We start from the raw sequence: 55,929 nt of genomic DNA, 5'->3' as shown, positions 1-55,929 counted from the left end.
AAAGAGCACGGCGGTGAGAGCAGCACCACGGCGCAAATCCGCGCCCAGCGCTGGATGCAGAGCCTGCTGGAACTGCAGCAAAGCGCAGGTAGCTCGTTTGAATTTATCGAGAGCGTGAAATCCGATCTGTTCCCGGATGAGATTTACGTTTTCACCCCGGAAGGGCGCATTGTCGAACTGCCTGCCGGCGCGACGCCGGTGGATTTCGCCTATGCGGTGCATACCGATATCGGCCATGCCTGCGTGGGCGCCCGCGTCGATCGCCAGCCGTATCCCCTGTCGCAGTCGCTGTCCAGCGGCCAGACGGTGGAGATTATTACCGCGCCGGGCGCCCGGCCGAATGCCGCATGGCTGAACTTTGTCGTCAGCTCGAAAGCGCGCGCCAAAATCCGCCAGCTGCTGAAAAACCTTAAGCGCGATGACTCCGTCAGCCTGGGTCGCCGTCTGCTCAACCATGCTCTGGGGGGCAGCCGCAAACTGGCGGAAATCCCGCCGGAAAGCATTCAGCGCGAACTCGAACGCATGAAGCTGGCCAGCCTTGACGATCTGCTGGCGGAAATCGGCCTCGGTAACGCGATGAGCGTGGTGGTAGCGAAAAACCTGCAGCAAGGTGAAACCGTCACCGCACCGGCGCAAGGCGCATCTTCAGGCCACGGTCATCTGCCGATTAAAGGCGCCGACGGCGTGCTGATTACCTTTGCCAAGTGCTGCCGCCCGATACCTGGCGATCCGATTATTGCCCACGTCAGCCCCGGAAAAGGCCTGGTTATTCACCATGAGTCCTGCCGTAACATCCGTGGCTATCAGAAAGAGCCAGAGAAGTTCATGGCCGTCGAGTGGGATAAAGAGACCGCCCAGGAGTTTATCACCGAAATTAAGGTGGATATGTTTAACCACCAGGGTGCGCTGGCGAATCTTACGGCAGCCATTAACACCGCCTCTTCTAATATTCAGAGCCTGAATACCGAAGAGAAAGATGGCCGAGTCTACAGTGCCTTTATCCGCCTCACGGCGCGCGACCGCGTGCATCTGGCGAATATTATGCGCAAAATTCGCGTCATGCCGGATGTGATAAAAGTCACCCGTAACCGAAACTAGTTTTATAGGCCAAAGCATTCGGGTTGCAGCGCAAAATGCATTTAGCGTGCTGAACAGCGTGTACGCTGGCCGCGAAGCGGCGAGGCGCGGCAAGCGAATGCCTCCCCTGGCGCACACAGAAGGACGTGACCGGGGTGAGTGACAAATCTGTCAGGTACAGATTTGAACACCGCGGAGCGGTGGCCCGTAAGGGTAAGGCTCATGGATCGGCCGAGTAACCAGAAGCCAACGCCGAGGCAATTTGAAGGATGAAGTGGTTATGAACCCACAGCGTTATGCGCGTATCTGTGAGATGCTCGCCAGGCGTCAGCCTGATCTGACGGTCTGCATGGAGCAGGTCCATAAACCTCATAACGTCTCTGCGGTTATTCGTACCGCAGACGCCGTTGGCGTGCATGAAGTGCACGCCATCTGGCCCAGCAGCCGCATGCACACTATGGCCTCCGCCGCCGCCGGCAGCAACAGCTGGGTACAGGTCAAAACACACCGCTCGATTGACGACGCCGTCGGCCATTTAAAGGGCCAGGGCATGCAAATCCTCGCGACCCACCTCTCAGATAAAGCCGTCGATTTTCGGGAAATAGACTACACCCGGCCCACCTGTATCCTGATGGGCCAGGAGAAAACCGGTATCACCCCGCAAGCCTTAGCCCTGGCCGACCAGGACATCATCATTCCGATGATTGGCATGGTGCAGTCGCTTAACGTCTCCGTCGCCTCCGCCCTGATTCTGTACGAAGCCCAGCGCCAGCGGCAAAACGCCGGCATGTATGCGCGCGAGAACAGCATGCTGGCGAAAGAAGAACAGCAGCGCCTGCTGTTTGAAGGCGGTTATCCGGTGCTGGCGAGGGTGGCAAAACAAAAAGGTCTGCCCTATCCGTACGTGAACGCCGAGGGCGAAGTCGAAGCCGATGACGCATGGTGGGCAACCATGCAGGCATCCGGCTCAGCGCAGCACACCGCCCGCGGCGGCGCAGGAGCGAGTCGCCAAAGATGCAGCCTGCAGGATGAAGAGTAAATGGCAGGCCGCCTGTTAGATGCAGTCCCGCTCAACTCGCTAACCGGCGTAGGGGCGGCGCAAAGCAACAAACTGGCGAAAATCGGCCTGCATACCGTGCAGGATCTGCTGCTGCACCTGCCGTTACGCTACGAAGACCGTACCCATCTTTATCAGATCGGCGAACTGCTGCCGGGCGTCTACGCCACGGTAGAAGGCGAAGTCCTCAGCAGCAACATCACCTTCGGCGGCCGCCGGATGATGACCTGTCAGATCAGCGACGGTTCCGGCATTCTCACCATGCGTTTTTTCAACTTCAACGCCGCCATGAAGAACAGCCTGGCGACCGGCCGGCGCGTGCTGGCCTACGGAGAAGCCAAACGCGGCAAATACGGCGCGGAGATGATTCACCCGGAGTACCGCGTACAGGGCGATATGAGTACGCCTGAGCTGCAGGAGACGCTGACGCCGGTCTACCCGACCACCGAAGGTATTAAGCAGGCGACGCTGCGTAAGCTGACCGATCGGGCGCTGGAGCTACTGGACACCTGCGCCATCGCCGAGCTGCTGCCACCCGAACTGGCGCAGGGGATGATGAGCCTGCCGGAGGCGCTGCGCACCCTGCATCGCCCGCCGCCGTCGCTGCAGCTTAGCGATCTCGAAAGCGGCAAACATCCGGCGCAACAACGCTTAATTCTTGAAGAACTGCTGGCGCATAACCTAAGCATGCTGGCGCTCCGCGCGGGCGCCCAGCGCTACCACGCCCTGGCGCTCAGCGCTAACGAGACGTTAAAAAACCAGCTGCTGGCCTCCCTGCCCTTTCAACCGACCGGCGCTCAGCAGCGGGTCACCGCCGAGATTGAACGCGATATGGCGCTCGATGTGCCGATGATGCGCCTGGTGCAGGGCGACGTCGGCTCCGGCAAGACGCTGGTTGCCGCCCTCGCCGCGCTACGGGCGATAGCGCACGGCAAACAGGTGGCGCTGATGGCGCCGACTGAACTGCTGGCGGAACAGCATGCCAATAACTTCCGCCACTGGTTCGCGCCGTTGGGGATTGAAGTCGGCTGGCTGGCGGGCAAACAAAAAGGCAAAGCGCGGCAGGCCCAACAGGAGGCGATCGCCAGCGGTCAGGTACAGATGATCGTCGGCACCCACGCCATTTTCCAGGAACAGGTGCAGTTCAACGGCCTGGCGCTGGTCATTATCGATGAGCAGCACCGCTTCGGCGTTCATCAGCGGCTGGCGCTATGGGAAAAGGGTCAGCAGCAGGGCTTCCATCCCCATCAGTTGATTATGACCGCCACGCCGATTCCGCGAACCCTGGCGATGACCGCCTACGCCGACCTCGATACGTCGGTTATCGACGAGCTCCCGCCGGGCCGTACCCCGGTCACTACGGTCGCCATCCCCGATACCCGGCGCCACGATATTATCGATCGGGTGCGTCATGCCTGCACTCAGGAAGGGCGCCAGGCCTACTGGGTCTGCACGCTGATTGAAGAGTCCGACCTGCTGGAAGCACAGGCGGCGGAAGCAACGTGGGAAGAACTCAAGCTGGCGCTGCCGGAGCTAAACATCGGCCTGGTGCATGGCCGGATGAAACCGGCAGATAAGCAGGCGGTGATGCAGGCCTTTAAGCAGGGCGAACTGCATCTGCTGATTGCGACGACGGTGATCGAGGTCGGGGTGGATGTTCCCAACGCCAGCCTGATGATTATCGAAAATCCGGAACGTCTGGGACTGGCGCAGCTGCACCAGCTCAGAGGGCGCGTCGGGCGCGGCGCGGTGGCCTCCCACTGCGTGCTACTCTATAAATCACCGCTGTCGAAGACGGCGCAGAAACGCCTGCAGGTCCTGCGCGATAGCAATGATGGTTTCGTCATTGCCCAGAAAGACCTGGAAATCCGCGGCCCCGGCGAGCTGCTCGGTACCCGGCAGACCGGTAGCGCCGAGTTTAAAGTCGCTGACCTGCTGCGCGATCAGGCGCTGATCCCGGACGTTCAGCGCATCGCCCGCCATATTCATGAACGCTACCCTCAGCAGGCTCAGGCGCTCATTGAGCGCTGGATGCCGGAAACCGAACGCTATTCCAACGCGTAGGGAGAGCGGCAACGCCCCCGCTGCGCGCAATTTTTCATCACAACGAGTGGATTATGAAACGAGAACTGGCCATCGAATTTTCGCGTGTGACCGAAGCGGCCGCCCTCGCGGGCTATAAATGGCTGGGCCGTGGCGATAAGAATACCGCCGACGGCGCAGCAGTCAACGCCATGCGTATTATGCTCAACCTGATTAATATCGACGGCACCATCGTCATTGGCGAAGGTGAAATCGACGAAGCGCCCATGCTCTATATTGGTGAGAGGGTAGGCACCGGCATGGGTGACGCTGTCGATATCGCCGTTGATCCCATCGAAGGAACGCGCATGACCGCCATGGGCCAGGCCAATGCGCTGGCGGTGATGGCGGTGGGCGATAAAGGTTGCTTCCTGAACGCCCCGGATATGTACATGGAAAAACTGATTGTCGGCCCAGGGGCAAAAGGGGCCATTGACCTCAACCTGCCGCTGGCGGAAAACCTGCGCAATATCGCCAACGCGTTGAACAAACCGCTGACCGAGCTGACCGTGACCATTCTGGCCAAGCCGCGCCATGATGCGGTGATTGCCGATCTGCAGCAGCTAGGCGTACGCGTCTTTGCCATTCCGGACGGCGACGTGGCGGCGTCGATCCTGACCTGTATGCCGGATAGTGAAGTCGACGTCCTGTACGGTATCGGCGGCGCGCCGGAAGGCGTCGTCTCCGCGGCGGTCATTCGGGCGCTGGACGGCGATATGCACGGCCGCCTGCTGGCCCGTCACGCTGTCAAAGGCGATAGCGCCGAAAACCGTCGCATCGGTGAGAACGAACTGGCACGCTGCAAAGAGATGGGGATCGAAGCGGGTAAAGTCCTGCGTCTGGACGAGATGGCGCGCAGTGATAACGTGGTGTTCTCCGCCACCGGCATCACCAAAGGCGATCTGCTGGATGGCATCACCCGCAAAGGGAATATGGCCACCACCGAGACGCTGCTAATCCGCGGGAAATCCCGCACCATTCGCCGGATCCAGTCCATTCATTATCTCGATCGTAAAGACCCGGACATCCAACGCCACATTCTGTGAAATATTTGATCAATAGAGCTTTCCAGCCCCGTTGGGCTGGAAATCTTCGCCGTCTGCAACGAAGATAGGGCTACGTTTCGCGCAACGGGAGAAGAATATGGCGGACTGGGTTAGCGGCAAAGTAACAAAAGTAGAGTTCTGGACCGATGCGCTGTTCAGCTTGTACGTACACGCGCCTGTGCATCCGTTTACCGCCGGGCAATTTACCAAGCTCGGGCTGGAAATCGACGGCGAACGCGTACAGCGCGCCTATTCCTATGTTAACGCCCCCGGTAATCCCGACCTGGAGTTCTATCTGGTCACCGTCCCTGAAGGTAAACTCAGCCCGCGCCTGGCAGCGCTCAAGCCGGGGGATGAAGTTCAGCTGGTCAGCGAAGCCGCAGGCTTCTTCGTGCTGGAAGAGGTGCCGGATTGCGAAACGCTGTGGATGCTGGCCACCGGCACCGCGCTCGGCCCGTATCTGTCCATTCTCCAGGAAGGTCAGGATCTTGCGCGCTTTAAGAACCTGGTGCTGGTCCATGCCGCACGCTATGAGGCCGATTTAAGCTACCTGCCGTTGATGCGCGAATTAGAACAGCGCTATGGCGGAAAGCTGCGGATTCAGACCGTTGTGAGCCGCGAAACCGCCGCCGGTTCGCTGACCGGGCGGATTCCGTTTCTGATCGAGACCGGCGCGCTGGAAGAGGCGGTTGGCCTGCCGATGAACGCCGACAATAGCCACGTGATGCTTTGCGGTAACCCGCAGATGGTGCGCGATACCCAGCAGCTGCTCAAAGAGACCCGGCAGATGACCAAACATCTGCGCCGCCGGCCGGGCCACATGACGGCCGAACAATACTGGTGATCAGGAGGCCGCCCTCCAGCGAACATCCTGCGTCTCTTTGCCAAATTTATTCTCGCCCCGGGTGCCGACAAACGCGCCCAGGTCGATGAGCATCATGACGATAATCAGCGTCGGCACAAAGCGCCCGACTCCCCACTGCCAGACCCCCGGCAGTATTGACCAGTTCCCGGCCAGCAGCATCCACGCCAGAATCATCAGCAGCGCCCATAGCCCCGACCTGCCGCGGTCGTGCAGACGTTTGACGGTGACCGCCGCCGTCGGCCACAGCAGGCATACCAGAATAAAAGCGGCGGTCTGCACGTTGAGCAAATTCGTACCGGCCAGGGTAAACAGCGCGCCCATGGCAAGGATCCAGATCCCGATCCAAATCCAGAAATCACGGCGCCCGATACGCCCTTTAATTGAGAACATCCACTGCTGTAGGGTCATCTTTTATTCCTTAGCGTCATCATGCGGATAGTTTACCCTGGAGCCGTCACTTTTTGACAAGCGCGACGGTTCCCGTTTTAATCGTCAGCAGGCAAAAAAAGGAAGATTGGCATGAAGACGTGGGCAACGGTATGTTTGATTGGGCTGACAGCGCTATCTGTCGGCCCGAAGGCGTTGTCCGCCGAACCTGACTCCGCCGCGACCGCCCCCTATCTGCTGGCAGGCGCGCCGACCTTTGACATCTCCATCAGCGAGTTTCGCGAGAAATTCAACGCCGATAATCCGAAGCTCCAGCTGAATGAATTTCGCGCGATCGCCTCCAGCCGCGATCGGGCGAACCTGACGCGCGCGGCAAGCAAAATTAATGAGAACCTCTACGCCTCCACCGCGCTGGAGCGCGGCACGCTCAAAATAAAATCGATGCAGATAACCTGGCTGCCTATTCAGGGGCCAGAGCAGAAAGCGGCCAGGAACAAAGCACAGGAGTATATGAGCGCCGTATTACGCGCGTTCGTCCCCACCTTTAGCGCGGCGCAGAGCCAGCAAAAACTGCAAAAAATGCTCGCCGCCGGAAAGGGCAAACGCTACTTCTCGGAAACGGAAGGCGCAATCCGCTATGTCGTCGCGGACAACGGCGAAAAGGGGCTGACCTTCGCTGTTGAACCGATTAAGCTGGCGCTATCTGAAACGCTGGAGAGCAATAATAAATGACAAAAAGCAAAGCCTTTCCAACGATGAATCTCTATACTGTTTGACAGACCATGCTGCCCTGACGGGCGGCTATATTCCTTAATTCGCTTAAGTAGCGTGGAGAATTAAAATGCGACATCCTTTAGTGATGGGTAACTGGAAACTGAACGGCAGCCGCCACATGGTAAACGAACTGGTTGCGAACCTGCGTACCGAGCTGGCTGGCGTTTCTGGCTGTGCCGTTGCAATCGCTCCGCCAGAAATGTACATCGACCTGGCTAAGCATGCTGCGGAAGGTAGCCACATTCACCTGGGCGCGCAGAACGTTGACCTGAACCTGTCCGGCGCATTCACCGGTGAAACCTCTGCTCAGATGCTGAAAGATGTCGGTGCTGAATACATCATCATCGGTCACTCAGAGCGTCGTACTTACCACAAAGAATCTGACGAGCTCATCGCGAAGAAATTCGCCGTCCTGAAAGAACAGGGTCTGATTCCGGTTCTGTGCATCGGTGAAACCGAAGCAGAAAACGAAGCGGGCAAAACGGAAGAAGTTTGCGCACGTCAGATCGACGCCGTCCTGAAAACCCAGGGCGCAGCGGCATTCGAAGGCGTGGTCATCGCTTACGAACCGGTATGGGCAATTGGCACCGGCAAATCCGCCACCCCGGCTCAGGCTCAGGCTGTACACAAATTCATCCGTGACCACATCGCTAAAGCCGACGCCAAAGTGGCTGAGCAGGTGATCATCCAGTACGGCGGCTCCGTTAACGCCTCCAACGCCGCAGAGCTGTTCACCCAGCCGGACATCGACGGCGCGCTGGTTGGCGGCGCATCCCTGAAAGCTGACGCTTTCGCGGTGATCGTTAAAGCGGCCGAAGCGGCGAAAAAAGCGTAACGTTCGATAGCCCCCCCCCCGGCGGCGCTCCGCCTACCGGGGTACGGGAAAGTGCAATACGCATAGCCCGGAGGAGACGCGCCAGCGCCGCCTCCGGGTTTTCTTATTCCGCTACAGTTTCCCCAGCGCCTGATACCACATATAGTCCAGCGGCAACAGCAGCAGATAGCTGACCGCCGCCAGCGCAATGCACAGCAACATCCCGGCCCGCGCAGGCACTTTCCCCAGCGCCATCGCCACCACAATCGGCGACGCCTGATACGGCAGCAGCGGCGTTGAGTAGCCCAATACCTGAATCATAATCACGCTTAACAGCGGGAAGCCGGTTGCATCGGAAAAACTCTGCGCAAAAGTGGTGTACAGCGCGGGTACGCCGTTGGCGGTCATAATAAAGTTCAGGGCGCTGGTAATACCGGTGAGCGCCAGGAAACTGGTAAATGGGCTCTCCTTATCAAGCGGCATGACCTGCAGCAACGCATTGCCGACCACTTCGCCGATCCCCGTTTGGGTGACGGTAATCGCCAGCCCAAGGATCCCGGCGACGTAAATGCAGGTGCGTATATTCACCCCGCTGGAGAACTCCTCCCCGCTGATAAACCCGACCCGCGGCAGCAGCGTCACCACCGCCGCGGCCAGCCCCGTCCAGGCGGGGCCAATGCCGTGCCAGCTCTCGCTCACCCACAGAGTCAGCACGACCGCCAGCAGCCAGGCCAGACGCTTCTCATCCCGGCTCATCGGCGGTAACGGCGTCAGATCGCGCGGTGGACGGGGTTTCCCCGGGAACAGCCAGCAGATCAGCGCGATTAATACCGCGCCCTTCAGCCAGCCCAGTACCGGCGTGTGCAGCAGCAAATAGGGGAGATAGTTGAGGTGAATCCCGTACGACCCTTCGGCCGCGCCGCTCATCACCAGGTTCGGGACGTTGGCCGGCAGAATAGTCGCCGATAGCTGGAAGGTACCAAAACCCACCGCCAGCGCCAGCCCGTACCAGGAACGCGTGCCGTCTTCGATACCGGCCCGTTTCGCCATCGCCGCCACGATCGGCATCAACAACGCGATGCGCCCCATATTGGACGGCATCACGAAGGCCAGCGCATAGCTCAGCAGCACGACGCTGCCGACCATCAGCGGCCAGGAGTCCGTCAGCCGGGCCGATAACGCCCGTGCCGCTCTGTCCGCCAGCCCGGTTTTGCGGATCGCAATACCGAGGACAAAACCACTGAACACCAGCCAGAACGCCGAGGAGGCGAAACCGCCAAAGATCACCTCCGGCGGCGCGATTTTAGCCATCATCGCCGCGGCAAAAAACAACAGCGCCGTCATAAACTCCGGCAGTAGCGAGGTCGCCCATAGCAGAATAGTGATTGCGACAATCAGCGAGGGAAGGAACAGAGGGTGAGAAAACCAGAGCGACATACCTGTCTCCTGTCGTTTTTTTCAGCAAGAATACGACGGTTGTTCCGGCAGGTAAACGCCAGATAGGGTAGGTCTTTTAGGTATTCCGGATCGCGCTACCGGTGAGACTGTCCGGCCGACGGAAGATCCGGACGAACGTCACACTACGCCGCCAGGTCAATGATAATGAATTTCGCCAAAATACTCGGACAGGACGTAGTAACGGCAATACTCGAACGGGATATCGCGCCCGGCCTGAAAAGTCTGTCTGGCGACGGAGAGCAGCGGCTTGTTGGCAGCAATCTGCAATTTCTCACACAGTTCTGCAGACGGTAAAACCGCCTCTACTTTTTCAATCGCGGAGTCGCTGGTAACGTTCAGCAAGGAGTAGAGCGACGTGTGCGCCAGCGCTTCTGCCGTTAATTCGAGGCCCGGGAAGAAACTCAGGTCGAGATAGATCTTCTCATGGTTAAAAGGGCGGTTGTTCAGATAGCGAATACGCGAAATGTACAGATAATGGTGATGCGCCGGCAGGCTGAGCCCATCCGCATGCGCATCGCGCGCCCGGCGCGGAACGATCTCCAGCACCCGGTTTTCAATCGCAATACTGGCATCCTGCAAATCTCGGGTGATGCCGCGAAAAGTGTGCCCATAGTTGACCCCCTCCGGCACCGTACACACTATCGAGCCGCTACCGCGTTGCGATGAGATAATGCCCGCGTTAATCAGTTCACTCCAGGCCTGCTTAACCACGATCAGTGAAACGTTATACGCCCTGGCAATCTCTTTTTGCGTAGGCAGCTGGCTACCCACCGGCAAAGCGCCATTCTGGATCTGCTGACAGAGGATAAAAAACAATTGCTTATAAAGCGGAGTAAAGCTCGTTTTATCAACCTGCAAACTACGCACCTCACGTCTTCGCCAGCAGGGGACGGTTCGCCGTCCCCGGCAGGGTGAAAAACGCTACCCTGCGATTTGCCTGGCCAGTTCTGCCAAATCGAAATGATTCATCCGATCCACGGTCGTTAAATAATCGGCTGGAAAAGCGTTTACACCATGGAATGCGCCGGAGATCGCCCCAACCATGGTCGCGACGGTATCGGTATCGTTGCCAACATTAACGGCGGAAATAATAGCATCTACGGCAGAATCCGGACAACACGCGAACAGACCAAAGGCCGCCGGTACGGCTTCGCTGACGTGCAGGCCGGAACCAATAATATCCGCAATTTCCACAATCGCGGTTTCCCAGTGACGGTGCCGCTTACCGATATCAACCGCCAGTTCGATTCGCCGCGCGACGGAAGGGCCGGCGACCATCATCGCCCCCCGCTCCCGGGCGAGCAGGAGCCCTCTCTGCGCCCCATAAACCCCCGCGGCAATAATGCTATCCGCATCGGTCTGCATCTTTAAGGCTTCACTGGTCGCCGCCGCCATCGCCGCCGCGCCGGACATCGCCAGCACGTTATTGTGCGTAAATCGGCAAATCTGCAGCGCGCAGTCAATCGCCGCGTCGATATCGCCGGGATGCAGCACGGCCGCCGGCCAAATCTTCATCGCGGCGCCGTTGGTCGCCTCCGCATTGCCCTTGTTGATAATCTGTACTGACTGTTTTTCGCCTTCCAGCTCGCCCTGTAGCGATGCGCGATTATCGTTAAATATCGCTTTCATCGCCGCACGCGTCGTCGGGCCAGTGAAATTGGCATAGAAAGGGTAATCCAGCCAGCGCTGGAAGGCTTCACGCATCGCCTCGTCGCTCACCTGACGCTGGTGGCGTAGCAGCGCATCCATGATGTACTTTGCCTGGATAAAATCATCGGTACACATGCCCGCTTCGTTGCAACGACCAAAGGTATCGGCCGGGGGTTTCTGAAAGGTCGTTACCCATCCGCCAAAGTAGTCTTTGATTTGCTGTTGGGTACGGACTTCCGTTGCCGCCCCCATCGCGTCGGCGGCGGCGGCGCCAACCAGACACCCCAGTATTTTATGTTGATCGATGTACATGATGACTCCTTATTTCACGGTCATGGCTTGCGCCAGCGTATGGCTGGCCAAAAAAGTGTGTAACTGGTCGGAAAACGGCAGGGCGGTCATGGCCCCTTTCGCCGTCACCGCCATCGCGCCGCAGGCGTTGGCACGATTGACGGCCTCTGCCAGCAGAGCATGGTTCCAGACGTTGCTTTGCGAGAGCGAGGAGAGCAGCCCGCCGACAAAGGCGTCGCCTGCCCCGGTGGTGTCAACGACGTCAACTTTCGGCGCGGGGAAGCTGCGTTCACCCTGGGCATCGATCAACAGCGCGCCATCCGCGCCCAATGAAATGATGGTGGTTGCACAACCCAGATCGCGCAGGTAGTAACGGGCATCCTGCCAGCGACGGGCTCCACTCAGCTGGCAGAGTTCATCGGCGGAGACTTTGCAGATAGACGCAAGGGCGGCGGATTGGGCGATAAGCCCCGGGATTTCGCCCGAATCCCGCCACATCTTGCTACGTAAATTGACATCAAACAGGACGTATCCGCCGGCTTCGCGCATCCGTCTGGCCCCCTCCAGGCACGCTTCACGAGCGGGGCTGTCCGTCAGGCCAATCGAACTGAAGTAAAACCACTCATGGGCGCGAAATTGCGGCAGGTCCCGCGGCGAGACAAACGTATCGGCGCCGGGATGCACCAGATAGGTAAAGCTGCGCTCCCCTTCAGCAGTCAGGTTAACAATCAGCACTGCGCTGGTCAGCGCGGCATCCAGCCGCAAAAAGGAGACATCGACGCCGTTATCCTGAAATACCTGACGCAAAAAACGCCCGGCCTCATCGTCCCCCAGACAGCCGATAAAACCGCAGTCTCCTCCCAGCCTGGCCACGCAGACCCCAACGTTCGCCGATGCGCCGCCGGGACATTTCAGGTAGCTATCCGGCGTTTCCGCCACCAGGTCCACGGACGCATCGCCGATCGCCCAAACTTTGTTCATGGCGCACATTTTCGTCTCCTTATGCCTGACGCTCGGTCAGCGCACTCTGGATATCACGATAATAGTTGTTATTAATCAGATATTTTTTCATCAGAAGGCCGACGATCAGATGGAGCAATGCCGGAATTAACGTCATCATCAGCGCGATACCGGTTAACGAACGCACGCTTTGTTCAACATCGGCCTGGTAACCGAAATGGCTCAGCAGGAAACCCAGTATGCCGCCTGCGACCCCCATACCGAATTTCTGGAAAAAGAGAATGCCGCCAAAAGCGAGACCAGAAACGCGGATCCCGGTTTTCTGTTCACCGTAATCCACGGCTTCGGCGATAGAGGACCAGAACACCGGCATTTGCATGTCGCAGAAAAAATTGATGAGGAAGTAGAACGCGAACGCCAGCGCGAGGTTTTCCCGCCCGACGAAGAAATACATCAGGGTGCTCAGGACAAAGGTGATCAGCTGGGTATAGCGGAACAGCTTAATTTTGTCCCAGAACCGGGTCAGCCAGGTGGTCGCCACCATAGCTAAAATCGACGCAACAACGCCCGTGGTCAGGAATGGTGAAATCAGACTATCCCCGCCGTTCAGGAAGTACTTGGCGTAATATGCCGCGACGGAGCCGCGAATGACGTAGCCGCACATCAGCAGCAAAATCACCATGCCGAGGATAATCCACTGATCGTTACGCAACAGATACTTAAATTGCTGGCCGAGCGGCAGGGCGGTAATTTCCGGTTCACTTCGCTCGCGGGTCGTCAGAAAACAGAAGATAAACAGCAGCGACCCCATCGCCCCCATCAATCCCATGGAAAGCTGATACCCCATCGCCTTATTGCCCTGCCCCAGCCACACCGCCAGCATCGGAACCACAATCGTGACCAGGAATGCGGCGATTTTAGTCATGACGAACCGGTAGCCGTTTGCGCTTAGCCGTTCGACAGGATCCGGGGTAATGACGCCAATCATCGAAATATAGGGAATGGTAATGGCGGTATAAATCAGGGTCATCAAAATATAGGTACCATACGCCCACGCCAGCTTGGCCAGATAAACCATATCAGGGGTGATAAACATCAGGTAAACGGCGAAACCAAAAGGGATGGCGAACCACAGTAGCCACGGACGATAGCGTCCCCAGCGCGTGTTCAGTTTATCGGTAAGTACCCCCATCGCCGGATCGATAACGGCATCGATCATCCGTACAACCACAAACAAGACGCCGACATCTGCCGCGCTGAGGCCATAAATATCGGTATAGAAATAAGCGAGGAGCAGCTGCATGGCGATAATCACAACGTTTATCGCCATATCCCCTGCGCCGAAGCCGATTTTTTCCACGATAGAAAGTTTCATGTTGATATTCCTTTACGCTATTAAGCGCAAATCTGACAAACAATTAATGATGTCACTACGTGAAATAAAAACGTTTTTATGGATAAGTCATCGGCCAGGTAGCCGGTGATGACTATGGGGAGAGTGTAACGAGATCCAAAAAGATATAAAGGTATACCTTTATATCTTTTGATCGAATTCACATTAATTTTACATACGGATCCTCACCCTTGATCAAACAAGGATGAGAATCAACAAGATAGCAGCAGGAGAGCCGATGGAAGGGAAACTAGCGTTGTGTCAGGATCGCGCACCGATGGTCCTGAATCTCTTCTGCTGAGGCGCGATTCAAAACCAACAGGTTACGTTCGGTCGCCAGCAAAACCAGCGAACCATCGCTCTGCTGCGCCATCGCCAGCGCAAAGCGCCCCATATGCTCACGCGCGTCCGGCACCTCTTCCGCCAGCATCAGGAACGGGCTGCGCTGCGCCAGCTCGGCTTCGGTAACCCGACGGGCCAGATATTCATGGCCGAGCAGGCCGCCGGGAAGCGGCAGCCAGCGGCTGCTGATCGCCGCGGCATGGCTGTCCAGCTGCGCGCGCACATCTTCGCGTAAGCAGGAAATATGAATATGGAAATGGTTTTGCGTACGCCCGGTCCGGGAGTTAATCGCTAGCGAGACGGCATTATCCGGTATTGGCGAACCGCGGCGTTGGCTCAGGATTTCGCGCCCTTGCCAGGCCTGCCAGAAAAAGTTTGCCGTCAACGGGTTTAGCAGCAGAGGACTTTCGGTACCGTTAATCCGCCAGGTCGGCATCAGTAAATACTGTAATGGCCCGTTGCGATCTTTAAACAGCACGTAGCCGCCCTGCAGATTCACCTCGGCGCATGGCGAGGGAGTTTGATGCTGCTGTTGATTGGGAACACACTGCTGCAAAACAATCTGCCGCAAAGCGTCAGGATTACCGGAATGCAGCCAGTACCCGCCGCCCGCCGCCGCCAGCGCGAGCACCAGCAGCAGCCATACAAGGGATTTTACTCTTCTCATCATCTTTTCCTGTCGAACCAGAAACGGAAGAGTAGCGTAATTTGATGACTAAAAGAAAACGCCCGGTTGTTTAACCGGGCGTTCAGGGAGATTAACGCTGACTGATTTGATCGAAGGTGCCGCCGTTCGAGAAGTGGTCTTTCTGGGCTTTGGTCCAGCCGCCGAACTCCTGGTCGATGGTAAACAGCTTCAGTTTCGGGAATTCATCGGCATATTTCTTCGCCACTGCCGGGTCACGTGGACGATAGAAGTTCTTCGCCGCGATCTCCTGGCCTTCCGGCGAGTAGAGATACTTCAGGTAGGCTTCAGCCACCTGACGGGTGCCTTTTTTGTCGACCACTTTATCCACTACGGAGACGGTCGGTTCGGCAAGAATCGATTCGCTCGGCGTGACGATTTCAAACTTATCTTTGCCCAGCTCATTAGCCGCCAGCAGCGCTTCGTTTTCCCACGCAATCAGCACGTCGCCGATGCCGCGCTCAACAAAGGTGTTGGTCGCGCCGCGCGCGCCGGAGTCCAGCACTTCCACGTTTTTATACAACGCCTTCACAAACTCCTGGGCCTTAGCCTGGTCGCCGTTATTCTGGTGCAGCGCGTAGCCCCAGGCCGCCAGGTAGTTCCAGCGCGCGCCGCCGGAGCTTTTCGGGTTCGGCGTAATGATCGACACACCCGGTTTAATCAGGTCGTTCCAGTCATGAATTTGCTTCGGGTTGCCTTTACGCACGAGGAACACGATGGTCGAGGTATACGGCGCGGAGTTATCCGGCAGGCGTTTCAGCCAGTTTTTATCAATACGACCGCGTTCAGCAATCGCATCAACATCGTAGGCCAGCGCCAGCGTCACCACATCGGCTTCGATACCGTTAATCACCGACGTCGCCTGCTTGCCGGAGCCGCCATGCGACTGACGGATCACCACGTTGTCGCCGGTCTCTTGTTTCCAGTGCGCGCTGAAGGCTTTGTTGTACTGTTCGTACAGCTCGCGCGTTGGATCATAAGATACGTTTAATAACTGAATGTCTTTTGCCAGAACGCTGGCGGATGCCAGCAACAGAGTTAACCCAACGCCCCACTTATTCATCGCACCGCTCTCTTTATGTCGTGTTGTGATGCGTTAAGCGTGCCAGAAAGCGATTCAATGATTAAAGAATAAAAAAAGATTGGCTATAACTTGTGAGTATATAAGAAGGGGGTAAGGCGACCCTCCCCCGAACGGGAGAGGGTGGGAATCAGTGGATTACACTTCTTCCATGCGGCCCAGCAGCGCCTGCAGACGATCCTGCCAGCCCTGCTGTTGTTCTCTCAGCTGGCCGTTTTCACGCTCCAGCTCTTCACGGCTGTGCTGCGCGCCCTGAACTTCCTGCGCCAGCGCGTTGTTTTTTTCTTTCAGCTCTTCGATTTCCATCTGCAACAGAGTGATGGTATCAATCGCCTGCTGTACTTTTGATTCTAATTTCTCAAACACTTCTAATGACATCGTCATACCTCTCCTGAACTTGCAAGGCGTTGATAGAGTACTATCCCGTACACGTCATCCTTCAAGCTGCTTCTGCGTTAGCGGGCCCCCTCGCTCACTTTCAGTTTGCGAGGATTCATTCGCTTGCCGTCGTGCCGCATCCCGAATGATTTTGTGTACCTACGCGGTGACGCCTTAACGAAAATAAGCGCACTACAGTGGTGATGCTGTCGATTGTATGAATCCCCGCCGCCCCTGTCCAGCGACAACCCGCGCAGATTGCGGTTTGCAACACTTTTCAGTCTATACCTGGCCCATCCGGCTCGTTTCCCCGGAACTTCTCCCGCAATTGTTAATCAATGGGTTAACAAAATTCGCCTGCCGGGGGGCGTAAATGTGTCACAACACGCGTTTATGGCGCGAAAACGCTCATTTTCTTGACGCAGCACACACATTTATATTTCGATATTTCTCGTTTTTGTTCGTTAACGATAAATTAACACTATGCCTACAAGGCAGCGTGGTCGTCTTCGACCTTCATAGATACAATAATCACCACTTCGCTTCAGGATTCGATATGAGCCAAACATCAACATTAAAAGGCCAGTGCATCGCAGAGTTCCTCGGTACCGGGTTGTTGATCTTTTTCGGCGTTGGGTGCGTCGCTGCGCTCAAAGTTGCGGGAGCCAGCTTCGGTCAGTGGGAAATCAGCATCATCTGGGGTCTGGGGGTAGCGATGGCTATCTACCTGACCGCGGGCGTATCCGGCGCTCACCTTAACCCCGCGGTCACCATCGCACTGTGGCTGTTTGCCTGCTTCGACGGGCGCAAAGTTGTTCCTTTTATCATTTCTCAATTCGCCGGCGCTTTTTGCGCAGCGGCCTTAGTTTACGGGCTTTACTACAATCTTTTCTTCGATTTCGAACACAGCCACAATATGGTGCGCGGTAGCGTCGAAAGTCTTGAACTGGCCGGCATCTTCTCCACTTACCCGAATCCGCATATCAATTTTGTGCAGGCTTTCGCGGTAGAAATGGTGATAACCGCTATCCTGATGGGCGTGATTCTGGCGCTGACCGACGACGGCAACGGTATCCCGCGCGGCCCGCTGGCGCCGCTGCTGATTGGCCTGCTAATCGCCGTTATCGGCGCGTCCATGGGGCCGCTGACCGGTTTTGCGATGAACCCGGCGCGCGATCTTGGCCCAAAAACTTTCGCCTGGCTGGCAGGCTGGGGTGAGGTCGCCTTCACCGGTGGCAAAGATATCCCTTATTTCCTGGTGCCGCTGTGCGCACCGGTGGTTGGCGCCGCGCTGGGCGCGTTCTGCTATCGCAAACTGATTGGCCGCCATCTGCCCTGCGACACCTGCGTCGAGGAAGAATCAGAAACCCCCTCCTCGACGACGCAACACAACGCTTCGCTGTAATCTGACTACGGGACTCATACTATGACCGACAAAAAATATATCGTTGCGCTCGACCAGGGCACCACCAGCTCCCGGGCCGTTGTGATGGATCACGATGCCAATATCGTCAGCGTCTCTCAGCGTGAATTTGAACAAATTTATCCTAAGCCCGGCTGGGTTGAGCACGATCCGATGGAGATTTGGGCCTCTCAAAGCTCTACGCTGGTAGAAGTGCTGGCGAAAGCCGATATCAGCTCTGACGAGATCGCCGCTATCGGCATCACCAACCAGCGTGAAACCGCCATTGTCTGGGAGCGTGAAACCGGCAAACCGATTTACAACGCCATCGTCTGGCAGTGCCGTCGTACCGCTGAAATCTGCGAGCAGCTCAAACGTGACGGAATGGAAGAGTACATTCGCAAGGCCACCGGCCTGGTGGTTGACCCGTACTTCTCCGGCACCAAAGTAAAATGGATCCTCGACCACGTGGAAGGTTCACGCGAGCGTGCAAAACGCGGCGAGCTGCTGTTCGGGACCGTGGATACCTGGCTGGTGTGGAAAATGACCCAGGGTCGCGTACACGTGACCGACTACACCAACGCCTCGCGTACCATGCTGTTCAACATCCACGAACTGGACTGGGATGACAAGATGCTGGACGCGCTGGATATTCCGCGCGCCATGCTGCCGGAAGTGCGTAAATCCTCCGAGGTATACGGCCAGACCAACATCGGTGGTAAAGGCGGTACGCGTATTCCTATCGCCGGTATCGCCGGCGACCAGCAGGCGGCGCTGTTTGGCCAGCTGTGCGTCAAAGAAGGGATGGCCAAAAACACCTACGGTACCGGGTGCTTTATGCTGATGAATACCGGCGAAAAAGCGGTCGCCTCCACCCATGGCCTGCTGACCACTATCGCCTGCGGCCCGCACGGTGAAGTGAACTATGCGCTGGAAGGCGCGGTATTCATGGCGGGGGCGTCTATTCAATGGCTGCGCGATGAAATGAAGCTGATCAACGACGCGTTCGATTCCGAATATTTCGCGACCAAAGTGAAGGACACCAACGGCGTGTATGTGGTTCCGGCGTTTACCGGCCTCGGCGCGCCGTACTGGGACCCGTATGCTCGCGGCGCCATCTTTGGCCTGACCCGCGGGGTGAATGCCAACCACATTATCCGCGCAACGCTGGAATCCATCGCCTATCAGACCCGCGACGTGCTGGAAGCCATGCAGGCTGACTCAGGCATTCGCCTGCACGCCCTGCGCGTTGACGGCGGCGCGGTCGCCAATAACTTCCTGATGCAGTTCCAGTCCGATATTCTCGGCACCCGCGTGGAGCGTCCTGAAGTGCGCGAAGTGACGGCATTGGGCGCCGCTTACCTGGCGGGCCTGGCGGTCGGTTTCTGGCAGAACCTCGATGAGCTGCAGGAGAAAGCGGTCATTGAGCGTGAGTTCCGTCCGGGGATCGAAACGACCGAGCGTAACTACCGTTACAACGGCTGGAAAAAGGCGGTGAAACGCGCCCTCGCGTGGGAAGAACACGAAGAGTAGCGCGCTCTGAACGGCCCTGGCTGCGTGTGCCTGCCGGGGCCCGCGATTTCTCCTGATAGCCCGGGGAAGGCGTGAGCCTCCCCGGGCTCTTTTTTCACGGTAACGGGAGAGAGGGAACACCGCCCCATCATCCACGTTAATTGGCCGGATAAATATTTCTCAGCAAACGCTGGCAAACGTTTGCTTTTGCACTACAGTCCGATAAAATTCCCGCTTTGCCACCTTGGGATCGTTTGTGATGTCCGTTAACACCGCCGAGTCAGAAGCTGCGCAACCGGTTGCGCATAAAACAACCAGCGAATTAATCTACCGCCTCGAAGACCGCCCGCCGCTGCCGCAAACCCTGTTCGCCGCCTTCCAGCATCTGCTGGCGATGTTTGTCGCGGTCATCACCCCGGCGTTATTAATCTGTCAGGCGCTGGGCCTCCCGGCCCAGGATACGCAGCACATCATCAGCATGTCGCTGTTCGCTTCCGGCGTGGCATCCATTATTCAGATTAAAGCCTGGGGACCGGTCGGTTCCGGCTTGCTCTCGATCCAGGGCACCAGCTTTAACTTCGTCGCCCCGCTGATTATGGGCGGTACCGCGCTCAAAACCGGCGGCGCCGACGTGCCGACGATGATGGCCGCGCTGTTCGGCACCCTGATGCTGGCCAGCTGTACGGAAATGGTCATCTCGCGCGTTCTGCACCTGGCGCGGCGGGTGATTACCCCGCTGGTCTCCGGCGTGGTGGTGATGATTATCGGCCTGTCGCTGATTCAGGTCGGGCTGACCTCCATCGGCGGCGGCTATGCGGCGATGGCCGACCATACCTTCGGCGCGCCGAAAAATCTGCTGCTGGCGGGTATCGTCCTGGCGCTGATCATTATCCTCAACCGCCAGCGCAACCCCTACCTGCGCATCGCGTCGCTGGTTATCGCCATGGCGGCGGGTTATCTGGCGGCATGGCTGCTTGATATGCTGCCGGCAAATAGCGCGCCTGCCAACGATAGCCTGATTACGGTACCGACCCCGCTCTACTACGGCCTGGGCATCGACTGGAGCCTGCTGCTGCCGCTGATGCTGGTGTTTATGATCACCTCCCTGGAAACCATTGGCGATATCACCGCCACCTCTGACGTTTCCGAGCAGCCGGTTTCCGGCCCGCTGTACATGAAGCGCCTGAAAGGCGGCGTGCTGGCCAACGGCCTGAACTCCTTTGTCTCCGCCGTCTTCAACACCTTCCCGAACTCCTGTTTCGGCCAGAATAACGGCGTGATTCAGCTGACCGGCGTCGCCAGCCGCTACGTCGGTTTTGTGGTGGCGCTGATGCTGATCGTCCTCGGGCTGTTCCCGGCGGTGAGCGGCTTTGTCCAGCACATTCCGGAGCCGGTACTCGGCGGCGCGACGCTGGTCATGTTCGGCACCATCGCCGCTTCCGGGGTGCGTATCGTCTCCCGCGAACCGCTCAACCGCCGCGCGATTCTGATTATCGCCCTGTCGCTGGCGGTGGGTCTCGGCGTTTCCCAGCAGCCGCTGATTCTGCAGTTCGCCCCTGACTGGCTGAAGAACCTGCTCTCCTCTGGCATCGCCGCCGGGGGGATCACCGCGATTGTGCTGAATTTAGTGTTCCCGCCAGAGAAGAATTAAACCCGTAGCCCCGGTGGCGCATGGCCTGCCGGGATAACGGCAGAATATCCCGGATGCGGCCTTCACACCGCCCTCCGGGTATGGCTGAATAAAACGTATCTCCCATCACTCTGTCATTCAAATAAACAACTCCTGTCTTGAGGATTGCGCATAAATCGTGCATAACAGCCCTATGTGCACTTCTCAGGATGGAAGATCATGAAATTTATTGGAAAGCTGATTCTGTGGCTAGCGATCGCCCTGGTGGTGGTGGTGATTGCCCTCTATTTCCTGCTCCAGACCCACTGGGGGTCACGTCAGGCCAGCGCCTGGTTGAGCGACGGCACCGGCTGGCAGGTTTCCTTCGATGCGATGGAGCACAACTTCTCTTCCCCTCTTCACCTGCAGCTGCAAAATGTCACCTTCGGTCGCGACGGCAAACCGCCGACGCTGGTGGCGAAAGCGGTGGATATCGGCTTCAGTACCCGCCAGTTCAGCGACCCGCTGCATGCCGACGAGATTGTGCTCAGCGACGGGACATTAAATCTTTCCCCCTCTTCCTCCTCTTTACCCTTTGCTGCCGACCGCCTGCAGTTGCGCAATATGGCGTTTAACAGCCCGGAAAGCGGCTGGGAGCTGAGCGCGCAGCGGGTGACCGGCGGCGTCAGCCCGTGGGCGCCGGAAGCGGGCGATGTGCTGGGTAAAAAAACGCAGATTCAGATGAGCGCGGGTTCGCTTACCCTCAACGGCGTTGACGCCAGCAACGTGCTGATTCAGGGAAGTATCGATAATGGCGAAGTGACGCTATCCACCCTCGGCGCCGATATCGCCCGCGGCACCCTGACCGGCAACGCCAAACGCAGCGCCGACGGCAGCTGGCGGGTGGATAACCTGCAGCTCAATGAAATTCGCCTGCAGAGCGACAAATCGCTGACGGCGTTTTTCACCCCGCTCACCACCGTCCCTGCGCTGCAAATTGGCCGTCTCGATATCACCGATGCCCGCCTGCAGGGGCCGGACTGGGCGGTTACCGACCTCGACCTTAACCTGCGTAACTTGACCCTGAGCCAGGGCGGCTGGCAGAGCGAGGACGGCACCCTATCGATGAACGCCAGTGAGTTCATTAACGGCTCGCTGCATCTGTTTGACCCGATCGCCAATGCCGAATTCTCGCCGCAGGGTATCGCGCTGCGTCAGTTCACCTCGCGCTGGGAAGGCGGAATGGTGCGCACCTCCGGCAACTGGCTGCGCGCCGGTAACGCCCTGGTGCTGGATGACACCGCCTTTGCCGGGCTGGAATACACCCTCCCCGCAAACTGGAAGCAGCTGTGGATGGAGCCGCTGCCGGCGTGGTTACAAAGCCTGACGCTGAAAAAATTTGGCGCCAGCCGCAACCTGGTGATCGACATCGATCCCACCTTCCCGTGGCAGATCACCGCCCTTGACGGTTACGGCGGGGAACTACAGCTGGTGAAAGATCGCCGCTGGGGCATATGGAACGGCAGCGCGACGCTGAATGCCGCCGCCGCGACCTTTAACCGCATCGACGTCCGCCGCCCGTCGCTGAAGCTCAGCGCGAACGCCGCAACGGTGAATATCAGCGAGCTCAGCGCCTTTACCGAACGCGGTATTCTGCAGGCCAGCGCGGTGGTATCGCAGCTTCCTCAGCGCCAGGTCACCCTGAGCCTCAACGGCCGCGGCGTTCCGCTGAATATCCTGCAGGGGTGGGGCTGGCCCGCGCTACCGGTTGCCGGCGATGGCAATTTTCAGCTGACCGCCAGCGGTAGTCTGCTGGCTGACGCCCCGCTGAAGCCTACGGTGAACGGCCAACTCAGCGCGGTGAATATGGAGAAGCAACAGGTTGCGCAAGTCATGCGCAACGGCCAGGTGAGCAGTGCGCCGACGCAGCCGGTACCTGCGCCGATCGTACCTTGAGTCCCCGGCTCCTCTCCCGGTATCCGCCGGGAGAGGAGCCGGGCGATATTGCGACTTTAATGCAGGCTCTCTTCTTTCAGGTCAATCGCCCTGAGCGCCTGCTGGAACGTGGTATCGCTGATGTTCCTGGCACGGCGAAGTCTGAATAACTCATTGCGCTGCGCGACGATCGCCTCCCGCTGCATCTCTCTCTCCAGACGCGCTCGCTGAGTCAACTCTTTCCCGACATCGCTGCCGTCATCGCTGTCGTTATAGTGAAGCCGGCGCTGATATGTCTCCAGAAGCACGTTGCCCGCATCTGCGCGAATGGCTTCCTCCTGCGGGTCGTCTACCGGCTGGCTCAGCAATTCATTCAGGCGGTTAATCGCCGCTTCGGTAAGCGCCGCGCCGATGTTGCTACTCCCTGAATCATGCGGTAAATCGTCGGCGAGAAACCGGGTCATATACGGGAGCCCGATAGCCGCCACGATGAGAGAGAGTAAAATCACCGCCATCGACAGGAAGATCAACAATTCCCGTCCCGGGAAAGGTGAGCCATCCGCCAGCACGACGGGCAGGGTCAGAATACCCGCCAGCGTCACCGATCCTTTCACTCCGGCCAGGGCCATCACCGCCATGACGCTGAAGCGAGGGCGTATGAGGGTCACCTTTCCACTGCGTTTCTGACGGAATACCGTCAGCGTCATGGAAAGCCATACCCAACAGAAGCGCATGCCGCCGAGGGCCAGGGTGATAACGACGGCATACAACAGCAAATACCACGGTGAGGTGACCCCTGCCTGACGGGCCACGTCCGGCAGGGTCTGAAGCATGCGGGGAAGCTGCTCGCCCAGCATCAGGAATATCATCCCGTTGAGGGTGGTCTGCAGCATATTCCAGACCGCGCTGCTCTTCATCCGCGTCGCCGGGAGACGGGGACCGGACAGCTGCTCATAGTGCATGGCAATCCCTGCGGCGACAGCGGCCAGGATCCCCGACACATGGACGCTTTCGGCCAGCAGATAGGCCGCAAACGGGATCAGCAGACTAATCAGTATCTGTATTGCCGGTTCTTCACGGGTCCGCCTGACGAGAAAATTATTGCACTTGCCGGTCACCCAGACGACGACCAGACCGCTGAGGATCCCCCCGAAGGCCATCAGGAAAAACTTCAGCACCGCATCGCCCGGGGAGAAGCTTCCGGTCATAACGGCGGCTACGGCAAAATTGAAGGCCACCAGGCCGGACGCATCGTTTAACAACGATTCCCCTTCCAGGACATGCCCCATCCTGGACGGTAGCGGGGAACTGGCCGTCATCGCCGAGACCGCAACCGGATCCGTCGGCGAGAGGATTGCCGCGAGCGCAAAACCGGCCGCGACCGTCACCGCCGGGATCAGCCAGTGGATAAACCAGCCGATGCCAAGAATCGTCACCAGCACCAGCCCGACGGCCAGGGACAGGATCGGCTTCATATCGCTGAAAAAGGCGTCTTTTGGGATTCGCCAGCCGTCCAGAAACAGCAGGGGCGGAATAAACAGCAGCAAAAAAATATGGGGGTCAAAATCGACCTGGAAACCGCCGGCGGCTAAAGCCGCACCGGCAGCAATCTGAATCAGTGGCAACGGGATCTTTACCGGCAAAAGATGGAATAAAAACACGGTAACCACAATCGCCATCATAAATACCAGCACAATGGTAATCAGTGACATTCACTCCCTCCTTTACCAGTAGCAGGTCTCTTACGCATACGTCCCCTCTCCTTTTCCTTAATCTGACGTGTAGGGGATAAATTAACATGACTGCCAACCATTTCTTAACAACAGCGGGACATAATCCCGCTGGCGGAAGATCGCCGGAAGCGAACGGCGGCGAATATCGGAGTACGGCCTGCGGACAGAGGGCCGCGACGCTGAGGAGAGGAAATTAAAAAAACGATATACAACATGATATTACCACTAAATTTGCCGATAACGGCATTCGCGGCTGCGCAGAGGTAACATCGCTAACAGCGCCGGACAGTTACCGCTCAGCAGCGATAAATCACGGTCTCTGGTTATCACATTACGTCTCTTATTTAATAGGTACGATAACCCAAAAGAATAACGAAAAGTGTAACCCACGGATTTTGCGAGGTTTTGTGTAAGAGTGTTCTGTAAAGTCCAGTTTTAACAGTAAAAAAGTGCATTCAGGTATGTGGTAAATGCCTGAAAGTAGCTATAATGCGCCCCGCCTCCATGTAGCAATCGAGGCGCGGAAGATCGTCATCTCCGGTGAGGTGGCTGGACTTCAAATCCAGTTGGGGCCGCCAGCGGTCCCGGGCAGGTTCAACTCCTGTGATCTTCCGCCAATCTCTGCAAATTTGTCACTGTCTCCAGCAATAAAACAGCCTGGTAAATCCTTCCGATAGCATCGGGAGTATGCGTTCCACAGGCAGATTGTTATGCCGCGCCAATCCCCCGCTCATACCGCCGCCGCAAAACCCCCGCCCCGCTTGTCATCAAAAGTAATACCCAATATTGACGTTGCTACGGAAATACCATTTCCCGCTGCCCGCGGATTCGGTGCTGGTCCAGCCGGTCGCGTTAAGTGCGCCGCCCCAGGGATTGACGTTCTTCGCCCAGCTGAGGTCGATCCACAGCATCACCGGCAGGGCAAATACCTGCACGCCGACGGTGTTCATCTGAGAATTTTGCCAGCCGCTTTTGTCTTTCCACAGCACGCTGTAGTCGTTGTAGAAGCGCAGCTTTGACACCCCCCCCCACTTCACATCGACGTCGCGGGCGAGGTTAAGTGACGCGGTGGTGGCTTTCGCCGGAATAAGATAGGCCGGGGTCAGGCCATTACCGCCCATCAGGATGGTATCGTCGCTGACGCCCGGCGGGTTCTTCGGATCGTATTGATAGCGAATCACCTGCGATGTGAGCTGCCACGGTCCGTGATGCAGCATTCCGTGCAGACCCGCCGCCCAGAAGCTCCCGTCATCGTCCGTTTCGCGGTTATGCAGACGCGCCAGCGCCAGCGAGCCGCCCAGTTCGTTATTCCAGCCGCCGCCGTGAAAATCCCGGGCAAGGCGCACGTTGAGCTGGTCGCGCTTCTCGTTGCGCTGCTGGTGCTGACTCGGGTAAAGGGTGTTTTTCAGACGGCTGTAATCGCCCACGTCCGGCGCATAGCGCAGGTTTTCCGGCGCCATCCACGGGAAATACGCCACATCCAGCGCCCAGTTATTATCGTGATATTGATAATTCACCCCGCTACCGGCATTCACGCCAAAACCTAAATAAAAGGGAATGCCGTAAGACCAGCCAAATTGCGGATAGGGCTCAAGGCCAAAAGGTTTACCCGGGATACCGAGCGTAATATTATTATTGTTATTTAAACGATAGCCCACATATGCCCGATCGATGGCGTATTTATGGTGATCCTGAAACCAGAATCCGGCGTCAAAAAAATAGTCATTGTAAAAACCGCTGCTGTCGAGACGAAAAGTATCAAAACGCAGATGCGGCGGGTGGCGGTAATTACTGCCGTTCCAGTCTTCATAGCGGTAATTTGCCCGCAGCGCGCCGCCGAAATCGACTCCGGCGAGGCTATCCGCACTGCGCCAGCCGATGTGCGGGAACGGTTTGCCATCCTCCGCCTGTGCGAAGCCACCGGTACACGCGCCCAGCAGCAGGGTGATGATAATTTTACGCATAGCACATGCCTCACTTTATCTTTTAATAAGCAACAGAAGGCCGCCGCCGCTCAATATCGGCGTTTTTTTATAGGTTTGTCTCAGCAGTGAAACAATTAATTAAATAGTCCGGAGATAATATTTTTGTCTCAAATATGAAACTCAGTTTATTATTTGATATCGGGAAAGTCGCATGTGCCGGGATGGGAGTCAAGACGTAAACCTTGAGCTATAACGCAATATTATTATTCAGCACCTCCATAATTAATATTTGCGCAGTCTACGCAAAAATATTCTCAAATATGAAACTAAAAAAGTAAGTCGCTATACCTGCCTATCGTTAAGAGCGTCACAGAAATGTGCCGAAGCAGAGCCGGTTCAGCGCCGGCGTTGAATATTTTCTCCAGATGCGGCTCATGGCCTCCGGGCGGCGGCGATGCCCTTTCATTTTTTAGGATTATTCTGGACATTCTTTATCTCAAGCTCTCCACCAGCCATGCTGCCCTATTTCCACCCCCCTCAGCCCCCTCTGGTTATGGCATTTTCATCTGATCGCCGTTTTTTTATCCGCCGCCGTGACGGCGCTGGCCCGGCAGATTCGATGTTAATCGCCGGTGACGACGGGGCCAGGGTTATGGCCCCAGACCTGCTCGCCAAACCGCCACGCTCCCCGACGTAGCCCATTTTCTCTTTTTCCCTATAACTCTTATCGCCCGCGCCCCGTTTTTCCCACTCCGCCCACGGTCTACCCTTAAAGGATACCCACAAGACATCCCATTCGATAACCGGAGAGTGTATGAAAGCGATCGCCATTACCCACGCCGCCGCCGAAGGCAGCAACATCCCATTTTTAAGTGACATCGAACTGCCGGTTCCGTTCGCCGCAGGGCATGACCTGCTGGTTGAAGTGAAGGCCATTTCCGTCAACCCGGTGGATACCAAAGTGCGCGCCGGATTTAACGCCGATACCCCGCGCGTGCTGGGTTGGGATGCGGTCGGGGTAGTGAAATCCGTGGGTGAGGCGGTGACCTTGTTCGCCCCGGGTGATGAAGTCTGGTACGCCGGGGCGCTGGGGCGTCCGGGTAGCAATAGCGAGTTTCAGCTCGTCGACGAACGGATCGTCGCCCTGAAACCGCGCTCGCTGGATAACGCGTCTGCCGCCGCCCTGCCGCTGACGGCGATCACCGCATGGGAGTTGCTATTTGACCGTCTGGGCGTACAGGAAGGGGGTAACGCCGGGGATACGCTGCTGATTGTCGGCGCGGCGGGCGGCGTTGGTTCCATCCTCACCCAGCTGGCCCGCAGGCTGACCGGCATGACGGTAATCGGCACGGCCTCGCGCCCTGAAAGCCAGCAGTGGGTGGTTGACGCCGGGGCGCACCACGTGATCGATCACAGCAAACCGCTCGGCGACGAGCTGGCGCGGATTGGCGTGGAAGCGGTAACGCACGTCGCCAGCCTGACCCATACCGAACAGCATTACGCACAGCTGATTGCCGCCCTCGCCCCGCAGGGCAAACTGGCGCTGATTGACGATCCGGAAACCCTCGACGCCCGTCCGCTGAAGGCTAAAAGCATTTCGCTGCACTGGGAGTTTATGTTCACCCGTTCGATGTTTGAAACGCCGGATATGATTGCCCAGCATCAGCTGCTGACCCGCGTCGCTGGCCTGATTGACGATAAGACCATCAGGACCACGCTGGGCGAGCATTACGGCAAGATTACCGCCGGGAATCTGCAGAAAGCGCATACCCAGCTTGAAACCGGGCGTTCCGTCGGCAAAATCGTGCTGGAAGGGTTTTAAACTCGCCCATTGCGCCTGATTATCTGAGGCCTGTTGAAGCGCTGTCCTGCTTCCCCGTCATGCGGGGAAGCCCCTTCTTTTTAACACTCTGAGCTAATCTCCGCACGCCCGGCGCTGACCAGGCTACGCTTACCGTTGCCGCCAAAAAGCAGGTCACCCCCTCCGTATTATTCAGCACGCTCATTCAGAAAGAGGTTTCACTATGCAGATCAATGCTATTGGTACGTACTCCGCCACCCAACCGTTAAAATCAATGGCTATCTCACGCCGCGATCCCGGGCCGAACGATGTCCAGATCGCCATCAATTACTGCGGCGTCTGCCATTCGGATCTTCACCAGGCGCGATCCGAATGGGCCGGCACGCTCTACCCTTGCGTACCGGGGCACGAAATCGTCGGTCAGGTGACCGCCATCGGCAATCAGGTCTCCGGGGTCAACGTCGGCGATCTGGTCGGGGTCGGCTGTATGGTCGACAGCTGTCAGCAGTGTGAAGAGTGCGAGGCAGGGCTGGAAAACTACTGCGACCATACCGTGCTGACCTATAACAGTCCGACGACAGACGCGCCCGGGCACACGCTCGGCGGTTATTCTCAGCAGATTGTGGTTCATCAACGCTTCGTGCTGCATATCCGCCATCCGAAGGAACAGCTCGCCGCCGTGGCGCCGCTGCTATGTGCGGGCATCACGACCTGGTCGCCGCTACGCCACTGGAACGTCGGCCCGGGTAAAAAAGTGGGCGTCGTCGGCATCGGCGGATTGGGGCATATGGGGATCAAGTTGGCCCACGCCCTGGGAGCTCACGTGGTGGCTTTTACCACCTCGGAAACAAAGCGCGAAGCGGCGAAAGAGCTGGGCGCGGATGAAGTCGTGGTGTCGCGCAACGAGGACGAAATGGCGGCGCATGTGAAAAGTTTCGACTTCATCCTCAACACCGTGGCGGCGCCACACAATCTCGACGCGTTCACCACCTTGCTCAAACGCGATGGCACCCTGACCTTAGTCGGCGCCCCGGCCACGCCGCACCCTTCACCGGAAGTGTTTAATCTGATTTTCCGCCGTCGGTCGATTGCCGGCTCGATGATTGGCGGGATCCCGGAAACCCAGGAGATGCTCGATTTCTGCGCCGAACACGGCATCGTCGCCGATATTGAGCTCATTCGCGGCGATCAGATCAACGAAGCCTGGGAGCGGATGGTTAAAGGCGATGTGAAATATCGCTTCGTGATTGATAGCGCCACGCTCGCCGGCTAAGCGCCGCGCCGGAAGGTACGCCGCCACTCCGCCGGACTGACGCCAAAGCGGGATTTAAACTGCTGACGCCAGGTCACGGCGGAACGAAAACCGACCCTCTCCGCCACCTGCTCGACGGGCATATCGCCCGCTTCAAGGAGCAGCTGGCTACGCCGCAGACGTTCGGCGGTAAGCCAGCCGGCGATACTCATGCCGGTGGCGCGAGCGAAATGGCGGGTCAACGTCCGGCGGCTCATCGCCATCACCTGCGCCAGCGCGTCAAGGTTGTGCGGCTCGTGGATGCGCTGCTGAAGATACTCCAGCAGGTAGTTAATCCGTGCATCGCGGGTATTTTTCGGCACCGGCTGGGCGATAAATTGCGCCTGGCCACCTTCACGATGCGGTGGCACGATCATCCGCCGGGCAATCTGGTTGGCGACAACGCTGCCAAACCGCTGGCGGATGATATACAGGCAGCAGTCGAGCGCCGCCGCGGTGCCCGCCGAGGTAATGATCCGCTGGTCATCGACATACAGTGCGTTGATATCCAGCTGCACCTGAGGAAACAGCCGCTGAAAATCCTGTTCGAACTCCCAGTGGGTCGCCGCCCGCTTGCCGTCCAGCAGCCCGGCATAGCCGAGAACAAAGGCGCCGAGACACAGGCCGACAATCTGCGCGCCGTTATCTCTTGCCCGGAGCAGGCCGTCGAGCAACGACTGCGGCGGGCGCTGATGTACCGCGCCCCAGTAGGGCACCACCACGATGTCGGCCTGCTCCAGCGTGGCGAAATCAGCGCTGGCGTTCAGGGCAAAGCCGTCGCCAGCGGTCAGCAATCCCGGCCGCTCGGCGCAGATATGCAGGTTAAAACGTTTGGTTGCCGAGACGCTATCGCCAAACAGCATACAGGGAACCGCGTAGTGAAAAGGGCTGAACCCGTCCACCGCGACCATGGCTACCTCGGTTAATGTCATCGCCCTCTCCGCTCCCCCGCTGCTGGTTTAAAAGATAATACTTTCCCCATCCTGCGGGATGCTGACTACGTCGGCAATCTGATTATCAGCCACATACTCGCGCAGCTCCTCGCGGCTGAGCAGACAGTGGTTTATCGCCTCGAGATGGATGGCGACAATTTTCGCCTCCGGTAGGGTGAAGTGCGTTTTCAGCACATCCTCTTTACCCATAATAATCGGGCCGAAGCCGATCGCGTGCGCATACCCGGCATTCAGCACCACCACATCGGGGCGCAGTCGCAGCATATCGGCCTCAATGTCAGGGCGCCAGAGGGTGTCGCCCACCAGCCATAGCGTTTTCTCCTGCGGATGACGAAACACCACGCCACAGGCCTCGCCAAGGCGCTCCGCCATGGCCGGTACGGCGTAGGCGCGGTCGCTGCCGTGCTGCCCGGAGGTGGTTTTCTGCAGGGCGATACCGGCAAATTCGCTCTCTGCCGCAAGCAGGCGAATATCGACAAATCCCTGTTCGCGCAGCAGCCGGGCATCGGCCTCGTGCTGGACAAACACCGGCAGCGTTTTCGGGATCGCGGCGATCGCCGCCTCATCCCAGTGATCGAGATGAGTATGGGTCACGATCGCGGCGTCAACATCCACAATGATGGCGCGGGGAAAAGGCAGTTCTACCAGCGGGTTACGCAGCCCGGCGCGGGCGGTGCCGGGAAAGCCCGGCCAGGCGCCCCGATCCGCCAGCATCGGGTCAATCAGGAATTTTTTTCCTGCATATTCAATTATCTGAGTCGAATTACGGATATGGGTCATTTTCATGATGTTCACTCCTCTTCCAGGTAAGCTGGCGAACATCGTACGTCCCACAAGCCTGCGGCAATATGGGCATTTGGGCAATGAGCGATGAGATTGGGCCAACTTCGCGCGGTTGCCATCCGCTCCCGGCTATGGTGTGCTGAACGCCCCCTTTTCAGGAGAAGTGGCCATCATGAAGAAGAGACTCACCGCCGCCGATATGCACGACGCCGAGGTGATCGCGCACACCCCGTGGTTCAGCATGCGCAAGGTGGCGATCGACGTCACCGACGCCGAACGTCGCGATTTTTACTCCATCCACTACCCGCGCCCGGCGGTAGGTATCGTGGCCATGCAGCAGGACAAAGTGCTGCTGATTCGCCACTACCGCTATCTGATCGATCGGGTAGTGTGGGCGATTCCCTCCGGTGGTATTGATGAAGGCGAAGAGCCGCGCGCGGCGGCGCTGCGCGAGCTGCGGGAAGAGACCGGCTACCAGGCGCAAGATGTTGAAGAGCTTATCCGCTACAACCCGTCCTACGGCAGCAGCGACCAGCTGTTTATCACCTGGCTGGCCCGCGATCTGGCGTTCGTCGGAATGGATGCGGATCAGGATGAAGTGATGGAAACGGGCTGGTTTACGTTCGCCGAAATCAGCCAGCTGATCGCCCGCGGCGAGATGCCTGACGGGCTGTCGCTGGTGCCGCTGCTGCATCTGATGGCGCAGCAGCATAACGGTTTAGCGTAATGGCCTGAGCATCCGCCAGCGGAACCACAGCTGGGCGACCAGGATCAGCATGCCGCCGATAATCTTCTGCAGCGGCAGCTGCTCGCCATACCACAACGCGGCGGCAATCACCGTCAGCAGCGGCTCCAGCACCATAATAATCGCGGCGCTCGCCACCGCCGCGTACTTCTGCCCCTTCATTTGCAGGCCAAAGCGTAGACTGGTGGCGATGACGATACTGGCCAGCAGCCAGCCAAAGGTTGGCAGCGTAAACGGCTGATCCCAGGTTTCTACGGCGGCGGAGATCCCCAGCCCAACCAGCCCGGTGATCCCCAGCTGCACGGTGGTGAGCGGGATCAGCGGCACCTCGCGGGCGCAGCTGCTGGTGTAGCAAAACCAAATCGACTGCACCAGCGCGGTCAGCAGAAACCAGCCCTGGCTGGGGTGAAACGCAATCGGCATATGCAAGCTAAGTAGCCCGAGGCCAACGATCGCCACCGGCAGGCACTCCCAGTACGCCCGCGCCGGACGCGCTTTCATCATCGCCCATGCGGTGAGCGGCACAAACAGCATCGACAGGCTCATGATAAACGCCCCCTCACCCAGCGAGGCGGTGGTCGACACCGAGTAAATCCACAGGCACAGGTTCAGCGCAAACCACAGCCCGCTGATGACAATCCGCCGCCAGTGCTGCTTCTCCACGCGAAAGCCGCGGCAGAACGGCAGCAGCAGCAGGGCGGCAAAAAAGAACCGCAGGCCGAGGAAGGCGAAAACCGGCATCCCTGCAATGGCCTCACGCGAAAATATCCATCCACATGCGGCGATAACCGTTGCGGCGATCAGCAGCAGATCGGCCTGACGCTGGCGGACCATATTCACTCCTCCTTGTGTTGACGATTACCAGCCCGGGACCGCGCCGCCGTTGAAGATGGTCTCTGCCGCCTTCGCCACTTCCGGCGACTGATAGGACTGCATGAATTCCTTCACGTTTTCCGCGTCTTTATTCTCTTCGCGGGTGACGATGATATTCACATACGGCGAGTTTTTATCTTCAATGAAGATCCCGTCACGCACCGGCGACAGTCCGGTTTGCTGGAGGTAGGTGGTGCTGATGATCGCGACATCGACCTTCGGGTCGTCAAGCACGCGCGGCAGCTGCGCCCCTTCCAGTTCCATGATGTTCAGGTTATGCGGGTTGGCGGTGATATCCACCGCCGTCGGCAGCAGGCCGGTGCCCGCTTTGAGGGTTACCAACTGCTCTTTTTGCAACAGGAGCAACGCGCGGCCAAGGTTGGTGGGGTCGTTCGGAATGGCGATGGTGGCGCCGTCTTTCAGCTCGGCCAGCGACTTAATTTTGCGCGAATAGCCCGCCATCGGGAACACGAAGGTGTTGCCGACCGCCACCAGATGGTAGCTATGCGCTTTATTATCTTGTTCAAGGAACGGCCGGTGCTGGAAGACGTTAGCGTCCAGATCCCCGGCGTTTGTCGCCTCGTTCGGCAACAGCGAACCGCTGAAGCCCACCAGTTCGACATCAAGGCCATATTTCTCTTTGGCGACCTTTTTCGCGACTTCTGCCACATCCTGTTCCGCGCCGTTGATCACGCCGACTTTAATGTGTTTCGCATCGCTACCTTTCTGGTCGCAGCCCGCCAGCAGCAGACCCGCCAGCACCACGGCGGCGGCTGTCCGTAAACGCAATGTCATCATTTTTACCCTGTCAGTCCATAGAAAATCGTTATTATTTTTCATCCGAAACTATAACGACTTTAGGCGCAGGTTTTAAACTGCAAAAGTCGCAACAGGAAATAAAATCATCTGCCGCTGTTTGACTGTATGGGTAGGTGATCGCGTCAATTGTCCGGCGCTGTTCCCCGCTGGCGGCGTAAACGCCTTCGGCCGGGCTACCGCAGCCGCTCGCCTGCCGCAATAACGGCAGGCGCTGATGGCAAAGAAGCCGGCTACAGCCCGAGCTCGCTCAGCCCCGGATGATCGTCAGGACGGCGACCCTGGGGCCAGTGGAACAGGCGTTCGCTTTCCTCAATCGGCAGGTCGTTGATGCAGGCATAGCGGGTGCGCATCAGGCCATGCTCATCGAACTCCCAGTTTTCATTACCGTATGAGCGGAACCAGTTCCCGCTGTCGTCGCACCACTCGTAGGCAAACCGTACCGCGATGCGGTTATCCTTCCACGCCCACAGCTCCTTAATCAGCCGATATTGCTGCTCTTTTTGCCATTTTCGCGTCAGAAAGCCGATAATTTCCGCGCGTCCATGGACAAATTCGCTGCGGTTGCGCCACTGGCTGTCGATGGTATAGGCCAGCGCCACCTTATGCGCATCCCGGCTGTTCCAGCCATCTTCGGCGGCCCGCACCTTTTGCACTGCGCTTTCGCGGGTAAAGGGCGGCAGCGGCGGACGTTGTTCGGTCATTGATGTTCTCCTTTTAACGTTAACTGTGATTGCAGCCGCGAGTTTTCCTCTTCCAGCTCACGGATGCGTAGCTGCAAGGTCTGGCTATACTCCGCCACCTGGCGGGCGCTGTAGCGCGGCGTGATGTGCTGCGGGCAGTTCCAGTCGAACGCCTGCAGGTGAAAGCGGTACAAGCGCTCCACGCGAGCCCGGTAATTTTCCGGCGTCAGCCGCGCCAGCAGCCCGGGAGCATCGTCCGTCGCTAGCACCTCGACGGTGGCATAGATTTTCAGCCTGGCACGGCGCGGGTAATCCATCAAAAACAGGCACGCGCGGTCGCGACTACGCAGGTTTCCGGTGGTGATGTACTGGCGGTTACCGCCAAAGTCGGCCATCGCCAGGGTGGTGTCGTCAAGCAGCTGGAGAAACCCCGGCGGCCCGCCGCGGTGCTGAATATAGGGCCAGTCGGTTTGCGATACGGTCGCCAGATAAAAACTGTCGCGGCTGGCGATCATCTCCGCTTCGCTGGCGCTGAAACGCTCGCCCCGGCGCTGGCGATACTGCCATAGCCCATCGCTGCCCATTTCATGCTGCACGTCCATCACATCTGGCGTGATGGCGATAGTGAGAAAGTCCCCTGACATAGCCCCTCCGAACGCAATCTTGCTGCACTCAGCATGGACTCTACTGTAAGAAATGATAATACTGGGATACTGGCAATCATCTTTCCGATAAACGGGATAATCATGGATCGCTTAAGCGCCATGGCGCTGCTGGTGAAAGTCACCGATCTGGGCAGTATGTCGGCCGCCTCGCGGGCGCTGAACATGCCGCTGACCACCGTCAGCCGCCATATTGCCGAGCTGGAGAGCGCGCTCGGCGTGCGCCTGCTGGCCCGAACTACCCGCAAACTGACGCTGACCGATGCCGGGGTTGACTATGTCGCCGCCGCGCGGCGGATTCTGGAAGAGGTGGAAAATGCCGAACGCCGGGCGGCAGGGGAGTATCAGCAGCCGAAGGGGGAACTGGTCATCGCGGCGCCGACGATGTTTGGCCGCCAGCACGTTCTCCCGGTAGTGACCGCTTTTCTCGCCCGATACCCGCAAATTCGCGTCCGTTTACTGCTCAGCGACCGTAATGCCGACCTGATCGACGAGCATATCGATCTCGCGGTGCGCATTGGCGCGCTGCCGGACAGCGGCATGGTCGCCATCCGGGTGGGCGAGATGCGTATCGTGACCTGCGCCCACCCGGCGCTGCTGGAGAAATACGGTATGCCGCAGCGCCCCCGCGATCTGGCCGCGCTGCCGATCGTTAGCATTGAATCGCCGATGCCCTATAACGGCTGGCAGTTCCGCACCTCCGGGGTGGAAGACCAGCGGGTGGTTCTGCAACCGGTTCTGTCGGTCACGACCCCGGAAAGCGCCGCCGATGCCGCTCGTCTCGGGGCCGGCGTAGCGCGCCTGCTGCACTATCAGGCGATTGATGGCCTGGCCCGCGGCGAACTCAGGCTGATCCTGGACACCATGGAGCCGGCACCGGCCCCGGTTCATTTGCTGTATATCGCCCGCGATCTGGCTCCGCTTAAGCTGCGGAAGTTTATCGATTTCGCCGCCCCCGCGCTGCGCCAGGCGCTGTTACGCATTGCGGCGACCGCTTAGCGCGCCGCCTGTTTCAGCGGCACCTCTTTCAACAGCCATGAAAGCAGGAAAGCTATCGCCATAATACCGGCCGCCATCAGGAAGGCGGCATGAATCGCCGAGCCAAAGGCATCGAGATAGTCGAGGCGAATTTCAGATGGCAGATTCTGCACCGCCGCCGGGTTCAGCGCCCGCGGTAGCTCCGCCCCTGCCGGCAGCAGGCGCTGCAGGTTATTTTGCAGTACATGGGTAAACACCGCGCCAAACAGCGCCACGCCGATAGAACCGCCGATCGAGCGGAACAGCGTCACCCCGGAGGTCGCCACGCCGTACATCTGTGCCGGCATGGCGTTCTGTACCGCCAGCACCAGCACCTGCATCACCAGTCCCAGGCCCATCCCCAGCACGCCGGTAAACAGATACAGTTGCCACATCGGCGAGTGAATCGTAATGCGCGTCAGCAGCACCATCCCCACCACCCCCAGCAGCGTGCCGAGAATCGGAAACAGGCGGTATTTACCGGTGCGGCTGATAATGCGTCCGCTGACGATTGAGGTCACCAGCAGGCCACCCATCAGCGGGATCAGCTGTAGCCCGGCTTCGGTCGGCGTCGCGGCTTTCACCACCTGCAGGTAGAGCGGCAGGAAGGTGACCGAGCCAAACAGCGACATACCGATAACAAACCCAATCATGCTGCACAGCAGGAAGCTGCGGTTGCGGAACAAGGAGAGCGGAATAATGGGCTCAACGGCCAGCCGCTCTTCATACACAAAACCAACGATCCCCACCACACCAAAGGCCAGAATGCACCACAGCTGCGGCTCGTTCCACGCGCGCACGCTGCCCCCTTCGGAAGTGAAGAGGATGATGCACAGCAGCGCCATGCTCAGGTAAATCGCCCCCAGCCAGTCAATCTGATGCTGGCTACGTTTGTTGCTACTTTGGAATACCGCGCCGATCACCAGCAGCGCAAACAGCCCCAGCGGCAGGTTGATGTAGAAAATCCAGCGCCATGACGCGTGCTGCACCAGGAAGCCGCCGATTAACGGCCCGACCACCGTTGCCAGACCGAACACGCCGCCAAATAATCCCTGATAGCGGCCGCGGTTAGCCGGCGGGATCACATCGGCGACGGCCGCCATGCTGATCACCATCAGGCCGCCGCCGCCCAGCCCCTGCAGCGCCCGCATCAACACCAGCTGGGTCATATTCTGCGCCAGCCCGCAAAGCGCGGAGCCGACGAGGAACAGGACTATCGCGACCTGGAGCACAATTTTGCGCCCAAACAGATCGCCGAATTTACCGTATAGCGGCACCACGATCGTCGAGCTGAGGATATAGGCGGTCACCACCCAGGAGAGCTTATCCAGCCCGCCCAGTTCGCCGACGATTGTCGGCAGCGCCGTTGAGACGATGGTTTGATCCAACGCCGCCAACAGCATCACCAGTATCAACGCGCTGAACAGCAGACGAATCGGCGGTGCGGGTTGGGTTGCGACTTGAGACGTCATCACATCACTCGCTTGAAATTAATTAAATGCATAATTAATATTTAGGGAAATGATGGATCGCGTCAAGAGAGCCCGCAGAAATGACCGCACAAAAAGACAATGACGTCCCCCGCCGTCCCGGCCGGCCGCGGGGTAAACAATCCGGTACCGCCAGCCGCGAGCAGCTGATGGATATTGCCCTGGCGCTGTTTGCCCGCCAGGGCATCGCCCATACCTCGCTCAATGCCATTGCCAAAGAGGCCGGGGTGACGCCAGCCATGCTGAATTACTATTTCAGCTCACGGGAAACGTTAGTGGACCAGCTGCTGGAAGAGCGCTTTATGCCGCTGCGTAACGAGATCAGCAAGATTTTCATCGCTCATCCGCAGGATCCGATGACCGCTTTGGCACTGCTGATCGAGACCCTGGGCGTCCTGGCGGAGAAACATACCTGGTTTGCGCCGCTGTGGATGCAGGAGATGATTGGCGAGATGCCGGTACTGCGCCAGCATATGCACGCGCGCTTTGGCGATGATAAATATGACCGGATGATGGAGACGGTGAAGCGCTGGCAGCAGGAAGGTAAACTCAACCCGGCCCTGTCGCCGGAGCTGCTGTTTACCACCCTGATTAGCCTGGTGCTGGTGCCGTTTTCACGCATGCGCACCGACGGGCGTTTATCCGCAGTCTCCCGACAGACCATTGTCAGCAACGCGCTGACGCTGATCCACCAGGGCATTGGCGGATAAGCGCACCGGGTCGTGCTTTTGCTTAGCGGGCTACAGCGCTTTCGCCAGGTAATGGCGCGCCATACCGACGTGCGGGAAATCGGGGAGCGTCATCTGCAGCTGATAACCCTGTTTTTGATAAAACGGCAGGGCCTGGAAGCTGAAGGTATCCACCAGCGCATGGTGACACCCCTCTTCACGCGCCTGCTTTTCCGCGTTGCGCATCAGCTCGCCGCCCAGCCCGCTGCCGCGCGCGGCTTCGCTGACCCATAAATACTGAATACACAGCCAGTTAGCCTGTCTTTTGCCGATCAGTCCACCCTGCATGACTCCGGCCTCGTCGCGGAGATATACCCCCAGCTCACCAAACTGCGCCGGGTCCAGATAGCGCAGGTTGTATTCCCGCAGCCCCGCCAGCAACTCTTCTTGATCCGCGGGATTAATGCTGGTTGTCATTATTAGCGCCATCCGTTTTCTCCTTAATTAAATATTATTAAGTTAAACCACCACCTTACTTTCACAAAAAATACTTATTTTCTCCATTATTTCCTGTCTAAATTTCCATTGCTTATTTTTAACCAAAAAAACCTTTCCATCATCCGCTGGAAACGTATAATGAGGGAGAAATGAGAATGATCATTCTCACTCTACACTACCACGGAGAAAACCATGAGCAATGCCCTGGCCGTCCGGCAAAAACTTCGGCAGGATGAAATCATCACTGCCGCACGCCGCTGCTTCCGCCAGCATGGTTTTCACGGGGCCAGCATGGCGCAAATCGCCAGCGAAGCGAAGCTAAGTGTCGGACAAATATACCGTTATTTTGCCAGTAAAGATGCCATCATCGCAGAGATGATTCGCCGCATCATCGATTGCCGCATCGCCGAGATGGACGGCAAAATACAAACCGACCAAATCCCAGGGATACTCGCATGGCGGCACACGTTAGATGCAGACGATGACGCGCTGATGCTGGAAATGGCCGCCGAGGCGACCCGCAATCCGCACATCGCCGCCATGATGGTGGAAGCGGACCAGCGGATGTTTGCCAACGCCTGTGCGCATATCCACAAAGCGCACCCGCATCTTAGCGAGGAGCGCATCCGCTGCTGCGTTGAGATCACCGCGGTGATGATGGAAGGGACGATTTACCGCCGCCTGATCCCGCAAACGGTGGCGCCAGAAGTCCTCGAAAAACTCTATCGGGAAATAACCACTATGTTGCTGATGGCTAAATAATTAACTGCAATTAATCAACAGGGAATTTTAAATTCCCTTTTTGTCGTTTCCGTTAATCCGGAGATGCGTTATCGCCTGGCCTGAACCCCGTTATTTAATTAACGGGGAGGACGTCGTTCATCCTGAGAAAATATAATGAAATACACAATACTTCCCATCGCAGCGGCATTATTCATCCTGAGCGGATGCGATAATACGCCCACATCCACACCCCCCCAGACGACGGTAGAAGTCGGCGTCGTCACCCTGAAGCGTCAGCCCGTTTCGCTGATCAGCGACCTGACCGGCCGCACCACCGCGTCGCTGAGCGCCGAGGTACGCCCGCAGGTCGGCGGCATCATTCAAAAACGCCTGTTTACCGAGGGCGACATGGTGAAGGCCGGCCAGGCGCTGTATCAAATCGACCCCGCCAGCTACCGCGCGGCCTATAACGAAGCCGCCGCCGCGCTCAAGCAGGCCCAGTCGCTGGTGACATCCGACTGTCAGAAAGCCCAGCGCTACGCGGCGTTGGTGAAGGACAACGGCGTTTCCCGTCAGGATGCCGACGATGCGATCTCCACCTGCAATCAGGACAAGGCCAGCGTGGAGTCGAAAAAGGCGGCGCTGGAGAGCGCCCGTATTAACCTGAACTGGACCACCGTTACCGCACCGATTGCCGGACGGATCGGCATCTCCTCCGTCACCCCAGGCGCGCTGGTTTCAGCCGATCAGGATACCGCGCTGGCAACGATCCGCGGGCTGGACACCATGTATGTCGATCTCACCCGCTCCAGCGTCGATCTGCTGCGCCTGCGCAAACAGACGCTGGCGACCGATAGCAACACGTTCAGCGTGTCGTTAACCCTCGAAGACGGCAGCACCTATAGCGAAAAAGGCCGCCTGGCGCTGACCGAAGTGGCGGTGGATGAGTCAACCGGCTCGGTCACGCTGCGCGCGGTCTTCCCCAACCCGCAGCACGTCCTGCTACCGGGCATGTTCGTACGCGCCCACGTCGATGAAGGGATTATGGACGATGCGATTCTGGCGCCGCAGCAGGGCATCACCCGTGATGCCAAAGGCAATGCCACCGCGCTTATCGTCGATGGCAATAACAAAGTGGAACAGCGGGAAGTGGAAACCGGCGACGCTTACGGCGACAAATGGCTGGTGGTTAACGGCCTGAAGAGTGGCGATAAGCTGATCGTTGAAGGCACCAGTAAAGTCGCCGCAGGCCAGCAGGTCAAAGCCGTCGAAGTCAAACATGACGGAGGCAACGCCTGATGTTTTCACGCTTCTTCGTGCGCCGCCCGGTCTTCGCCTGGGTAATCGCTATTCTGATTATGCTCGCCGGGGTGCTCGCCATCCAGACGCTGCCGGTTGCCCAATACCCTGACGTCGCGCCACCGGCGGTAAAAATCTCGGCCACCTATACCGGGGCCTCTGCTGAAACTCTGGAGAACAGCGTCACTCAGGTGATTGAGCAGCAGCTTACCGGGCTGGATAACCTGCTCTATTTCACCTCCACCAGCAGCTCTGACGGCTCGGTGGATATTACCGTCACCTTCGAACAGGGGACCGACCCGGATACCGCCCAGGTTCAGGTGCAGAACAAAGTCCAGCAGGCGGAATCGCGCCTGCCGAGCGAGGTGCAGCAATCCGGCGTCACGGTGGTGAAATCGCAAAGTAACTTCCTGTTGATCCTTGCGGTGTACGATAAAAACAACAAGGCCACCAGCTCCGATATTTCCGACTGGCTGGTCAGTAACATGCAGGACCCGCTGGCGCGCGTTGAGGGCGTCGGCAGCCTGCGCGTTTTCGGCGCGGAATACGCCATGCGTATCTGGATGGATCCCACCAGGCTGGCGTCCTACGCGCTGATGCCTTCCGATGTGCAAACGGCGATTGAAGCGCAGAACGTGCAAATTTCCGCGGGTAAAATCGGCGCCCTGCCATCGTCCAGCGCGCAGCAGCTGACCGCTACCGTCCGCGCCCAGTCGCGGCTGCAAACCGTCGACCAGTTCAAAAACATTATTGTGAAGAGCAAATCCGACGGTTCGGTGGTGCGCCTGAGCGACGTCGCTCGCGTGGAGATGGGCAGCGAAGATTACACCGCCACCGCCAACCTCAACGGCCACCCGGCCGCCGGGATCGCGGTGATGATGGCCCCGGGGGCCAATGCGCTGGATACCGCCACGCGCGTGAAAAGTAAAATTGCCGAATACCAGCGGCAGATGCCGCAGGGCTACGATATCGCCTACCCGAAGGACAGCACCGAGTTCATCAAAATCTCGGTTGAAGACGTCATTCAAACGCTGTTTGAAGCCATCATCCTGGTGGTTTGCGTGATGTACCTGTTCCTGCAAAACTTCCGCGCCACGCTGATTCCGGCGGTCGCGGTGCCGGTAGTGCTGCTGGGTACCTTTGGCGTGCTGGCGCTGTTCGGCTACTCCATCAACACCTTGACCCTGTTTGCGATGGTGCTGGCCATCGGCCTGCTGGTGGATGACGCCATCGTGGTGGTGGAAAACGTCGAGCGTATTATGCGCGACGAGGGCCTGCCCGCCCGCGAAGCCACCGAAAAATCGATGGGCGAAATCTCCGGGGCGCTGATCGCAATTGCGCTGGTGCTGTCGGCGGTGTTCCTGCCGATGGCCTTCTTCGGCGGTTCGACCGGCGTGATCTACCGCCAGTTTTCGGTGACCATTATCTCGGCGATGATGCTGTCAGTGGTGGTGGCCCTCACCTTAACCCCGGCGCTGTGCGGCGCGCTGCTCTCCCATTCTAAGCCGCACAGCAAAGGATTCTTCGGGGCCTTTAACCGCCTGTGGGGCCGTACCGAACAGGGCTATCAGCATCGCGTACTCGGTGGGCTACGCCGCTCCGCCGTGATGATGGGGGCCTTTGTACTGATCTGCGGCACCATGGCGCTGGCGATGTGGAAGCTGCCGGGGAGCTTTCTGCCGGTAGAGGATCAGGGCGAAATCATGGTCCAGTACACCCTCCCGGCGGGCGCCACCGCGGTCCGTACCGCCGAGGTACGTCGCCAGGTAACCGACTGGTTCCTTAGCAAAGAAAAGGCCAATACCAACGTTATCTTTACCGTCGATGGCTTTAACTTCAGCGGCAGCGGACAGAACGCCGGGATGGCCTTCGTTTCGCTGAAAAACTGGTCCGAGCGTAAAGGGGCAGAGAATACCGCCCAGGCGATTGCCCTGCGCGCCACTCAAGATCTAAGCAGCATTCGCGACGCCTCGCTGTTCGCCATGACACCGCCATCGGTGGACGGTCTGGGCCAGAGCAACGGCTTTACCTTTGAACTGATGGCCAGCGGCGGCACCGATCGCGATAGCCTGATGAAAATGCGCAGTCAGCTGCTGGCCGCCGCCAACCAAAGCCCGCAGCTCCAGTCGGTACGCGCCAATGACCTGCCGCAGATGCCGCAGCTGCAGGTGGATATCGATAATAACAAAGCCGTGTCGCTGGGACTGTCGCTGAGCGATGTGACCGATACGCTCTCCAGCGCCAGGGGCGGAACCTACGTCAACGACTTTATCGATCGCGGGCGGGTGAAGAAGGTTTATATCCAGGGGGAAAGCGACGCTCGCGCCGTCCCGTCCGATCTCGGGAAATGGTTTGTGCGCGGCAGCGATGACAGCATGACGCCGTTCTCCGCCTTCGCCACTACCCGCTGGCAGTATGGCCCGGAAAGCCTGGTGCGCTACAACGGCTCTGCCGCCTTCGAAATCCAGGGTGAGAACGCCAGCGGCTTCAGCTCGGGTGCGGCGATGGACCAAATGGAAGCGCTGGCCAATAACCTGCCGGCTGGCACCACCTGGGCATGGAGCGGCATGTCGTTACAGGAAAAGCTGGCCAGCGGGCAGGCGATGAGCCTGTACGCGATCTCGATTCTGGTGGTGTTCCTGTGCCTTGCGGCGCTGTATGAAAGCTGGTCGGTGCCGTTCTCGGTGATCATGGTAATCCCGCTGGGCCTGCTCGGCGCCGCGCTGGCGGCGTGGCTGCGCGATCTGAATAACGATGTCTACTTCCAGGTTGCCCTGCTGACCACCATCGGCCTGTCGTCGAAGAACGCCATCCTGATCGTCGAGTTTGCCGAAGCGGCGGTCGATGACGGTTACTCGCTGTCGCGCGCGGCGCTACGTGCGGCGCAAACGCGTCTGCGCCCCATCGTGATGACCTCGCTGGCGTTTATCGCCGGGGTGCTGCCGCTGGCGGTGGCGACCGGGGCCGGGGCCAACAGCCGCGTGGCGATCGGTACCGGCATTATCGGCGGTACCCTGACCGCGACGCTGCTGGCCGTATTCTTCGTTCCCCTGTTCTTTGTGCTGGTGAAACGATTGTTCACCCGCCAACGCCCGTCTCAGGAGTAAGTTATGTTTCGTTGTACCTTAGTTTTTGTCGCACTCCTGACCGCAGGCTGCGTCTCGCTTGACCCGGACTACATCCGCCCGGCGGCGCCGGTTCCCGCCACGCTACCCGGCGCCCACGGCGAAGCCACCGCGGTGATCGGCGGCTGGCAGCAGGTGGTGAACGACGCGCGGCTGAAAAAAGTGGTCAGCATGGCGCTGACCAGCAACCGCGATCTGCAGAAAGCCCTCGCCGATATTGAAGCCGCTCGCGCCCAGTACGGCGAGACCCGCGCCGCGCTGTTCCCGACCGTTGACGCCGAACTGAGCCATACCCGTAGTAAAACGGTGGCCAGCGGCCTGACCTCGTCGGCACAAGCCGACGGCGCGGTCTCCAGCTTCGAGCTGGATCTGTTCGGCAAGAATCAGAGTCTGTCCCGCGCCGCGCGGGAGACCTGGCTCGCCAGCGAATACACCGCGCAGAATACGCGCCTGACGATGATTGCCGACCTGACCACCGCCTGGGTCGCCCTCGCGGCGGACAACAGCAATCTGGCGCTGGCGCAGGAGACCCTGGCCAGCGCCGATAACTCACGCCAAATCGTCGCCCGCCAGATGGCGGTGGGCACCGCCTCCGCGGGCGATCTCAGCGATGCCGAAAGCGTTTATCAGCAGGCCCGCGCCAGCGTCGCCAGCTACCGCACGCTGGTCGCCCAGGACAAAAATGCGCTCAATTTACTGGCTGGCGAAACCGTGCCCGATAGCCTGTTGCCCGGCACCCTGGAAAGCCTCGGCGATCACAGCATTAGCCTGGTGCCCGCCGGCGTTTCGTCGTCGGTGCTGCTTCGTCGCCCGGATATTCAGGAAGCAGAGCATAATCTGAAAGGCGCCAATGCCGACATCGGCGCGGCGCGAGCCAACTTCTTCCCCACCATCTCGCTAACCGCCAGCGCTGGCGTAGGCAGCGATGCGCTATCTTCCCTGTTCAGTCACGGGATGCAGGTGTGGTCGTTCGCCCCATCGATTAGCCTGCCGCTATTTACCGGCGGCAGCAATCTGGCCCAGTTGCGCTATGCCGAAGCGGAGAAAAAGGGGCTGATCGCCACCTATGAGAAGAGTATCCAGAGCGCCTTTAAAGACGTGGCCGATGCGCTGGCGCGCCGGGAAACGCTGAGCGAACAGCTGGATGCCCAGCGCCAGTACGTCGCCGCCGAGCAGACGTCGCTGGATATCGCCATGAAACGCTATCAGACCGGCGTCGGCGATTATCTGTCGGTCCTGACCGCCCAGCGCACGCTGTGGTCGGCGCAGGCGACGCTGATCGCCCTGCAGCAAACCGACCTCGAAAACCGGATCACGCTCTGGCAGTCGCTGGGAGGCGGCGCCAGCTAACCCATTTTCAGCCGGGCGGCAACGCCCGGCATACGCAAGGAGTTCCTATGCCGCGTATCTCTCTCTCGTGGGCGCTGGTCCTCGGCCTGTTAACCGCTATCGGCCCGCTGTGTACCGACTTCTATCTGCCTGCGCTGCCGGACATCACCCAACAGCTGAACGCCACCGGTACGCAAACCCAGCTTTCGCTGACGGCCTCGTTGATTGGCCTCGGCCTTGGACAGCTGTTTTTTGGCCCGCTGAGCGACCGCATCGGCCGCCAGAAGCCGCTGATCCTGTCGCTGCTGCTGTTTATCTTCTCTTCGGCGATGTGCGCAACGACCCATGATATTCATCTGCTGATTGCATGGCGTTTTCTGCAGGGCTTCGCCGGCGCCGGCGGTTCGGTGCTGTCCCGTTCGATTGCCCGCGATAAATATCAGGGCGCCCGGTTGACCCAGTTTTTCGCTCTGCTGATGACCGTCAACGGCATCGCCCCGGTAGTGTCGCCGGTGATCGGCGGCTACATCATCACTCTCTCCGACTGGCGCGTTCTGTTCTGGGCGATGGCCGCCATCGGCGGCGTACTGCTGCTCCTGAGCCTGGCGGTGCTACGTGAAACGCTGCCGGCAAAAGACGCCGCTACGCCGCAGCAAAACAACGCGCCGGTTATGAAAAATCGCCGCTTTATGCGCTACTGCCTGATTCAGGCCTTCATGATGGCCGGCCTGTTCTCGTACATCGGTTCGTCGTCATTCGTGATTCAGAACGAATACGCCATGACTGCCCTGCAGTTCAGCCTGCTGTTCGGGGTCAACGGGATCGGGCTGATCATCGCTGCGCAGATCTTCTCCCGTCTCTCTCACCGCTTCAGCGCGGACGCGCTGCTACGCGGCGGTCTGAGCCTGGCGGTTCTGTGTGCGGCCATCACGCTGGTATTCGCCTGGCTGCACCTGCCGCTGCCGGCGCTGATCGGTCTGTTCTTCACCGTGTCGTTAATGAGCGGCATCAGCACCGTTGCCGGGTCAAAAGCGATGGGGGAAGTCAGCAGCGCGCAGTCAGGTACCGCTTCGGCATTGATGGGAACCTTAATGTTTGTCTGCGGCGGTATCGCCGCGCCGCTGGCCGGGCTCGGCGGTGAAACGATGCTGAAAATGAGTCTCGCCATGACCATTAGCTATCTGATGGCCCTGTTCTTCGGCCTGGCAAAACCACACGCCGCCCGCTAATTAAAGATGCAGTAATAAAATATTCCATTATTGTTACTGCATCACTTCCCGCCATACCTACAAATCTCTGCTTATCCGTTAAGTACTAATCGTGATAGCCTTCACATGATTGGAATAATTAATTCCTTAAAATCTGGCTTAACTGTGAATGATGAGGTTTTTTTATGAGTATCGACCTGAGCACATTGCTGACCGAGCGTCGCAACGCCAATAGCGCCAATATCGACACCCTGTCCACCGTCGAGATGCTGACGGTGATTAACCAGGAAGACCAGCAGGTGGCCCATGCAATCACCGCCTATTTGCCGCAAATCGCCCAGGTCGTGGATAAAGTCGCGATGGCGCTGCAGGCCGGGGGGCGCCTGATTTATATCGGCGCGGGAACCTCCGGTCGTCTGGGGATCCTTGATGCCAGCGAATGTCCGCCGACCTTCGGCACCCGCCCGGAGCAGGTGGTAGGAATTATCGCCGGCGGTCATAAAGCGATTCTTAGCGCCGTGGAAAACGTGGAAGACAATAAAGCGCAGGGCGCCATGGACCTGCAAAACCTCAGCTTCAGCAATCGCGATGTGCTGGTTGGCCTGGCGGCCAGCGGGCGCACGCCGTACGTCATCGGCGCCATGGAGTATGCCCATAGCCAGAACGCCTTCGTCGCCATCGTCAGCTGCAACCCGCACGGCGAAATGGCTCGTTTAGCCGATGTCGCCATCACGCCGGCAGTGGGCCCGGAAGTGGTCACCGGCTCCACCCGCCTGAAGGCGGGAACCGCGCAGAAGCTGGTGCTGAACATGATCTCCACCGGCGCCATGATCCGCATCGGCAAGGTGTACAGCAATTTGATGGTCGACGTCGAAGCGACCAACGCGAAGCTGATTGAGCGCCAGGTCTCGATCGTCATGGAAGCGACCGACTGCGATCGCGCCACGGCGCAAAGCGCACTTGATGCCTGCGGCCGCCACTGTAAAACGGCGATTGTGATGGTACTGGCGGATCTGAACGCCGCCGAAGCCCAGTCCCTGCTGGCGAAAAATAACGGCTATATCCGCAAAGCGCTGAGCAACACCTAAGCGTCGACAAACAGGTAACGTGCAATGGCAAAAATAAATAAAGAGATGATAGCGCGGATCCTTACGCATGTAGGCGGGGCCGGGAACGTGGCCCAGGCGGGGAACTGTATGACCCGCCTGCGATTAACCTTACGTGATGAGCAGCTCGCCGATAGCGCCGCCATCCGCCAGATTGAGGGCGTGATGGGGGTTATCGTCAGCGATGAGCAGTTCCAGGTGGTGCTGGGGCCCGGCAAAGCGCAAACCGCGGCGGAAATGATGAACGGGCTGCTGGATGAGGCGCCGGCCGGCTCGCCTTCTCTGGCGGATGTCGCATCAGAGAAAAAGCAGGCGCTAAAGAGCAGGCAAACCAGCGGCGTGCAGAGGTTTCTTGCCCGATTCGCCACCATTTTTACCCCGCTGATCCCTGGTTTTATCGCCGTCGGGCTGCTGCTCGGCTTCGCAACGCTGGCGGAGCAGATGTTCGTGCTGGAAAATGCCCATCCGAACGCGCCCCTGGTCGCGCTGATCGGCTATATGAAAGTCTTCAGCAAAGGGATGTTCACCTTCCTCAGCATTCTGATCGGCTATAACACGCAGAAGGCGTTCGGCGGTTCCGGGGTCAACGGAGCGATCGTTGCTTCGCTGTTTGTCCTTGGCTACAACCCCGAGGCGACCAGCGGTTTTTATTCCGGGATCACCACCTTCTTTGGCCACGGCATCGACCCGCGCGGCAACATTATCGGCGTGCTGATTGCCGCGATTCTGGGCGCATGGGTGGAAAAACAGGTGCGCCGCATAATGCCAGCCAACCTCGATATGATCCTCACCTCGGCGGTCACCCTGCTGATTATGGGCGCGATAACGTTTACCGTGATTATGCCGATTGGCGGCTGGCTGTTTACCGGGATGTCGTGGCTGTTCCTGCATCTCAACGGTAACCCGTTCGGCTCTGCGGTGCTGGCCGGGCTGTTCCTGCTGGCGGTGATGTTCGGCGTTCACCAGGGTTTTGTGCCGGTCTATTTTGCGCTGGTCGATGCGCAAGGTTTTAACTCGCTGTTCCCGATTCTGGCGATGGCGGGAGCCGGGCAGGTTGGCGCCGCGCTGGCGCTTTACTGGCGGGCGAAGCACGGCTCAACGCTGCGTACCCAGATTAAAGGGGCGATCATTCCAGGCTTTCTCGGCATTGGCGAACCGCTGATTTATGGCGTCACCCTGCCGCGAATGAAGCCGTTCATCACCGCCTGTATTGGCGGCGCCTGCGGCGGTTTCTTCCTCGGCCTGATTGCGTGGCTCGGTCTGCCGGTAGGGTTAAACACGGTGTTCGGCCCCTCTGGCCTGGTGGCGCTGCCGCTGATGACCTCGGCAAGCGGGATCTACGCAGGTATGGTGGTCTACACCGCCGGGCTCGCCGTTGCCTACCTCTGCGGCTTCGTCTTTACCTGGCTGTTTGCCAGTAAAAACGTCGATTTGAGCTGAGCGGCAGGCCCGGCCGAGGCCGTAACGCACAGCGCCGACTATGCGCCGCTTAGCCAGGCCATACAACGCCGGGCACCGTTTCACGACGGCCGTTTCCTGCCCGGCGCTTAGGCCTCGCGCATGCTATGATGCCCGTTTTGCGCTATTTCACCTGAGGAAAAGATGGGCTCCAGCAAAAAAGGGATGCTGAACGTTCTGATAGCCGCCGTGCTATGGGGGAGTTCCGGCGTCTGCGCGCAGTACATTATGCAGCAAAGCCAGATGTCGTCGCCGTATCTGACCATGACGCGCCTGCTGTTCGCGGGCCTGATTCTCCTGATGCTCTCTTTCGTCCACGGCGACCGAATTTTCCGCGTCCTGCGAAACCGTAAAGACGCCATCAGCCTGCTGATCTTTTCGCTGTTCGGCGCCCTGACCGTGCAGTTCACCTTCCTGATGACCATTGAAAAATCGAACGCCGCCACTGCGACGGTGCTGCAGTTCCTGTCGCCGACGATCATCGTCGCCTGGTTTGCGCTGGCGCGTAAAACGCGGCCTGGGCCGCTGGTACTGGCCGCCATCGGCACTTCGCTGGCGGGGACGTTCCTGCTGGTCACCCATGGCAATCCGACCACGCTGTCGATATCGCCCGCAGCGCTGTTCTGGGGGGTGGCTTCGGCCTTTGCCGCCGCGTTCTATACCACCTGGCCGTCAACGCTTATCGCCCGTTACGGCACCCTGCCGATCGTCGGCTGGAGTATGCTGCTGGGCGGGGCGATGCTGCTGCCGTTCTATGGCGGCCAGGGGGCCAGCTTTGTGGTCAACGGCCGTCTGCTGCTGGCGTTCTTCTATCTGGTGGTCATTGGCACCGCGTTGACCTTCAGTCTCTATTTAAATGGCGCGCAGATGATTGGCGGCGCGAAGGCAGGTATTCTCAGCTGCGCCGAGCCGTTGAGCAGCGCCCTGCTCTCGCTCCTGTTGTTGGGCATCACCTTTACGCTACCGGACTGGCTCGGCACGTTACTGATTCTCTCATCGGTGGTGCTGATCGCCGTGGATTCCCGGCGGCGGGTTCGGGTAGGATAAAGTCAATCTACTGATTTTAAAAGATTTAATATCCGACCAATTTGCGCATTTCGCCTCCTGCGCATATAGTTGACTGAAGCCACTACTTAAGGAGAAGTCGATGAAAGCGTGTTGGATTGTGTGTCTGATCGCCAGCCTGAGCGCGACGGCGGCCTGGGCCGAATCACCTCTGCAAAGTCTGCAGTTCGAGCAACAAAAGCAGCAGGTGCTGACGGCGGTGAAGGAAAAATGCGCCCCGGCGACCACCCTCAGCGATACCGACTTTGCCAATAAAGTCCTCGCGTCGAAGCAAAACCAGGAATACGTCCGCGAGGCGACGCTGGCGAAAGAGCGTAATAACCAGAAGCAGTATCAGGCAGCAATCGGGAAGATCGGCTGCCCGGCGAAGTAATCAGTAATCACTTCAGCTTAAGGGCCAGCGCTTTCCAGTCGAAAGGGACCAGCTGCGTATAGTTCAGGCCGCGTGCGGCCATGTTCTGCGGCAGCTGGCGTTGCGCCTGTGCCGTCTCCCGGCTCATCAGCCCCGCCCCGCCTGCGTCACGTAGCGTTTTCACGACCTCTTCCATCTCCTCACCGCGGCGAATACCGTGTTCAGCCACCCGGCTAATCAGATATCCCGGAAACTCGTCGTTCCAGCCCAGCGATGGGAAACTGCTATGCAGCGACGCCAGGACCTGCTCTTCCACTCCATATTCGCGGGCGGCGAACAGACATTCGGTCGTCAATGCCTCCAGGCCTTTGATCATGACGCTCCGGCACATTTTAATGGCCGACACCTTGCCCACGTCATCCGCGCCGTAACGAGCGCTAAGCCCCAGGGCGCCTAAGCGTTCCGCGAGCGCGCGAGCCTGCACGCCGCCAATCAGCAACGGCGTTCTCAGCCGCGCCGGCGGTACCGGCGCCATTACCGCCACATCGAGATAGGCCCCGGGCAAAAAGCGATTGGCCGCGATACGTTTAGTTTCAGGCGCTACCGAGTTCAAATCGAGGAAAAATTGGCCTTCACGTACGTATTCGGCTGCTGCCAGCGCGACTTCCAGCGCCGAGCCGGCGGTCACGGTGGAAAAGATCAGCGTTGCCCCCTCCAGCGCCTGGGCAAGCGAGTCCGCAACCCGGACGCCTGCCAGATGCGCTTTTTCCCGCATCGCTGCGCGCTCTGCGCCCTGAAGCTTGCGATCCCAGATGGTAACGTCATTTTCCCGTGCCAAATCACCCGCCAGAATCCCGCCAGCTTCGCCGAAACCAATAAATGTTATTGCCGTCATCATTGCTCCTTACGCGGCCAGACCCTGGCCGGAATGCAGACTTCGCCGGAAAACAGCAGGCGGGCGGTACGCAGCAGACCGCAGCCCGCCAGTTCACCCTGCGCGCTGCGCCGCAGGGCAACGCTGAACTCGCCGCTGGGGTGCTCAACGCTGATAAGCGGATTGTCGCCCACCCGCGCCAGCCCCTCGGCGACCGAACCGGGGATCAGGCAGGCGCTGGCGACGCTGACTGCGCCAAATACGCCAATCGACGCGTGGCAGCGGTGAGGGATAAAGGTCCGGCTGGCAATCGCGCCGCCGTCGCGCGGCTCGGCGATCAGGGTCATTTTCGGTACCGTACGCCGGGCAACATCACCCAGATTCATTCGTGGGCCGGCCTGCAGGCGTATCGACTCCAGCCGCTGTTTCAGCTCGCTGTCGCTATCCAGCTGTTCGCGGGTTTCATAGCCGCTTCGCCCAAGGTCGCGGGCGCGCAACAAAATCACCGGCATCCCGTTATCGATGCAGGTCACCTCGATACCGTCGAAGCGGTCAATGGCGCTCCCGGTTGGCAGCAGCGCGCCGCAGCTGGAACCTGCGACATCAAGAAAATTCAGTACGATTTGGCTGGCATATCCCGGTACCCCGTCAATGCGCGTCCCGCCCGCATACTCCACGCCGTCTTCATCGCAAGGCACCTCAGCGATGGCCGTCTGACCGGTGTTTTCCATAAAGATTCGCACCTGGGTCAGCGGCGCCGCGTGGGCCACCAGGCCGCGTTCAATCGCGAACGGCCCAACGGCGGCGAGAATATTGCCGCAGTTCTGCCCGTAGTCGACCACTGCGCTATCGACGTTAACCTGAGCAAACAGGTAATCGACGTCAGCGTCTGGTCGCGCGGAGCGGCGGATAATCGCCACTTTGCTGGTCAGCGGATCGCCGCCGCCGATGCCATCAATCTGTCTGACGTCCGGCGAGCCCATCGCCGCCAGCAGCACCGCATCGCGCTGCACGGGGTCTGACGGCAGATCGTCCGCCAGAAAACAGGCGGCTTTCGAGGTACCGCCGCGCATCAGCAGGCAGGGTATCTTGCGTTGCGCCATCTTAGCCCTCCACATCGTCCGCATTGTCGTAATAACGCAGCCCCTTTTCCGCCAGACGCGGACGCATGGCGTAAATATCCAGCCCCAGCTCGCCATCGCGCAGCCGATCGTGCTTTGCCATTTCATTAGCCATTCGGGTTTCCGCCTTTGCCAGCACCGCGCGGGCTTGTGCATACGGTACGACCACGACGCCGTCGTCATCCGCCACCACCACATCGCCGGGGGTAACCAGCTGCCCGGCGCAGACTACCGGGACGTTGACCGATCCCAACGTCTCTTTCACCGTCCCCTGGGCATAGACCTGGCGCGACCACACGGCAAAGCCCATTTCTCGCAGGGTATGCGAGTCGCGGATCCCGATATCGCCCACCAGGCCGATCACGCCCCGTGATTGCAGCGACGTTGCCAGCAGGTCACCGAAGAAGCCATCGCCGCAGGGCGAGGTCGGGGCCACGACCAGAATATCCCCCGCGCGACACTGCTCGACCGCCACGTGGAACATCCAGTTGTCGCCCGGCGTCACCAGCACCGTGACGGCGTTCCCCGCCCGGCTGACGCCCTGCAGAATCGGGCGAATGGCTGGAGCCATCAACCCCTGCCGATCGTGCGCTTCATGAATCGTTGCCACCCCAGCTGTTGCAAACTGCTGTAACGTCGCCGCGTCGAGGCGCGGCAGATTACGGATAACAATGCCTTTTTTATTCAATAGCTTCATGCCAGATTCTCCGTCACCCGAGGGAAGATGCTCTGATATGCTTCACCGTGAACGATATCGCGGGCGGCGGTGATGCCGATATTGCGTTTCGCCTGCACGCCGCGCTGCAGCGCAACCCGGGTGTAGTACTCCCAGAGATGCTCCTGGCCCTGCATACACTGAATAGCCTGATATTTTTTTTCCCACACGCTGGTGATATCCAGCAAGACATCCGGCTGCCAGTGGCACTGTTCCGGCTGGTGTGGTTCAAAGCAGTAAACCGGCGGCGCGGCGACGATCTTTTCGCCGGGACGATAGCCTTCCGCCTGGGCAATGATGCGCGCTTCCTGGGCCAGGTTAGAGGCCATCGGATGGTCGTAGTTGTAAGGGTCCTGCAGCGAGTGAGTCAGGACAAAGTGCGGCTGCACGCGACGATACACATCGGCCAGGCGGAACAGCGTCTCTTGATCGGCGCGCAGAGGATAATCGCCGATATCAAAAAACTCGACGCTGGCGCCGAGGATATCGGCGGCGGCCTGCGCCTCTTGCTGGCGGATCTGCTTCACCGTCTCTTCGGTCATATTGCCTTTGCGCCACAATTTGGCCGATTCGCCACGCTCGCCGAACGACAGGCAGACAATATGGACCTGGTAGCCCTGGCTGGCGTGCAGGGCAATCGCCCCGCCAGCGCGCCAGACGAAATCGGCGGAGTGGGCGCTGACGACAAGGGCACTTTTTTCGCTATGCGGATGAGACATGATGGCTTCCTCTGTTGTTTTTTTCAGCTTGTCATGTCCCGGGGTCCGCGGGTAATTCGTTAACTTGCGAAGGCTATGATTTTTATTTATGTTGTAGGAAAGCTCACAACCTGGCGCCTGGTACAGAATGTTGAAGAGAAAATACGATAAGACGATAAATATCATGCAGCTACGTTTCTTCTGCCAGGTCGCTCAGCGCGGCAGCGTCTCGCGTGCCGCTGATGATTTATTTCGTACACAGTCGGCGATCACCCGGGCAATCCGCGATCTGGAAGCGGCGCTGAACGTGACGCTATTCGAGCGCCACTACAGCGGGATGGTGGCGACAGAGTACGGTAAATGTATTCTGCCGCGCGCCCTGCGCGCGATCGGTGATTTACAGGCGATTCCCGCCCTGTTGCACAAGCTGAAAGCCCGCGCCTCATCTGCGCTGCCGGACGCCGGCTGGCTGTTTAATACCCGGCGGCTGGAGATCTTCCTGCAGCTCTACCATGTCAACCACACGCAGACCGTCGCCACGCAGCTGGGTATCACCCAGCCGGCGGTCAGCGCAGCGCTGAAAATTCTGGAAAAAGGCGCCGATTCCGCCCTGTTTCGCCGGACGCCGGAAGGCGTCCGGCCGACGCCAGCAGCAGATCTGCTGTACCCGCCCATCAGCCGGGCACTCAACGAGCTGGAGAATATCTGGAGCGATCTTGCCGCCCGTCGGGGGGTGCTTGAGGGTAGCGTACGCATCGGCGCCCTGCCGCTCAGCCGTACCCGGCTACTGCCTGCGGCGATTCGCGCCTTTCTGGCGCATCATCCGGGGATTATGGTGATGACCAACGAAAGTCCATATGAGTCGCTGGTTTCCGACATGCGCGCGGGACATATCGATTTTATTATCGGCGCGCTGCGTCAGGATGAAGAGCTGCCCGACCTGAGCTGCGAGGCGCTGTTTGAGGAAGAGATGTTGATTCTTCTGCGCAATGAGCACCCGCTGCTTCGCCACCCCAATCCACTGAGTCAGCTAGCGGCCGCGCAATGGGTACTGCCGCGCTCGAATGCTCCGGCACGACGCCTGCTGGAGCGGGCGTTTCTGACATTGGGATTACCTTTGCCGCAGCCAACCGTGGAGACAGGAGATGCGGCGATGGTGCGCGGCCTGCTACGCGACTCTGATATGCTGGCGGCAGTTTCCGCCAGCCAGATGTGTTTCGAAATCGACAATGGCCTGCTGACCGTACTGCCGGTGCAGCTGCCGGATACCACCCGCCGCATCGGGCTCACCTTCCGCGCGGGAAGTTTGCCGTCGCCGGCGACCCAGGCGCTACTCAGCTTTATCCAGCAGCAGGTCGCGCAAGGTCAACGGGTTCCGGCCACCGAGTAAGTCACCTGCTGATTTCGCGTTTTCTGGAACTCTTCCAGCGTCTGTCCGCGCATGGCGGCGTAGATATCCAGGTTAGATACGCCCACCACCGCCCCCATTTTCTCCAGCAGGAAAAAGCTGGCGCCGTACTGAATCAACCCGCGCCAGTCGCGCGCGTCGAGCAGACGTTGCTCCTCTTCGCTCAGCCCCGCTTCGGCGTATAGCGCCTGCGGTTGCTTGAGAAAACGCTCGCGCCAGGCGGGTTGAATCAGCTGGTGCAGGAAACTGTTCAACCGCAGGCTATTCAGGCTACGCTCATGGGTGAACGGATAGGTCCCCGGCAGCTTTTCCACGCCAGCCAGCTGCTGTGCCATATGCTGACGATGGCGACTGAGGGTATCCACCGGCGGAGTGCGGGCATTATTTTCCAGAATCAGGGTGGCGATGCCGGTCATTGACGGCAGGTAGTAGTCACGCCAGGCTTCAGTCACGTTAGCCGACAGCGCGCCGCGCATGACCAGCCACATAATCACTTCAGACCCTTCCATCCCCCCAAGCGTGGCGTACTCGCCAAGCGTCATTTCAGCCAGCTTTTCCGGATCATTAACCAGCATATCAACGAACTGCGCGTCCCATTGTGGATTGTTGAAACCACAGCGCTCGCCATGCACCTGATGCGACAGGCCCCCGGTCGCGACGATCGCCACGTTGATATCTTCCGGGTAACTTTCAATCGCCCGGCGCAGCGCCT

The 55,929-nt window shown here is 58.9% G+C and carries 50 protein-coding genes and 1 tRNA gene (1 of these 51 cut by a window edge); 27 read left to right on the top strand and 24 right to left on the bottom strand.

Translation table 11 applies throughout. The features are described from left to right. From ACI2JR_RS13055 to fpr, 5 genes are all read left to right on the top strand, one after another. The coding region (locus ACI2JR_RS13055; protein ID WP_462478718.1) for a TGS domain-containing protein at positions 1-1,098 on the top strand (1,098 nt) is incomplete at its 5' end. A gap of 259 nt (positions 1,099-1,357) precedes the next feature. Next, the gene (gene trmH, locus ACI2JR_RS13050; protein ID WP_462478717.1) at positions 1,358-2,116 is read left to right on the top strand and encodes a tRNA (guanosine(18)-2'-O)-methyltransferase TrmH; all 759 of its coding nucleotides are present in this window, start codon (positions 1,358-1,360) and stop codon (positions 2,114-2,116) included. Then, complete coding sequence (gene recG, locus ACI2JR_RS13045; RefSeq protein WP_132729276.1) at positions 2,117-4,198, top strand: ATP-dependent DNA helicase RecG; 2,082 nt, start codon at positions 2,117-2,119, stop codon at positions 4,196-4,198. It begins immediately after the preceding gene. A gap of 53 nt (positions 4,199-4,251) precedes the next feature. Further along, positions 4,252-5,262 (top strand): class II fructose-bisphosphatase, encoded by a 1,011-nt coding sequence (gene glpX / locus ACI2JR_RS13040; RefSeq protein ID WP_462478716.1) that lies wholly within the window; start codon positions 4,252-4,254, stop codon positions 5,260-5,262. Between the two features lie 97 nt (positions 5,263-5,359). After that, the gene (fpr, locus tag ACI2JR_RS13035; RefSeq protein WP_462478715.1) at positions 5,360-6,106 is read left to right on the top strand and encodes a ferredoxin--NADP(+) reductase; all 747 of its coding nucleotides are present in this window, start codon (positions 5,360-5,362) and stop codon (positions 6,104-6,106) included. On the opposite strand, the gene ACI2JR_RS13030 is transcribed toward fpr, so the two are convergent. Then, positions 6,107-6,535 (bottom strand): DUF805 domain-containing protein, encoded by a 429-nt coding sequence (locus ACI2JR_RS13030; protein ID WP_132729273.1) that lies wholly within the window; start codon positions 6,533-6,535, stop codon positions 6,107-6,109. It lies immediately after the preceding gene. 111 nt (positions 6,536-6,646) lie between these two features. Here ACI2JR_RS13030 and ACI2JR_RS13025 point away from each other — a divergent pair, with 111 nt between their 5' ends. After that, positions 6,647-7,246, top strand: coding sequence for a DUF1454 family protein (locus ACI2JR_RS13025; RefSeq protein WP_132729272.1), 600 nt, complete (start codon positions 6,647-6,649; stop codon positions 7,244-7,246). A 109-nt stretch (positions 7,247-7,355) separates the two neighbouring features. Then, a complete protein-coding gene (gene tpiA, locus ACI2JR_RS13020; protein ID WP_132729271.1) occupies positions 7,356-8,123 on the top strand; it encodes a triose-phosphate isomerase in 768 nt (255 codons plus the stop codon). 111 nt (positions 8,124-8,234) lie between these two features. Here tpiA and ACI2JR_RS13015 read toward each other — a convergent pair whose 3' ends face one another. The 8 genes from ACI2JR_RS13015 to zapB form a co-directional block, all read right to left on the bottom strand. Then, positions 8,235-9,539 (bottom strand): SLC13 family permease, encoded by a 1,305-nt coding sequence (locus tag ACI2JR_RS13015; RefSeq protein WP_462478714.1) that lies wholly within the window; start codon positions 9,537-9,539, stop codon positions 8,235-8,237. A 156-nt stretch (positions 9,540-9,695) separates the two neighbouring features. After that, a complete protein-coding gene (locus ACI2JR_RS13010; RefSeq protein ID WP_132729269.1) occupies positions 9,696-10,418 on the bottom strand; it encodes a GntR family transcriptional regulator in 723 nt (240 codons plus the stop codon). Positions 10,419-10,481: 63 nt separating this feature from the next. Then, positions 10,482-11,522: an ADP-ribosylglycohydrolase family protein gene (locus ACI2JR_RS13005; RefSeq protein WP_462478713.1), complete on the bottom strand. Its 1,041-nt coding sequence runs from the start codon at positions 11,520-11,522 to the stop codon at positions 10,482-10,484. A 9-nt stretch (positions 11,523-11,531) separates the two neighbouring features. Beyond that, on the bottom strand, positions 11,532-12,491 hold the full coding sequence (locus ACI2JR_RS13000; RefSeq protein ID WP_462478712.1) for an aminoimidazole riboside kinase: 960 nt from the start codon (positions 12,489-12,491) through the stop codon (positions 11,532-11,534). A gap of 10 nt (positions 12,492-12,501) precedes the next feature. Beyond that, positions 12,502-13,836, bottom strand: coding sequence for an MFS transporter (locus ACI2JR_RS12995; RefSeq protein WP_462478711.1), 1,335 nt, complete (start codon positions 13,834-13,836; stop codon positions 12,502-12,504). A gap of 268 nt (positions 13,837-14,104) precedes the next feature. Further along, positions 14,105-14,863 carry a CDP-diacylglycerol diphosphatase gene (locus ACI2JR_RS12990; protein ID WP_462478721.1) on the bottom strand — a complete coding sequence of 253 codons (759 nt, stop codon included), beginning with the start codon at positions 14,861-14,863 and terminating at the stop codon, positions 14,105-14,107. Between the two features lie 91 nt (positions 14,864-14,954). Then, positions 14,955-15,944, bottom strand: a complete 990-nt coding sequence (locus tag ACI2JR_RS12985) for a sulfate ABC transporter substrate-binding protein (RefSeq protein WP_132729265.1) — start codon at positions 15,942-15,944, stop codon at positions 14,955-14,957. Positions 15,945-16,100: 156 nt separating this feature from the next. After that, the gene (gene zapB / locus ACI2JR_RS12980; RefSeq protein ID WP_165905699.1) at positions 16,101-16,346 is read right to left on the bottom strand and encodes a septal ring assembly protein ZapB; all 246 of its coding nucleotides are present in this window, start codon (positions 16,344-16,346) and stop codon (positions 16,101-16,103) included. Between the two features lie 550 nt (positions 16,347-16,896). Between zapB and ACI2JR_RS12975 the strand changes: the two genes are divergently transcribed. From ACI2JR_RS12975 to ACI2JR_RS12960, 4 genes are all read left to right on the top strand, one after another. Continuing rightward, positions 16,897-17,745 (top strand): MIP/aquaporin family protein, encoded by an 849-nt coding sequence (locus tag ACI2JR_RS12975; RefSeq protein WP_132729264.1) that lies wholly within the window; start codon positions 16,897-16,899, stop codon positions 17,743-17,745. Positions 17,746-17,766: 21 nt separating this feature from the next. Then, a complete protein-coding gene (glpK, locus tag ACI2JR_RS12970; protein WP_132729262.1) occupies positions 17,767-19,275 on the top strand; it encodes a glycerol kinase GlpK in 1,509 nt (502 codons plus the stop codon). Between the two features lie 238 nt (positions 19,276-19,513). Further along, positions 19,514-20,905, top strand: a complete 1,392-nt coding sequence (locus tag ACI2JR_RS12965) for a nucleobase:cation symporter-2 family protein (protein WP_132729260.1) — start codon at positions 19,514-19,516, stop codon at positions 20,903-20,905. Between the two features lie 198 nt (positions 20,906-21,103). Then, a complete protein-coding gene (locus tag ACI2JR_RS12960; RefSeq protein WP_462478710.1) occupies positions 21,104-22,819 on the top strand; it encodes an AsmA family protein in 1,716 nt (571 codons plus the stop codon). 56 nt (positions 22,820-22,875) lie between these two features. On the opposite strand, the gene ACI2JR_RS12955 is transcribed toward ACI2JR_RS12960, so the two are convergent. Continuing rightward, positions 22,876-24,510: a Na+/H+ antiporter gene (locus tag ACI2JR_RS12955; protein ID WP_462478709.1), complete on the bottom strand. Its 1,635-nt coding sequence runs from the start codon at positions 24,508-24,510 to the stop codon at positions 22,876-22,878. Between the two features lie 543 nt (positions 24,511-25,053). Between ACI2JR_RS12955 and ACI2JR_RS12950 the strand changes: the two genes are divergently transcribed. Further along, positions 25,054-25,148 (top strand) — tRNA-Sec (locus ACI2JR_RS12950). 150 nt (positions 25,149-25,298) lie between these two features. Here ACI2JR_RS12950 and ACI2JR_RS12945 read toward each other — a convergent pair. Then, entirely contained in the window at positions 25,299-26,495 is a 1,197-nt protein-coding gene (locus ACI2JR_RS12945; protein ID WP_462478708.1) for a hypothetical protein, read from the bottom strand. 775 nt (positions 26,496-27,270) lie between these two features. On the opposite strand from ACI2JR_RS12945, the gene ACI2JR_RS12940 reads away from it, so the two are divergent. Then, the gene (locus tag ACI2JR_RS12940; RefSeq protein ID WP_462478707.1) at positions 27,271-28,278 is read left to right on the top strand and encodes a zinc-binding alcohol dehydrogenase family protein; all 1,008 of its coding nucleotides are present in this window, start codon (positions 27,271-27,273) and stop codon (positions 28,276-28,278) included. Positions 28,279-28,480: 202 nt separating this feature from the next. Beyond that, a complete protein-coding gene (locus tag ACI2JR_RS12935) occupies positions 28,481-29,530 on the top strand; it encodes an NAD(P)-dependent alcohol dehydrogenase (protein WP_462478706.1) in 1,050 nt (349 codons plus the stop codon). Here ACI2JR_RS12935 and ACI2JR_RS12930 read toward each other — a convergent pair. Both ACI2JR_RS12930 and ACI2JR_RS12925 read right to left on the bottom strand, forming a co-directional pair. Further along, on the bottom strand, positions 29,527-30,480 hold the full coding sequence (locus ACI2JR_RS12930) for a GlxA family transcriptional regulator (RefSeq protein WP_132729248.1): 954 nt from the start codon (positions 30,478-30,480) through the stop codon (positions 29,527-29,529). The two genes, ACI2JR_RS12935 and ACI2JR_RS12930, sit on opposite strands and share 4 nt — an antisense overlap. Before the next feature lie 27 nt (positions 30,481-30,507). Continuing rightward, positions 30,508-31,287, bottom strand: coding sequence for an MBL fold metallo-hydrolase (locus ACI2JR_RS12925; RefSeq protein WP_462478705.1), 780 nt, complete (start codon positions 31,285-31,287; stop codon positions 30,508-30,510). A 169-nt stretch (positions 31,288-31,456) separates the two neighbouring features. Between ACI2JR_RS12925 and ACI2JR_RS12920 the strand changes: the two genes are divergently transcribed. Then, positions 31,457-32,011 carry an NUDIX domain-containing protein gene (locus ACI2JR_RS12920; RefSeq protein ID WP_132729244.1) on the top strand — a complete coding sequence of 185 codons (555 nt, stop codon included), beginning with the start codon at positions 31,457-31,459 and terminating at the stop codon, positions 32,009-32,011. On the opposite strand, the gene ACI2JR_RS12915 is transcribed toward ACI2JR_RS12920, so the two are convergent. The 4 genes from ACI2JR_RS12915 to ACI2JR_RS12900 form a co-directional block, all read right to left on the bottom strand. Continuing rightward, positions 32,003-32,863, bottom strand: a complete 861-nt coding sequence (locus ACI2JR_RS12915) for a DMT family transporter (RefSeq protein ID WP_132729242.1) — start codon at positions 32,861-32,863, stop codon at positions 32,003-32,005. The genes ACI2JR_RS12920 and ACI2JR_RS12915 overlap by 9 nt on opposite strands. A 24-nt stretch (positions 32,864-32,887) precedes the next feature. Continuing rightward, complete coding sequence (gene nlpA / locus ACI2JR_RS12910; protein ID WP_132729476.1) at positions 32,888-33,697, bottom strand: lipoprotein NlpA; 810 nt, start codon at positions 33,695-33,697, stop codon at positions 32,888-32,890. A 254-nt stretch (positions 33,698-33,951) separates the two neighbouring features. Continuing rightward, positions 33,952-34,422: a DUF1348 family protein gene (locus tag ACI2JR_RS12905; RefSeq protein WP_462478704.1), complete on the bottom strand. Its 471-nt coding sequence runs from the start codon at positions 34,420-34,422 to the stop codon at positions 33,952-33,954. Beyond that, positions 34,419-35,045 (bottom strand): pyridoxamine 5'-phosphate oxidase family protein, encoded by a 627-nt coding sequence (locus ACI2JR_RS12900; protein ID WP_462478703.1) that lies wholly within the window; start codon positions 35,043-35,045, stop codon positions 34,419-34,421. The genes ACI2JR_RS12905 and ACI2JR_RS12900 overlap by 4 nt, the downstream gene beginning before the upstream one ends. Before the next feature lie 102 nt (positions 35,046-35,147). Between ACI2JR_RS12900 and ACI2JR_RS12895 the strand changes: the two genes are divergently transcribed. Then, positions 35,148-36,062 (top strand): LysR family transcriptional regulator, encoded by a 915-nt coding sequence (locus tag ACI2JR_RS12895; RefSeq protein ID WP_132729236.1) that lies wholly within the window; start codon positions 35,148-35,150, stop codon positions 36,060-36,062. Here ACI2JR_RS12895 and ACI2JR_RS12890 read toward each other — a convergent pair. Further along, the gene (locus tag ACI2JR_RS12890; protein ID WP_462478702.1) at positions 36,059-37,552 is read right to left on the bottom strand and encodes an MDR family MFS transporter; all 1,494 of its coding nucleotides are present in this window, start codon (positions 37,550-37,552) and stop codon (positions 36,059-36,061) included. The genes ACI2JR_RS12895 and ACI2JR_RS12890 overlap by 4 nt on opposite strands. Before the next feature lie 80 nt (positions 37,553-37,632). Here ACI2JR_RS12890 and ACI2JR_RS12885 point away from each other — a divergent pair, with 80 nt between their 5' ends. After that, positions 37,633-38,280 carry a TetR/AcrR family transcriptional regulator gene (locus ACI2JR_RS12885; protein ID WP_132729232.1) on the top strand — a complete coding sequence of 216 codons (648 nt, stop codon included), beginning with the start codon at positions 37,633-37,635 and terminating at the stop codon, positions 38,278-38,280. A 30-nt stretch (positions 38,281-38,310) separates the two neighbouring features. Here ACI2JR_RS12885 and ACI2JR_RS12880 read toward each other — a convergent pair whose 3' ends face one another. Then, on the bottom strand, positions 38,311-38,727 hold the full coding sequence (locus tag ACI2JR_RS12880) for a GNAT family N-acetyltransferase (protein ID WP_462478701.1): 417 nt from the start codon (positions 38,725-38,727) through the stop codon (positions 38,311-38,313). 201 nt (positions 38,728-38,928) lie between these two features. Here ACI2JR_RS12880 and ACI2JR_RS12875 point away from each other — a divergent pair, with 201 nt between their 5' ends. From ACI2JR_RS12875 to ACI2JR_RS12835, 9 genes are all read left to right on the top strand, one after another. Next, positions 38,929-39,498, top strand: a complete 570-nt coding sequence (locus ACI2JR_RS12875; protein ID WP_462478700.1) for a TetR/AcrR family transcriptional regulator — start codon at positions 38,929-38,931, stop codon at positions 39,496-39,498. Positions 39,499-39,633: 135 nt separating this feature from the next. After that, a complete protein-coding gene (locus tag ACI2JR_RS12870) occupies positions 39,634-40,758 on the top strand; it encodes an efflux RND transporter periplasmic adaptor subunit (protein ID WP_132729226.1) in 1,125 nt (374 codons plus the stop codon). Next, entirely contained in the window at positions 40,758-43,865 is a 3,108-nt protein-coding gene (locus ACI2JR_RS12865) for an efflux RND transporter permease subunit (protein WP_462478699.1), read from the top strand. Before ACI2JR_RS12870 ends, ACI2JR_RS12865 begins: the two co-directional genes overlap by 1 nt. Positions 43,866-43,868: 3 nt before the next feature. Continuing rightward, complete coding sequence (locus ACI2JR_RS12860; RefSeq protein WP_462478698.1) at positions 43,869-45,233, top strand: efflux transporter outer membrane subunit; 1,365 nt, start codon at positions 43,869-43,871, stop codon at positions 45,231-45,233. 47 nt (positions 45,234-45,280) lie between these two features. Beyond that, positions 45,281-46,441 (top strand): multidrug effflux MFS transporter, encoded by a 1,161-nt coding sequence (locus ACI2JR_RS12855; protein ID WP_132729220.1) that lies wholly within the window; start codon positions 45,281-45,283, stop codon positions 46,439-46,441. A gap of 164 nt (positions 46,442-46,605) precedes the next feature. Next, entirely contained in the window at positions 46,606-47,508 is a 903-nt protein-coding gene (murQ, locus tag ACI2JR_RS12850) for an N-acetylmuramic acid 6-phosphate etherase (RefSeq protein WP_132729219.1), read from the top strand. Between the two features lie 24 nt (positions 47,509-47,532). Then, complete coding sequence (murP, locus tag ACI2JR_RS12845) at positions 47,533-48,966, top strand: PTS N-acetylmuramic acid transporter subunit IIBC (RefSeq protein WP_462478697.1); 1,434 nt, start codon at positions 47,533-47,535, stop codon at positions 48,964-48,966. A gap of 162 nt (positions 48,967-49,128) precedes the next feature. Next, positions 49,129-50,031 (top strand): EamA family transporter, encoded by a 903-nt coding sequence (locus ACI2JR_RS12840; protein WP_165905698.1) that lies wholly within the window; start codon positions 49,129-49,131, stop codon positions 50,029-50,031. A gap of 100 nt (positions 50,032-50,131) precedes the next feature. Then, the gene (locus tag ACI2JR_RS12835; protein ID WP_132729215.1) at positions 50,132-50,422 is read left to right on the top strand and encodes a YicS family protein; all 291 of its coding nucleotides are present in this window, start codon (positions 50,132-50,134) and stop codon (positions 50,420-50,422) included. 7 nt (positions 50,423-50,429) lie between these two features. Here the strand turns inward: ACI2JR_RS12835 and ACI2JR_RS12830 are convergent, their stop codons facing one another. The 4 genes from ACI2JR_RS12830 to ACI2JR_RS12815 are packed head-to-tail and all read right to left on the bottom strand — an operon-like array spanning position 50,430 to position 53,830. After that, complete coding sequence (locus ACI2JR_RS12830) at positions 50,430-51,296, bottom strand: DUF1932 domain-containing protein (RefSeq protein ID WP_462478720.1); 867 nt, start codon at positions 51,294-51,296, stop codon at positions 50,430-50,432. Beyond that, entirely contained in the window at positions 51,296-52,378 is a 1,083-nt protein-coding gene (locus ACI2JR_RS12825) for a 4-oxalomesaconate tautomerase (RefSeq protein ID WP_132729213.1), read from the bottom strand. The genes ACI2JR_RS12830 and ACI2JR_RS12825 overlap by 1 nt, the downstream gene beginning before the upstream one ends. Before the next feature lies 1 nt (position 52,379). Continuing rightward, positions 52,380-53,093, bottom strand: coding sequence for a 4-carboxy-4-hydroxy-2-oxoadipate aldolase/oxaloacetate decarboxylase (locus tag ACI2JR_RS12820; protein ID WP_462478696.1), 714 nt, complete (start codon positions 53,091-53,093; stop codon positions 52,380-52,382). Beyond that, positions 53,090-53,830: a PIG-L deacetylase family protein gene (locus ACI2JR_RS12815; protein WP_132729209.1), complete on the bottom strand. Its 741-nt coding sequence runs from the start codon at positions 53,828-53,830 to the stop codon at positions 53,090-53,092. The genes ACI2JR_RS12820 and ACI2JR_RS12815 overlap by 4 nt, the downstream gene beginning before the upstream one ends. 127 nt (positions 53,831-53,957) lie before the next feature. Between ACI2JR_RS12815 and ACI2JR_RS12810 the strand changes: the two genes are divergently transcribed. Then, the gene (locus tag ACI2JR_RS12810; protein ID WP_132729207.1) at positions 53,958-55,199 is read left to right on the top strand and encodes a LysR family transcriptional regulator; all 1,242 of its coding nucleotides are present in this window, start codon (positions 53,958-53,960) and stop codon (positions 55,197-55,199) included. Here ACI2JR_RS12810 and ACI2JR_RS12805 read toward each other — a convergent pair. Then, positions 55,175-55,929, bottom strand: partial view of a gallate dioxygenase gene (locus ACI2JR_RS12805; protein WP_132729205.1) — the 3' portion only. 508 nt of this gene lie beyond the right edge of the window; only the last 755 of its 1,263 coding nucleotides appear in the window; its start codon lies beyond the right edge, outside the window; the stop codon is at positions 55,175-55,177. The genes ACI2JR_RS12810 and ACI2JR_RS12805 overlap by 25 nt on opposite strands.

Source organism: Klebsiella sp. NPDC088457 (assembly GCF_044900465.1).
GTDB lineage: Bacteria > Pseudomonadota > Gammaproteobacteria > Enterobacterales > Enterobacteriaceae > Klebsiella.
This window is presented reverse-complemented; position numbering and strand designations above follow the sequence as displayed.

What these genes read in the sequence shown, in the direction of transcription:
- trmH (WP_462478717.1), top strand. Translation starts at nt 1,358, where the DNA reads ATGAACCCACAGCGTTATGCGCGTATCTGTGAGATGCTCGCCAGGCGT.
- recG (WP_132729276.1), top strand. Translation starts at nt 2,117, where the DNA reads ATGGCAGGCCGCCTGTTAGATGCAGTCCCGCTCAACTCGCTAACCGGC.
- glpX (WP_462478716.1), top strand. Translation starts at nt 4,252, where the DNA reads ATGAAACGAGAACTGGCCATCGAATTTTCGCGTGTGACCGAAGCGGCC.
- fpr (WP_462478715.1), top strand. Translation starts at nt 5,360, where the DNA reads ATGGCGGACTGGGTTAGCGGCAAAGTAACAAAAGTAGAGTTCTGGACC.
- ACI2JR_RS13030 (WP_132729273.1), bottom strand. Translation starts at nt 6,535, where the DNA reads ATGACCCTACAGCAGTGGATGTTCTCAATTAAAGGGCGTATCGGGCGC.
- ACI2JR_RS13025 (WP_132729272.1), top strand. Translation starts at nt 6,647, where the DNA reads ATGAAGACGTGGGCAACGGTATGTTTGATTGGGCTGACAGCGCTATCT.
- tpiA (WP_132729271.1), top strand. Translation starts at nt 7,356, where the DNA reads ATGCGACATCCTTTAGTGATGGGTAACTGGAAACTGAACGGCAGCCGC.
- ACI2JR_RS13015 (WP_462478714.1), bottom strand. Translation starts at nt 9,539, where the DNA reads ATGTCGCTCTGGTTTTCTCACCCTCTGTTCCTTCCCTCGCTGATTGTC.
- ACI2JR_RS13005 (WP_462478713.1), bottom strand. Translation starts at nt 11,522, where the DNA reads ATGTACATCGATCAACATAAAATACTGGGGTGTCTGGTTGGCGCCGCC.
- ACI2JR_RS13000 (WP_462478712.1), bottom strand. Translation starts at nt 12,491, where the DNA reads ATGTGCGCCATGAACAAAGTTTGGGCGATCGGCGATGCGTCCGTGGAC.
- ACI2JR_RS12995 (WP_462478711.1), bottom strand. Translation starts at nt 13,836, where the DNA reads ATGAAACTTTCTATCGTGGAAAAAATCGGCTTCGGCGCAGGGGATATG.
- ACI2JR_RS12990 (WP_462478721.1), bottom strand. Translation starts at nt 14,863, where the DNA reads ATGAGAAGAGTAAAATCCCTTGTATGGCTGCTGCTGGTGCTCGCGCTG.
- ACI2JR_RS12985 (WP_132729265.1), bottom strand. Translation starts at nt 15,944, where the DNA reads ATGAATAAGTGGGGCGTTGGGTTAACTCTGTTGCTGGCATCCGCCAGC.
- zapB (WP_165905699.1), bottom strand. Translation starts at nt 16,346, where the DNA reads ATGACGATGTCATTAGAAGTGTTTGAGAAATTAGAATCAAAAGTACAG.
- ACI2JR_RS12975 (WP_132729264.1), top strand. Translation starts at nt 16,897, where the DNA reads ATGAGCCAAACATCAACATTAAAAGGCCAGTGCATCGCAGAGTTCCTC.
- glpK (WP_132729262.1), top strand. Translation starts at nt 17,767, where the DNA reads ATGACCGACAAAAAATATATCGTTGCGCTCGACCAGGGCACCACCAGC.
- ACI2JR_RS12965 (WP_132729260.1), top strand. Translation starts at nt 19,514, where the DNA reads ATGTCCGTTAACACCGCCGAGTCAGAAGCTGCGCAACCGGTTGCGCAT.
- ACI2JR_RS12960 (WP_462478710.1), top strand. Translation starts at nt 21,104, where the DNA reads ATGAAATTTATTGGAAAGCTGATTCTGTGGCTAGCGATCGCCCTGGTG.
- ACI2JR_RS12955 (WP_462478709.1), bottom strand. Translation starts at nt 24,510, where the DNA reads ATGTCACTGATTACCATTGTGCTGGTATTTATGATGGCGATTGTGGTT.
- ACI2JR_RS12945 (WP_462478708.1), bottom strand. Translation starts at nt 26,495, where the DNA reads ATGCGTAAAATTATCATCACCCTGCTGCTGGGCGCGTGTACCGGTGGC.
- ACI2JR_RS12940 (WP_462478707.1), top strand. Translation starts at nt 27,271, where the DNA reads ATGAAAGCGATCGCCATTACCCACGCCGCCGCCGAAGGCAGCAACATC.
- ACI2JR_RS12935 (WP_462478706.1), top strand. Translation starts at nt 28,481, where the DNA reads ATGCAGATCAATGCTATTGGTACGTACTCCGCCACCCAACCGTTAAAA.
- ACI2JR_RS12930 (WP_132729248.1), bottom strand. Translation starts at nt 30,480, where the DNA reads ATGACATTAACCGAGGTAGCCATGGTCGCGGTGGACGGGTTCAGCCCT.
- ACI2JR_RS12925 (WP_462478705.1), bottom strand. Translation starts at nt 31,287, where the DNA reads ATGAAAATGACCCATATCCGTAATTCGACTCAGATAATTGAATATGCA.
- ACI2JR_RS12920 (WP_132729244.1), top strand. Translation starts at nt 31,457, where the DNA reads ATGAAGAAGAGACTCACCGCCGCCGATATGCACGACGCCGAGGTGATC.
- ACI2JR_RS12915 (WP_132729242.1), bottom strand. Translation starts at nt 32,863, where the DNA reads ATGGTCCGCCAGCGTCAGGCCGATCTGCTGCTGATCGCCGCAACGGTT.
- nlpA (WP_132729476.1), bottom strand. Translation starts at nt 33,697, where the DNA reads ATGACATTGCGTTTACGGACAGCCGCCGCCGTGGTGCTGGCGGGTCTG.
- ACI2JR_RS12905 (WP_462478704.1), bottom strand. Translation starts at nt 34,422, where the DNA reads ATGACCGAACAACGTCCGCCGCTGCCGCCCTTTACCCGCGAAAGCGCA.
- ACI2JR_RS12900 (WP_462478703.1), bottom strand. Translation starts at nt 35,045, where the DNA reads ATGTCAGGGGACTTTCTCACTATCGCCATCACGCCAGATGTGATGGAC.
- ACI2JR_RS12895 (WP_132729236.1), top strand. Translation starts at nt 35,148, where the DNA reads ATGGATCGCTTAAGCGCCATGGCGCTGCTGGTGAAAGTCACCGATCTG.
- ACI2JR_RS12890 (WP_462478702.1), bottom strand. Translation starts at nt 37,552, where the DNA reads ATGACGTCTCAAGTCGCAACCCAACCCGCACCGCCGATTCGTCTGCTG.
- ACI2JR_RS12885 (WP_132729232.1), top strand. Translation starts at nt 37,633, where the DNA reads ATGACCGCACAAAAAGACAATGACGTCCCCCGCCGTCCCGGCCGGCCG.
- ACI2JR_RS12880 (WP_462478701.1), bottom strand. Translation starts at nt 38,727, where the DNA reads ATGGCGCTAATAATGACAACCAGCATTAATCCCGCGGATCAAGAAGAG.
- ACI2JR_RS12875 (WP_462478700.1), top strand. Translation starts at nt 38,929, where the DNA reads ATGAGCAATGCCCTGGCCGTCCGGCAAAAACTTCGGCAGGATGAAATC.
- ACI2JR_RS12870 (WP_132729226.1), top strand. Translation starts at nt 39,634, where the DNA reads ATGAAATACACAATACTTCCCATCGCAGCGGCATTATTCATCCTGAGC.
- ACI2JR_RS12865 (WP_462478699.1), top strand. Translation starts at nt 40,758, where the DNA reads ATGTTTTCACGCTTCTTCGTGCGCCGCCCGGTCTTCGCCTGGGTAATC.
- ACI2JR_RS12860 (WP_462478698.1), top strand. Translation starts at nt 43,869, where the DNA reads ATGTTTCGTTGTACCTTAGTTTTTGTCGCACTCCTGACCGCAGGCTGC.
- ACI2JR_RS12855 (WP_132729220.1), top strand. Translation starts at nt 45,281, where the DNA reads ATGCCGCGTATCTCTCTCTCGTGGGCGCTGGTCCTCGGCCTGTTAACC.
- murQ (WP_132729219.1), top strand. Translation starts at nt 46,606, where the DNA reads ATGAGTATCGACCTGAGCACATTGCTGACCGAGCGTCGCAACGCCAAT.
- murP (WP_462478697.1), top strand. Translation starts at nt 47,533, where the DNA reads ATGGCAAAAATAAATAAAGAGATGATAGCGCGGATCCTTACGCATGTA.
- ACI2JR_RS12840 (WP_165905698.1), top strand. Translation starts at nt 49,129, where the DNA reads ATGGGCTCCAGCAAAAAAGGGATGCTGAACGTTCTGATAGCCGCCGTG.
- ACI2JR_RS12835 (WP_132729215.1), top strand. Translation starts at nt 50,132, where the DNA reads ATGAAAGCGTGTTGGATTGTGTGTCTGATCGCCAGCCTGAGCGCGACG.
- ACI2JR_RS12830 (WP_462478720.1), bottom strand. Translation starts at nt 51,296, where the DNA reads ATGACGGCAATAACATTTATTGGTTTCGGCGAAGCTGGCGGGATTCTG.
- ACI2JR_RS12825 (WP_132729213.1), bottom strand. Translation starts at nt 52,378, where the DNA reads ATGGCGCAACGCAAGATACCCTGCCTGCTGATGCGCGGCGGTACCTCG.
- ACI2JR_RS12820 (WP_462478696.1), bottom strand. Translation starts at nt 53,093, where the DNA reads ATGAAGCTATTGAATAAAAAAGGCATTGTTATCCGTAATCTGCCGCGC.
- ACI2JR_RS12815 (WP_132729209.1), bottom strand. Translation starts at nt 53,830, where the DNA reads ATGTCTCATCCGCATAGCGAAAAAAGTGCCCTTGTCGTCAGCGCCCAC.
- ACI2JR_RS12810 (WP_132729207.1), top strand. Translation starts at nt 53,958, where the DNA reads ATGTTGAAGAGAAAATACGATAAGACGATAAATATCATGCAGCTACGT.